The organism is Streptomyces kaniharaensis (assembly GCF_009569385.1).
GTDB classification, from domain to species: Bacteria; Actinomycetota; Actinomycetes; order Streptomycetales; family Streptomycetaceae; genus Kitasatospora; species Kitasatospora kaniharaensis.
This window is the reverse complement of sequence record NZ_WBOF01000001.1, coordinates 5,697,085-5,752,917: the sequence shown is the minus strand read 5'-3', so window position 1 is coordinate 5,752,917 and position 55,833 is coordinate 5,697,085. Positions and strand designations below refer to the sequence as shown.

The 55,833-nt window shown below is 72.3% G+C and carries 56 protein-coding genes and 1 pseudogene (2 of these 57 cut by a window edge); 28 read left to right on the top strand and 29 right to left on the bottom strand.

Annotated elements, in window-relative coordinates; translation table 11 throughout:
• Positions 1-560: the 3' portion of a TetR/AcrR family transcriptional regulator C-terminal domain-containing protein gene (locus tag F7Q99_RS25730; RefSeq protein ID WP_326847117.1), read on the top strand. Its footprint begins 91 nt before the window's first position; only the last 560 of its 651 coding nucleotides appear in the window; the start codon falls outside the window, past its left edge; its stop codon occupies positions 558-560.
• A 45-nt stretch (positions 561-605) separates the two neighbouring features.
• On the opposite strand, the gene F7Q99_RS25725 is transcribed toward F7Q99_RS25730, so the two are convergent.
• Together F7Q99_RS25725 and F7Q99_RS25720 are read right to left on the bottom strand one after the other, a co-directional pair.
• On the bottom strand, positions 606-1,064 hold the full coding sequence (locus F7Q99_RS25725; protein WP_153465153.1) for a hypothetical protein: 459 nt from the start codon (positions 1,062-1,064) through the stop codon (positions 606-608).
• 121 nt (positions 1,065-1,185) lie between these two features.
• The gene (locus tag F7Q99_RS25720; RefSeq protein WP_153465152.1) at positions 1,186-1,527 is read right to left on the bottom strand and encodes a hypothetical protein; all 342 of its coding nucleotides are present in this window, start codon (positions 1,525-1,527) and stop codon (positions 1,186-1,188) included.
• 351 nt (positions 1,528-1,878) lie between these two features.
• Here F7Q99_RS25720 and F7Q99_RS25715 point away from each other — a divergent pair, with 351 nt between their 5' ends.
• Together F7Q99_RS25715 and F7Q99_RS25710 are read left to right on the top strand one after the other, a co-directional pair.
• Complete coding sequence (locus F7Q99_RS25715; protein WP_153465150.1) at positions 1,879-3,702, top strand: phospholipase C; 1,824 nt, start codon at positions 1,879-1,881, stop codon at positions 3,700-3,702.
• 327 nt (positions 3,703-4,029) lie between these two features.
• Positions 4,030-4,557 carry an LURP-one-related/scramblase family protein gene (locus F7Q99_RS25710; protein WP_153465148.1) on the top strand — a complete coding sequence of 176 codons (528 nt, stop codon included), beginning with the start codon at positions 4,030-4,032 and terminating at the stop codon, positions 4,555-4,557.
• A gap of 111 nt (positions 4,558-4,668) precedes the next feature.
• On the opposite strand, the gene F7Q99_RS25705 is transcribed toward F7Q99_RS25710, so the two are convergent.
• The 5 genes from F7Q99_RS25705 to F7Q99_RS25685 form a co-directional block, all read right to left on the bottom strand.
• Complete coding sequence (locus F7Q99_RS25705; RefSeq protein WP_326847116.1) at positions 4,669-5,721, bottom strand: DNA polymerase IV; 1,053 nt, start codon at positions 5,719-5,721, stop codon at positions 4,669-4,671.
• A 16-nt stretch (positions 5,722-5,737) separates the two neighbouring features.
• Positions 5,738-6,265, bottom strand: a complete 528-nt coding sequence (locus F7Q99_RS25700; protein WP_153466628.1) for an NUDIX hydrolase family protein — start codon at positions 6,263-6,265, stop codon at positions 5,738-5,740.
• Positions 6,266-6,466: 201 nt separating this feature from the next.
• Positions 6,467-7,006 (bottom strand): hypothetical protein, encoded by a 540-nt coding sequence (locus F7Q99_RS25695; RefSeq protein ID WP_153465144.1) that lies wholly within the window; start codon positions 7,004-7,006, stop codon positions 6,467-6,469.
• Positions 7,007-7,040: 34 nt separating this feature from the next.
• Entirely contained in the window at positions 7,041-8,138 is a 1,098-nt protein-coding gene (locus F7Q99_RS41480; RefSeq protein WP_230210315.1) for a glycoside hydrolase family 16 protein, read from the bottom strand.
• 234 nt (positions 8,139-8,372) lie between these two features.
• Entirely contained in the window at positions 8,373-9,797 is a 1,425-nt protein-coding gene (locus tag F7Q99_RS25685) for a phytoene desaturase family protein (RefSeq protein ID WP_326847115.1), read from the bottom strand.
• Positions 9,798-10,189: 392 nt separating this feature from the next.
• On the opposite strand from F7Q99_RS25685, the pseudogene F7Q99_RS43270 reads away from it, so the two are divergent.
• From F7Q99_RS43270 to F7Q99_RS25670, 4 genes and pseudogenes are all read left to right on the top strand, one after another.
• Positions 10,190-10,633 (top strand): annotated as a pseudogene (locus F7Q99_RS43270) (ATP-binding cassette domain-containing protein); the annotation flags it as partial.
• A gap of 103 nt (positions 10,634-10,736) precedes the next feature.
• The gene (locus F7Q99_RS43265; RefSeq protein ID WP_326847266.1) at positions 10,737-11,150 is read left to right on the top strand and encodes a hypothetical protein; all 414 of its coding nucleotides are present in this window, start codon (positions 10,737-10,739) and stop codon (positions 11,148-11,150) included.
• 11 nt (positions 11,151-11,161) lie between these two features.
• Complete coding sequence (locus tag F7Q99_RS25675; protein ID WP_195911169.1) at positions 11,162-11,977, top strand: ABC transporter permease; 816 nt, start codon at positions 11,162-11,164, stop codon at positions 11,975-11,977.
• Between the two features lie 478 nt (positions 11,978-12,455).
• On the top strand, positions 12,456-13,088 hold the full coding sequence (locus F7Q99_RS25670) for an RNA polymerase sigma factor (protein WP_268267558.1): 633 nt from the start codon (positions 12,456-12,458) through the stop codon (positions 13,086-13,088).
• 6 nt (positions 13,089-13,094) lie between these two features.
• On the opposite strand, the gene F7Q99_RS25665 is transcribed toward F7Q99_RS25670, so the two are convergent.
• From F7Q99_RS25665 to acpS, 12 genes are all read right to left on the bottom strand, one after another.
• Positions 13,095-13,328, bottom strand: a complete 234-nt coding sequence (locus F7Q99_RS25665) for a hypothetical protein (protein ID WP_153465140.1) — start codon at positions 13,326-13,328, stop codon at positions 13,095-13,097.
• Between the two features lie 59 nt (positions 13,329-13,387).
• On the bottom strand, positions 13,388-14,377 hold the full coding sequence (gene fabD, locus F7Q99_RS25660) for an ACP S-malonyltransferase (RefSeq protein WP_153465138.1): 990 nt from the start codon (positions 14,375-14,377) through the stop codon (positions 13,388-13,390).
• A 76-nt stretch (positions 14,378-14,453) separates the two neighbouring features.
• On the bottom strand, positions 14,454-15,002 hold the full coding sequence (locus F7Q99_RS25655) for a flavin reductase family protein (RefSeq protein ID WP_153465136.1): 549 nt from the start codon (positions 15,000-15,002) through the stop codon (positions 14,454-14,456).
• The gene (locus tag F7Q99_RS41475; protein ID WP_326847114.1) at positions 15,002-16,084 is read right to left on the bottom strand and encodes a 3-oxoacyl-ACP synthase III family protein; all 1,083 of its coding nucleotides are present in this window, start codon (positions 16,082-16,084) and stop codon (positions 15,002-15,004) included. The genes F7Q99_RS25655 and F7Q99_RS41475 overlap by 1 nt, the downstream gene beginning before the upstream one ends.
• 46 nt (positions 16,085-16,130) lie before the next feature.
• On the bottom strand, positions 16,131-16,529 hold the full coding sequence (locus F7Q99_RS25645; protein WP_153465134.1) for an acyl carrier protein: 399 nt from the start codon (positions 16,527-16,529) through the stop codon (positions 16,131-16,133).
• Positions 16,530-16,645: 116 nt separating this feature from the next.
• Complete coding sequence (gene fabG, locus F7Q99_RS25640; protein ID WP_326847113.1) at positions 16,646-17,413, bottom strand: 3-oxoacyl-ACP reductase FabG; 768 nt, start codon at positions 17,411-17,413, stop codon at positions 16,646-16,648.
• A complete protein-coding gene (locus F7Q99_RS25635) occupies positions 17,410-19,836 on the bottom strand; it encodes a beta-ketoacyl-[acyl-carrier-protein] synthase family protein (RefSeq protein ID WP_230210314.1) in 2,427 nt (808 codons plus the stop codon). Before F7Q99_RS25635 ends, fabG begins: the two co-directional genes overlap by 4 nt.
• 210 nt (positions 19,837-20,046) lie before the next feature.
• Positions 20,047-21,426, bottom strand: coding sequence for a beta-ketoacyl-[acyl-carrier-protein] synthase family protein (locus F7Q99_RS25630; protein ID WP_326847112.1), 1,380 nt, complete (start codon positions 21,424-21,426; stop codon positions 20,047-20,049).
• Complete coding sequence (locus F7Q99_RS25625; protein ID WP_326847111.1) at positions 21,423-21,869, bottom strand: 3-hydroxyacyl-ACP dehydratase FabZ family protein; 447 nt, start codon at positions 21,867-21,869, stop codon at positions 21,423-21,425. Before F7Q99_RS25625 ends, F7Q99_RS25630 begins: the two co-directional genes overlap by 4 nt.
• Positions 21,866-23,152, bottom strand: a complete 1,287-nt coding sequence (locus tag F7Q99_RS25620) for a beta-ketoacyl-[acyl-carrier-protein] synthase family protein (protein ID WP_153465132.1) — start codon at positions 23,150-23,152, stop codon at positions 21,866-21,868. Before F7Q99_RS25620 ends, F7Q99_RS25625 begins: the two co-directional genes overlap by 4 nt.
• A complete protein-coding gene (locus tag F7Q99_RS25615; RefSeq protein ID WP_153465130.1) occupies positions 23,149-23,613 on the bottom strand; it encodes a hotdog domain-containing protein in 465 nt (154 codons plus the stop codon). Before F7Q99_RS25615 ends, F7Q99_RS25620 begins: the two co-directional genes overlap by 4 nt.
• Positions 23,614-23,615: 2 nt before the next feature.
• On the bottom strand, positions 23,616-24,062 hold the full coding sequence (gene acpS / locus F7Q99_RS25610; RefSeq protein ID WP_195911168.1) for a holo-ACP synthase: 447 nt from the start codon (positions 24,060-24,062) through the stop codon (positions 23,616-23,618).
• 322 nt (positions 24,063-24,384) lie between these two features.
• Here acpS and F7Q99_RS25605 point away from each other — a divergent pair, with 322 nt between their 5' ends.
• Both F7Q99_RS25605 and F7Q99_RS25600 read left to right on the top strand, forming a co-directional pair.
• Entirely contained in the window at positions 24,385-25,128 is a 744-nt protein-coding gene (locus tag F7Q99_RS25605) for a TetR/AcrR family transcriptional regulator (protein WP_153465126.1), read from the top strand.
• A gap of 35 nt (positions 25,129-25,163) precedes the next feature.
• Positions 25,164-25,721 carry a hypothetical protein gene (locus tag F7Q99_RS25600; protein WP_153465125.1) on the top strand — a complete coding sequence of 186 codons (558 nt, stop codon included), beginning with the start codon at positions 25,164-25,166 and terminating at the stop codon, positions 25,719-25,721.
• Positions 25,722-25,779: 58 nt separating this feature from the next.
• Here F7Q99_RS25600 and F7Q99_RS25595 read toward each other — a convergent pair whose 3' ends face one another.
• From F7Q99_RS25595 to F7Q99_RS25580, 4 genes are read right to left on the bottom strand one after another with little or no spacing between them, the layout of a single operon-like run.
• Positions 25,780-27,297, bottom strand: a complete 1,518-nt coding sequence (locus F7Q99_RS25595) for a cytochrome P450 (protein WP_153465124.1) — start codon at positions 27,295-27,297, stop codon at positions 25,780-25,782.
• Positions 27,297-28,679, bottom strand: coding sequence for a cytochrome P450 (locus F7Q99_RS25590; RefSeq protein WP_153465123.1), 1,383 nt, complete (start codon positions 28,677-28,679; stop codon positions 27,297-27,299). The genes F7Q99_RS25595 and F7Q99_RS25590 overlap by 1 nt, the downstream gene beginning before the upstream one ends.
• Positions 28,676-29,275: an ester cyclase gene (locus F7Q99_RS25585; protein ID WP_153465121.1), complete on the bottom strand. Its 600-nt coding sequence runs from the start codon at positions 29,273-29,275 to the stop codon at positions 28,676-28,678. Before F7Q99_RS25585 ends, F7Q99_RS25590 begins: the two co-directional genes overlap by 4 nt.
• Positions 29,272-29,820: an ester cyclase gene (locus tag F7Q99_RS25580; protein WP_153465119.1), complete on the bottom strand. Its 549-nt coding sequence runs from the start codon at positions 29,818-29,820 to the stop codon at positions 29,272-29,274. Before F7Q99_RS25580 ends, F7Q99_RS25585 begins: the two co-directional genes overlap by 4 nt.
• A 252-nt stretch (positions 29,821-30,072) precedes the next feature.
• On the opposite strand from F7Q99_RS25580, the gene F7Q99_RS25575 reads away from it, so the two are divergent.
• The 10 genes from F7Q99_RS25575 to F7Q99_RS25530 all read left to right on the top strand — a co-directional run bounded on the left by F7Q99_RS25575 (position 30,073) and on the right by F7Q99_RS25530 (position 39,690).
• Positions 30,073-30,621 carry an ester cyclase gene (locus F7Q99_RS25575; protein ID WP_153465117.1) on the top strand — a complete coding sequence of 183 codons (549 nt, stop codon included), beginning with the start codon at positions 30,073-30,075 and terminating at the stop codon, positions 30,619-30,621.
• Complete coding sequence (locus F7Q99_RS25570) at positions 30,618-31,166, top strand: ester cyclase (protein ID WP_153465116.1); 549 nt, start codon at positions 30,618-30,620, stop codon at positions 31,164-31,166. The genes F7Q99_RS25575 and F7Q99_RS25570 overlap by 4 nt, the downstream gene beginning before the upstream one ends.
• 78 nt (positions 31,167-31,244) lie before the next feature.
• Positions 31,245-32,798, top strand: coding sequence for an MFS transporter (locus F7Q99_RS25565; RefSeq protein WP_153465115.1), 1,554 nt, complete (start codon positions 31,245-31,247; stop codon positions 32,796-32,798).
• Between the two features lie 43 nt (positions 32,799-32,841).
• A complete protein-coding gene (locus F7Q99_RS25560) occupies positions 32,842-33,759 on the top strand; it encodes an ester cyclase (protein WP_153465114.1) in 918 nt (305 codons plus the stop codon).
• Between the two features lie 115 nt (positions 33,760-33,874).
• On the top strand, positions 33,875-34,981 hold the full coding sequence (locus F7Q99_RS25555) for an FAD-dependent oxidoreductase (RefSeq protein WP_195911166.1): 1,107 nt from the start codon (positions 33,875-33,877) through the stop codon (positions 34,979-34,981).
• A gap of 15 nt (positions 34,982-34,996) precedes the next feature.
• Entirely contained in the window at positions 34,997-36,133 is a 1,137-nt protein-coding gene (locus F7Q99_RS25550; protein ID WP_153465112.1) for an FAD-dependent oxidoreductase, read from the top strand.
• Between the two features lie 93 nt (positions 36,134-36,226).
• Positions 36,227-37,744 (top strand): phytoene desaturase family protein, encoded by a 1,518-nt coding sequence (locus tag F7Q99_RS25545; RefSeq protein WP_153465111.1) that lies wholly within the window; start codon positions 36,227-36,229, stop codon positions 37,742-37,744.
• Positions 37,745-37,817: 73 nt separating this feature from the next.
• A complete protein-coding gene (locus F7Q99_RS25540; protein WP_153465109.1) occupies positions 37,818-38,339 on the top strand; it encodes an ester cyclase in 522 nt (173 codons plus the stop codon).
• Between the two features lie 2 nt (positions 38,340-38,341).
• Positions 38,342-38,680 (top strand): Rieske (2Fe-2S) protein, encoded by a 339-nt coding sequence (locus tag F7Q99_RS25535; protein WP_153465107.1) that lies wholly within the window; start codon positions 38,342-38,344, stop codon positions 38,678-38,680.
• Between the two features lie 188 nt (positions 38,681-38,868).
• Positions 38,869-39,690, top strand: a complete 822-nt coding sequence (locus F7Q99_RS25530) for a tyrosinase family protein (RefSeq protein ID WP_230210902.1) — start codon at positions 38,869-38,871, stop codon at positions 39,688-39,690.
• Between the two features lie 45 nt (positions 39,691-39,735).
• Here the strand turns inward: F7Q99_RS25530 and F7Q99_RS25525 are convergent, their stop codons facing one another.
• Positions 39,736-40,380 carry a dihydrofolate reductase family protein gene (locus F7Q99_RS25525; protein WP_153465104.1) on the bottom strand — a complete coding sequence of 215 codons (645 nt, stop codon included), beginning with the start codon at positions 40,378-40,380 and terminating at the stop codon, positions 39,736-39,738.
• Between the two features lie 271 nt (positions 40,381-40,651).
• Here F7Q99_RS25525 and F7Q99_RS25520 point away from each other — a divergent pair, with 271 nt between their 5' ends.
• Positions 40,652-43,294, top strand: coding sequence for a LuxR C-terminal-related transcriptional regulator (locus F7Q99_RS25520; RefSeq protein WP_326847110.1), 2,643 nt, complete (start codon positions 40,652-40,654; stop codon positions 43,292-43,294).
• A 130-nt stretch (positions 43,295-43,424) separates the two neighbouring features.
• Positions 43,425-43,625: a hypothetical protein gene (locus tag F7Q99_RS25515; RefSeq protein WP_153465103.1), complete on the top strand. Its 201-nt coding sequence runs from the start codon at positions 43,425-43,427 to the stop codon at positions 43,623-43,625.
• Positions 43,626-43,737: 112 nt separating this feature from the next.
• On the opposite strand, the gene F7Q99_RS25510 is transcribed toward F7Q99_RS25515, so the two are convergent.
• Positions 43,738-44,193, bottom strand: coding sequence for a DUF6325 family protein (locus F7Q99_RS25510; RefSeq protein WP_153465102.1), 456 nt, complete (start codon positions 44,191-44,193; stop codon positions 43,738-43,740).
• Between the two features lie 414 nt (positions 44,194-44,607).
• Here F7Q99_RS25510 and F7Q99_RS25505 point away from each other — a divergent pair, with 414 nt between their 5' ends.
• Positions 44,608-45,423 carry a YhjD/YihY/BrkB family envelope integrity protein gene (locus F7Q99_RS25505; protein ID WP_326847109.1) on the top strand — a complete coding sequence of 272 codons (816 nt, stop codon included), beginning with the start codon at positions 44,608-44,610 and terminating at the stop codon, positions 45,421-45,423.
• Positions 45,424-45,451: 28 nt separating this feature from the next.
• Here F7Q99_RS25505 and F7Q99_RS25500 read toward each other — a convergent pair whose 3' ends face one another.
• The gene (locus F7Q99_RS25500; protein ID WP_153465100.1) at positions 45,452-45,880 is read right to left on the bottom strand and encodes an SHOCT domain-containing protein; all 429 of its coding nucleotides are present in this window, start codon (positions 45,878-45,880) and stop codon (positions 45,452-45,454) included.
• Positions 45,881-46,113: 233 nt separating this feature from the next.
• Between F7Q99_RS25500 and F7Q99_RS25495 the strand changes: the two genes are divergently transcribed.
• Entirely contained in the window at positions 46,114-46,416 is a 303-nt protein-coding gene (locus tag F7Q99_RS25495) for a hypothetical protein (protein WP_153465099.1), read from the top strand.
• A 36-nt stretch (positions 46,417-46,452) separates the two neighbouring features.
• On the opposite strand, the gene F7Q99_RS25490 is transcribed toward F7Q99_RS25495, so the two are convergent.
• The gene (locus F7Q99_RS25490) at positions 46,453-47,172 is read right to left on the bottom strand and encodes a ZIP family metal transporter (protein ID WP_153465098.1); all 720 of its coding nucleotides are present in this window, start codon (positions 47,170-47,172) and stop codon (positions 46,453-46,455) included.
• A gap of 462 nt (positions 47,173-47,634) precedes the next feature.
• Between F7Q99_RS25490 and F7Q99_RS25485 the strand changes: the two genes are divergently transcribed.
• Positions 47,635-49,995, top strand: coding sequence for an arylsulfatase (locus tag F7Q99_RS25485; RefSeq protein ID WP_153465097.1), 2,361 nt, complete (start codon positions 47,635-47,637; stop codon positions 49,993-49,995).
• A gap of 17 nt (positions 49,996-50,012) precedes the next feature.
• Positions 50,013-50,597 (top strand): cadmium resistance transporter, encoded by a 585-nt coding sequence (locus F7Q99_RS25480; RefSeq protein WP_153465095.1) that lies wholly within the window; start codon positions 50,013-50,015, stop codon positions 50,595-50,597.
• 57 nt (positions 50,598-50,654) lie between these two features.
• Here F7Q99_RS25480 and F7Q99_RS25475 read toward each other — a convergent pair whose 3' ends face one another.
• Positions 50,655-52,028, bottom strand: a complete 1,374-nt coding sequence (locus F7Q99_RS25475) for a hypothetical protein (protein WP_230210313.1) — start codon at positions 52,026-52,028, stop codon at positions 50,655-50,657.
• Positions 52,029-52,262: 234 nt separating this feature from the next.
• Entirely contained in the window at positions 52,263-53,300 is a 1,038-nt protein-coding gene (locus F7Q99_RS25470) for a formylglycine-generating enzyme family protein (RefSeq protein WP_230210312.1), read from the bottom strand.
• A gap of 220 nt (positions 53,301-53,520) precedes the next feature.
• On the opposite strand from F7Q99_RS25470, the gene F7Q99_RS25465 reads away from it, so the two are divergent.
• From F7Q99_RS25465 to F7Q99_RS25455, 3 genes are all read left to right on the top strand, one after another.
• Positions 53,521-54,105 carry a cysteine hydrolase family protein gene (locus F7Q99_RS25465; RefSeq protein ID WP_153465093.1) on the top strand — a complete coding sequence of 195 codons (585 nt, stop codon included), beginning with the start codon at positions 53,521-53,523 and terminating at the stop codon, positions 54,103-54,105.
• A complete protein-coding gene (locus F7Q99_RS25460; protein ID WP_326847108.1) occupies positions 54,102-55,028 on the top strand; it encodes a GlxA family transcriptional regulator in 927 nt (308 codons plus the stop codon). Before F7Q99_RS25465 ends, F7Q99_RS25460 begins: the two co-directional genes overlap by 4 nt.
• Positions 55,029-55,143: 115 nt before the next feature.
• Positions 55,144-55,833: the 5' end (the start) of a transglycosylase domain-containing protein gene (locus tag F7Q99_RS25455; protein ID WP_153465091.1), read on the top strand. The gene runs 1,362 nt beyond the window's last position; the window shows 690 of its 2,052 coding nt (coding positions 1-690); its start codon is at positions 55,144-55,146; its stop codon lies beyond the right edge, outside the window.

The window sequence follows — 55,833 nt, the reverse complement described above, 5'->3', positions numbered from 1 at the left end:
CGCTCCGCGCGATCGCCGCCGAACTGGACGTCAAGGCACCCGCGCTGTACTGGCACTTCAAGGACAAGCAGGCGCTGCTCGACGAGATGGCGACGGAGATGATGCGGCGCATGACGGCCGAGTCGGCGCAGCTCCCGCCGGGCGGGGACTGGCGGGAGGTGTTCCGCGCGACGATGTGCGGGCTCCGCGCCCAGCTGCTGCGCCACCGCGACGGGGCCAAGGTCTACAGCGGCGCCCGGTTCACGGACACGTCCTACGCCGCAGGCCTGGAGGCCGCACTGCGGCTGCTGACGGAGGCCGGCTTCACCACGGCCGCGGCTGCCCGGGCCTGGTACACGGCGTATAGCTACACCATCGGCTACGTCATCGAGGAACAGGCCATGGGTCCCAACCCCTTCGACGGCGACGAGGGCTACGACCTGGAGGCCCGCGCCGAACGCCTCGCCGCCCACCCGCTCGCCGCGGAGGCCGGCCGGGTGATGTTCCAGGACTTCGACGAGGGCTTCGAGCAGGGCCTGGCAGCGGTGGTGGCCGGTATCGAGGCGACGCTGCTCACCTGACGCGGCCGCGCGGGCCCTTCGGAGCGCTCCGAAGGGCCCGCCAGATCAGACGGTGATCTCCAGAGCCACCATCCCGTGGAGCACCTGGCCCGCCGTCCGCGCCTCCTCCAGGGCCTCGCCGAAGGCGCGCTCGCGTTCCGCCGAGTCCAGGTCCATCAGCCCGAGCGGCCAGGTGCCGGGCGGGACGATGACCACCACGACGCCGCCCCGCACCTCGGCCGCGGCCCGCCAGGCCGGTGACACCTCGACGGCCAGGCCGGGCTCCCAGACCTGCCGTCCGCCCACCAGGACCATGCGCTCGAAACGTCCCGCGCCGAGCTCGACCGTCCCGGTCACCAGCGGCGGCTCCCCCACCGCGAGCGCGAACCCGCTGTCCAGCGCATCCGCGACCAGGTCGCCGTACAGTCGCTCGCCGACCTCCACGACGGCCTCCGCGAACGGCGGCCCGGCCGCCGCCGCCCGGACGACGAACGCCCACACCATCGGCGCCTGGTACTCAGCCACGGCATGCTCACGAGGACGTCATGGACGACCCGCAGGCCCATGGGCACTACGGCCGCCCCCCGACCGACGGAGGATTGCCGGCCGGGCGGGCGGCGCGCCGCCTCGACGCCCAGGATCTCGCCTAGAGTCCGCTCGCCGCCGCGACCTGCTCGGCCACCCCGGCCTCGCGCTCGGCAGCCGACCGGAAGGTCTGAAGCGGTGTCACTTCCCACTTGACGTCGTGCCAGAACGGCAGGCTGCTCAGTGTCCGGCCGATCTCCTCACCGCTGTCGGATTCCAGGACGAACGCGGCGGCCCTCACTCCGGCGAAGACCCCGCCCGCCTTGATCGTGTCGTTCTTCTCCTGCCACTCGGCCAGGACCTCAAGACTCGGGACGACCCGCTCCCGGATGAGGCCGACGGCCTGCTCGGCCGACAGCAGCGGTCCGGGCTCGGTGTAGCGGAGTTCGACGAGAAACTGCATGTGAGATCACTTCTCCCGGGGCCTTGGCGCCGGTGCTTCGCGAGCGCAGATGCTCCGCTCAGGCGTCCAACCCCCAACTGGTGCCTGATGTTCCGATATTTCGAGCGTCATGTTCCGGGCGAGTGATCGCAAGCCGAGTACCGCGACCAGCTGTCACCACCCCGGTCACGCGCTGTCGCCAAGTGTCGGGTGAAATGGTCCCGGGCTGCCTGACTGCTCCGGTTCATCGGAGGTTCATGTGCGGCCGGAAACCCCGTTCACCTGTCCTCCCTACGTTCTGGCGGGCTGGAGAGCTCCGTGCTCCCGCCCGCTCGACCCCGACCACCGACGATCACGTTCGAGGTACCCAGCATGCACGCAATCCCCACCCGCAAGCGGTGGATCCGGTACGGCGCCGGCGTCGTCGGCGCGGCCTCGCTGGCCGCCTTCGGCGGTGCGCCGGCCGCCGCCGCGGCCGACGGCCCGCAGACCGCCACCCCGATCAAGCACCTGGTGGTGATATTCCAGGAGAACGTCTCCTTCGACCACTACTTCGGCACCTACCCGAACGCGGCCAACACCGCCGACGACAAGGTGAAGTTCACCGCCAAGCCGGGCACGCCGAAGGTGGACGGCCTCACCGACGAGCTGCTCCAGCACAACCCGAACAAGGCCAACCCGAAGCGCCTCGGCCCGGCGCAGGCCGTCACCTGCGACCAGGACCACGAGTACAAGGACGAACAGCTCGCCTTCGACGGCGGGAAGATGGACAAGTTCGTCGAGCACACCGACGTCGACACCTGCAAGGCGCCGATGTACTCGTCGCCCGGCCTCGTGATGGACTACTACGACGGCAACACCGTGACGGCGCTGTGGAACTACGCGCAGCGGTTCGCGATGAGCGACAACTCCTTCGGCACCACGTACGGCCCGTCCACCCCGGGCGCGCTCAACCTGGTCTCCGGTCAGACCCACGGCGGCTACGCGGTCGACCCGACCGGCAAGAAGGTCACCGACCCCAAGGTGGTCGCCTCCGCCGACGCGGGCGGCATCGGCACCGTCATCGAGGACCCGGACCCGGGCTTCGACGACTGCGCCAACAACCAGAACCACCTGGTGATGACCGGCAGGAACATCGGCGACCTGCTGACCGAGAAGAAGGTCAGCTGGGGCTGGTTCCAGGGCGGCTTCCGGCCGACCGGCACCGACGCCGCCGGGAAGGCGGTCTGCGGCACGGCCCACGCCAACATCGCCGGCGCCTCGCGCACCGACTACAACCCGCACCACGAGCCGTTCCAGTACTACCAGTCCACCTCCAACGCCAAGCACGTGGCGCCGAAGACCGTGGACGAGATCGGGCACGACGGCCCGGCCAACCACCAGTACGACCTGACCGACTTCGACGCCTCCCTCAAGAACGGCACCCTCCCGGCGGTCAGCTACCTCAAGGCCGCCAACTACCAGGACGGCCACGCCGGTTACTCCGACCCGCTGGACGAGCAGCACTTCGTCGTCGACACCCTGAACAAGCTGCAGCAGTCCAAGGACTGGGCCTCCACCGCGGTCGTCATCGCCTACGACGACTCCGACGGCTGGTACGACCACAAGTTCGTCGAGCCCGTCAACGGCTCGCGGGACGCCGCCAACGACGGCCTGGGCGGCGCCGGCCAGTGCGGCAAGGACGCCGGCTGGGGCGGCTACGCCGACCGCTGCGGCTACGGTCCGCGACTGCCGCTGCTGGTGCTGTCGCCGTACGCCAGGGCCAACTTCGTGGACCACGCGCTGACCGACCAGACCTCGATCCTGCGGTTCGTCGAGGACAACTGGAAGACCGGCCGGATCGGCGACGCCTCCTTCGACGAGCACGCCGGCTCGATCGAGGGCATGTTCGACTTCAAGAACGCGCAGGCCGCCACCCTCGTCCTCGACCCTGCCACCGGCCAGCCCGCCGGCTCCTCGCCGACAGCGCAGCCGACCGGCAGCTCCGCCTCCACCCCCGGCGCCCCCGCCACCGGTTCCCCCGCCACCGGGGCCGCCGCCGCCCCGAGCACGTCCGCCCAGAGCACCGCGGCCGGTGAGGACCTGGCCGCCACCGGCTCCAACACCCTGCCGATCGCAGCCACCGCCGCGGCGCTCCTGGCGATCGGCGGCGGCGCACTGTACGCCGCCCGCCGCCGGCGCGGCCGCCGCGCCTGACCCCCGGACAGGCCGCCGACCTCCCGGCCCCGCCGGACCCTCACCAGGGCCCGGCGGGGTCCGCCTGTCCGACGGAAGGCACCTTGGCTGACCTGCGACAACTCCTCCCGTGACCGGCCTCTCCGCGCTCTGTGCAGATTGTGCAACAGAGCGCGGAAGGGCCTGTCGGCCGCCCGGACGCCGTCCCTAAGATCATCCCCGCCAACCACCTCACAGGGGACGAGAAGAACATGAGCAACGAGTTCAGCGGCCTGCTCGGCATCGCCACAGGAGCTGTTCGGCGACGCGCCGCAGCAGGGCCGCGGCGAGCAGCACGACAACTTCCTGATGGACCTGGGCCAGAAGCTGATGAACGGCCACCAGCCGGTCCAGGAGGGCGTCGTCTACGACATCGACGAGAAGTTCTTCTCCCCCACCCACGACTTCTGGATCAAGCGCAACGGCGAGCAGGTCTTCCAGGTCGACGAGAAGATGTTCAGCTTCAGCGGCGCGATCGCCCTCCAGGACGTCGAGGGCAACGAGCTGTACCGGATCTCCGAGAAGATCATGACGCTCCGCGACATCCGCTACATCAAGCGCGGCGAGCAGACCATCGCCACCGTGAAGAAGTCGCTCTTCTCGCCGCTGGTCTACAAGTTCACCGTGACCTTCGAGAACGGCGCGGAGATCCACGTCACCGGCAACATCACCGATCACCAGTACGCCATCACCTACGGCGAGCAGGAGATCGCGCACATCTCCCGCGAGTGGTCGCTGCTGAGCGAGCACTACTCGGTCAAGATCATCCCCGGCCAGGACGACGCGCTGCTCCTCACCATCGCCGCCTGCGCCGAGGCCATGGTCCTCGACGACTGATCCGCCCGCCCGATCGGGGGCACGTGACCGAGCCGTCCGCCGAGCAGCCCGCCGCTGCTCGGCGGACGGCCGTTTCACGCTCACCGTCAGTGTTCCGAAGGCCCTGTCCGTCTATTCGTCGCCGAACTCGGCGCGTACGCCGAGCAGCCGGACCGGACGGTCCCGGTCGAAGCGCTCCAGCACCGTCAGCGCGGCGCGGGTGATCTCGTCGGGGTCGCTGGTCGGCGCCGGCAGGGTGATGCCGTGCGTGCGGGTGAGGAACGGCGCGAAGCGGACCTTCACGGTGACGCGGGTGGCCGGGCGGCCTTCGTCCGCCACGTCCCGGGCGACCCGCCGGGCCAGTTCGGCGACGTGCCGGCCGATATCGGCGCGATCCACCAGGTCGTGCTGGAAGGTGGTCTCCCGGCTGTGCGAGCGCGCGACGTGCGGGGCCGCGGTCACCTCGGCGTCGCCGACGCCGTGCGCGAGCAGCCGGTACCAGGGCCCCATGACCGGGCCGAACCGGGCGGCCAGCGCGTCCGGGTCGGCGGCGGCCAGCTCGGCGACCGTCCCGATGCCGGCCTCGGCCAGCTTCCGGGCGGTCCTGGCGCCGATCCCCCAGAGCGCGTCCGTCGGGCGCCCGGCCATGACGGACGCCCAGTTCTCGCGGGTGAGCCGGAAGGTGTGCCCGGCGGGCGGTCCGCCGGGGGCGGTCGGCTTGGCGAAGCCGGTGGCCAGCTTGGCGCGCAGCCGGTTGTCCCCGATGCCCACCGAGCACCACAGGCCGGTCGCCTCCCGTACGGCCTCCCGGATCCCGGCGGCCAGCGCCTCGGGGTCGTCGGTGCGCGCCCCGACGAAGGCCTCGTCCCAGCCGAGCACCTCCACCACCACGGGGAACCGGCGCAGCGTGTCCATGAACCGCTCGGACGCCTCCCGGTAGGCCGGCGCGTCCACGGGCAGGAACACCGCCTGCGGGCAGCGCCTGGCCGCCACCCGCAGCGGCATGCCGGAGTGGACCCCGTACGCGCGCGCCTCGTACGAGGCGGTGGACACCACCCCGCGCGCGGTCGGGTCCCCGGTGCCGCCGACCACGACCGGCCTCCCGTGCAGCTCCGGCCGACGGGCGACCTCGACCGCGGCGATGAACTGGTCGAGGTCGACGTGGAGCACCCAGTCCGCGGACACGGAAGGCAGCCGGCTGTCAGCTCAGGCAGCCGACGTGCGCGAGCGCCCGCTTGAGCAGCACTCCCTGCCCGCCCGGCATCTCCTGCTGCACCACCGGCGACGCGGCCTCCTCCGGGCTGAACCAGACCAGGTCGAGCGCGTCCTGCCGCGGCCGGCAGTCGCCAGACACCGGGACGATGTAGGCGAGGGACACCGCGTGCTGGCGGGGGTCGTGGAACTCGGTGATCCCCAGGGTCGGGAAGTACTCCGCGACCGTGAACGGCTGCAGGGAGGCCGGAATCCGCGGTAGCGCCACCGGCCCGAGGTCCTTCTCCAGGTTCCGCAGGAGCGCGTCCCGGATCCGCTCGTGGTGCAGCACCCGGCCCGACACCAGCGTGCGGCTCACCGTCCCGTCCGGCCCGATCCGCAGCAGCAGCCCGATCTGGGTGACCTCACCGGCGTCATCGACGCGTACCGGCACGGCCTCCACGTAGAGGATCGGCATCTGCGCCCGCGTCGACTCGAGTTCGTCCGGAGCGAGCCAGCCCGGCGTGGTTTCCGTCATGTCAGACATTGCTTGATCGTACGTTCCCCGGCCACCTCCCCGCCGAGTGCCCCGCCCGGCGGTCGGCGGAACGGCTGCCCGTGGCCGCGACCTGACGACGGGACACACGGGGCCACAGGCAACCAGCTCGCGAGGGGCCCTCGCTCATCGCGTGAGGGCCCCTCGGGAGGTCTTGATGTGCGGAGGTCCGGATGTGCGCTCTCATGCCGTCCGGATGCCGAAGCCGACGCTGCGGATCTTGCCGTTCGTGTCCGGGTCGTTCCCGTTGATGACGCTCACCACGCCCGGGCTCAGATTCCCGTGCTGACGCGCGCTCGGGCAGATCTGGACGGGAACGAGCACGCTGGCCGACCTGCCGACCCGCATGCCTTGGGGGAACTGGCAGGTGACCGTAGTCGCCACCGAATCCGTCGTGCACGCGGTGGGGAAGTACGGGCCCACCGCCGTGGCCCCGTCGGGCAGGGTCAGCTGGACCGTGAACGGCGCGCCGCTCCTGTCCGAGCCCCGGTTGGACACCAGCACGCGCACGGTCGTCGTGCCGCCGACCGCCACGGGATCGGGGTCGGTCTCGATGTGCTCGATGGTGATGCGCGAACGGGACGGACCGTCCGGCGAAGGGGCGACCGGGTTTTCCCCGGGGGCCGCCATCGCTCCCACCGCCGGGACCGCGCTCAGCGCGCACGCCGCCACGCACGTCCACGGCAGCGCCGACCGGCGAGGTGCACCTGATCTGCGAGACATGATCATCACTTACCTTCGGGTTGCGCGGGCGTTCTCACCGGAACACGCGGACGTAGTCGGCGGAGAAGGTGATCGGATTCGAGTTCTGCGGCGCCGGGTGGTAGACACCCGAGACGATCGAGAGGTTGAGGATCAGGTACGAGGAGAACGACGAACCGACACCCTTCCCGTCGGAGAAGACCTTGACGTCGTTGACGTACCAGTCGACCGAGCCGGCGCCGTAGACGACGCCGATCTTCACCCAGCAGTTCGTGCACACCGCCGAACTGTTGGTGTAGTAGCTGCTCGCCAGGTTGATGCGGTTCGACAGCTCCAGCAGGTTCGGGTTGTCGGGGTGGAACTCGAACTTGTCGATCTCCGTGTCACCGGTCTTCCAGCTCCACAGCGCGGGCCAGGCGCCGATACCGGTCGGCAGCAGCACCCGGGACTCGATGTAGTCCCCCGTGCGGACCTGGAAGCCCTCCTGGGAGCCCTCGGTGGTGAGCAGCCCGGTGGTCCACGCCTGCTTGCCGTTCGGCAGGGTGGTGGAACTGGGCGTGGCCGTGAACGTGACGGACCCGTTGGCGACGCCGACGGCGCTGGTGCTCAGGAGGTCGAGCTTGTCGTCGTTCGGATTCGTGTTGCCGAACTCGTAGGCGCTGGTCCGGTCGCCGATCCACCGCGGCCCGAACATCATCGGCGAGTTGAAGTCCTCGTCGAACACCAGGGTCTTCCCCGCACTGGGATCGCCCCGCGTCCCCGATCCCGGCGAGACGATCAGGGTGAGCGCGGGGAAGTTGTGGTAGACGCCGGCGAAGTCCTGGAAGTAGCCGAACTCGCTGTACGTGCCGGCGGAGAAGGTCCGGGAACCCGTGACGAGCTTGTAGCCGCCGGGGCAGATGGTGACGTTGGTGACCGACCCGGGATAGTCGAAGTTGTTCCCGGCCGCATCGCGCACCGCCACACCGAGCTGCGCCACCCGGACGCACGACGACGCGTGCACCGTCAGCGTGGCCGTGACCGGCGAGCCGGGCGACGCGGTGGTCGGCGTGAGACTGTCCTGCGTGAGTGTGGCGGCACCTGCCGGGCCGGCCATCCCGAGGATCAGAAGGGCTGTCAGGGCGAGCACGGCTATCTGTCTGGTTAAGCGCATGAATCCGTCCTTGTCAGGCGGCGATCTGCCGGGATCGGTCGCGGGCGCAACGAGGCGGCCTCGGGGGCGGATTTCGGTCTCCGGACGCACCGGAGAGACGCCCCAGCGGGCAGGTTGACCGGCGAAGGAATCCGATGCACCCGATTCTTCCCGCACCCCGGTTCCCCTGTCGCGGCGATCGATCCGCACGTCCGCTGTTCGGAGGACGGTGACGGAAAGGCGCTCCCCGCGGCCTCAGGCCGGTGGGACGCCCAGCCGGCGCAGGGCCGACGCCGCCGCGCCGGCGCCGCACATGCCGTGGGCGCCGGGGCCGGGCGGGGTGGCGGCCGAGCAGAGGAAGACGCCGGGGACGCCGGTGGAGTACGGGTCGAGGGCGGGCCGGGCGCCGAGGAGGAGTTGGGGGATCGTCCTGGCACCGGTGAGGATGTCGCCGCCGGTGAAGTTGGCGTTGGCGGCGGCGAAGTCGGCGGGGCGGGTGACGCGTTGACCGACGACGCGTTCGCGGACGCCCGGGGCGAAGCGCTCGATCTGCCGCAGGATCGCCTCGGTGGCGTCCCCGTCGTAGCCGTGCGGGACGTGGGCGTAGGCCCAGACCGGGTGCACGTCGCCGACTGAGCGCGCGGGGTCGGCCAGGTACTGCTGGCCGACCAGGACGAAGGGGCGCTCGGGCATCCGCCCGGCCGTCACGTCCCGTTCCGCCTGCGCCACCTCGGCGAGCGGGCCGCCGACGTGGACGGTGCCGGCACGGCGCGCCTGCTCGTTCGTCCAGGGCACGCCGCCCTCCACGGCCAGGTCGAGCTTGTACGCGCCGGGGCCGCGGCGGAAGCGCCGGTAGGCGGCGCGCACGTGCGGCGGGAGGCGGTCGCCGTAGAGGGCGGCGACCTGGGCGGGGTCGAGGTCGAGGAGGGTCACGTCGGCGGGCGGGATCTGCGCGCGATCGGTGACGCGCACGCCGGTGTGGATCCGGCCGCCGTGCAGCCGGAGCACCTCGGCCATCGCACGGCTGATGGCCTGTGAGCCGCCTTCGGCCACGGCCCACCCGGCGGCGTGGCCCGCGGTGAGGAGACCGAGTCCGATCGCCGAGCTGAACGGGTGGGTCAGCGGGCGGAACGCGTGCGCCGCGACGCCCGCCCACAGGGCTCGCGCCTCGGGTGTGCGGAACAGGCGCGCCAGGACGGTGGCCGGCAGCGCGGTCGGCAGGCCGAAGCGCGCGAGCCGCAGCGGGTGGACGGGGATCCGCAGCAGCGGGCCCATCACGTCCGGTGCGAGCGCGTCCCAGTGACGCACCGAGGGTGCGAGGAGAGCCCGGTAGGGCCTGCCGTCGCGGCGGAGCCCGTCGGCGGTCTCCTCGACGGAGCGCAGCAGGACCCCGGCCGTCCCGTCGTCGAGCGGGTGGACGCAGTCGACGTCCGCCAGCCGCCAGCGCAGCCCATGGCGTTCCAGGTCGAGAGCGCGCAGGGCGGGGGACGTGACGGCCATGGGGTGGACGGCCGAGCAGTGGTCGTGCAGCAGTCCGGGCAGGATCGCCTCGTGGCTGCGGGTGCCGCCGCCGATCTCGTCCGCGGCCTCCAGGAGCGTGACCTGCAGCCCGGCCTTCGCGAGGAGCGCCGCGGCGGCGAGCCCGTTGGGCCCGCCACCGACGACGACCGCGGACGTCACGGCGCCGCTCCCGGCGGCCGGGCCGCGTCCGACGCGACACGCGCCTCGTGGGCGGGGTAGTGCGGGCCGCCGGCGGGCCGGGGCTGGTGGGTGAGCATCGCGTCTTGTACCTGGCGTGGCCGTGTTCGAGCAGCCCGAGGGCTGCGTCGTGGATCTCACGTCCGAGTCTGACGGTGAATCGGCCGGCCTTCAACGCCGACGACCCGGACCTCGCCGCTCGCCCTGGCAGCCGCGCCACCGATGGTGGTCCCTGCGCGCCCCATTGGGCGGCCCGGGGTGCTCGGGATCGACTGGTGACCTGCCTGGCAGCCTGGGTACGCTGAGATCGGTTCAGGTCCCGTCGGCGATGCCCCGGACCCGGCGGGCCTCCGGCGGACCGGCAAGGGTCGAGCATGGGTAAGTCAACCAGCACACGAGCCGGCGCGGACGAATCCGTCATCAGCGTCTCCGGCCTCCGCATGCGATACGGCTCCTTTGAGGCCGTGCGCGGCATCGATCTGGAGGTCCGGCGGGGTGAGGTCTTCGCATTCCTCGGCCCGAACGGAGCCGGGAAGACCACCACCGTCGAGATCATGGAGGGCTACCGCCGCCGCAGCGCCGGCGAGGTCACCGTCCTCGGCCAGGACCCGGCGCGCGCCGGGTCGTCCTGGCGGGCCCGGATCGGCGTGGTGCTCCAGGAGTCGCGGCCCGAACGCGATCTGACCGTCGCGGAGTGCCTCCGGCTGTACGCCGGCTATTACCCGTCCCCGCGGGGCGTCGCGGAGACGATGGCGCTGGTCGGGCTCGCCGAGCAGGCCGACGCCATGGCCGTTCGGCTCTCCGCCGGCCAGCGCCGGCGCCTGGACGTCGCGCTCGCCCTGATCGGCGACCCCGAGCTGCTGTTCCTGGACGAAACCCACGACCGGCTTCGACCCGTCGGCCCGCCGCGCCGCCTGGGACATGATCGCCGGTCTCCGCGCGCTGGGCGTGACGGTCTTCCTCACCACGCACTTCATGGACGAGGCCGAGCACCTCGCCGACCATGTGACGGTGATCTCCGACGGCCGGATCGTCGCCGAGGGCACGCCCGGCACCATCGGCGGACGCCAGCGCGCCGCGGCGGAGATCCGCTTCACCCTGCCGCCGGGGACGCCCGTGACGGTGCTGCCCCGTCCCGTACGGGACGCGCTGGTGGACGGCGCCGGCGGCCGGCTGGTCCTGCGGACGGCGAGCCCGCTCACCGTGCTCGGGCCGCTGGTCGGATGGGCCGAGGCCGAAGGCCACGACCTGGCCGATCTCGAAGTCCGCCGCCCCAGTCTCGAAGACGTCTACCTGACGCTCACCGCGACCGGGGCCGATCCCGAGGCACCGTGAGAGGCACCGTGATGGCCGGCCCCCGTGGCTCCCTCAGCTCGCTCCGCGAGGTCGCGCGTCTCGCGCTGCACCAGTTCCCGTACGACCTGCGGGCCTTCCTCCGCAACCCGCAGTCGCGCTTCTTCACCCTGGCCCTCCCGGTGCTCTTCCTGGTGATCTTCGCCTCGGTGTTCGGCCGCCAGAACAACACGGTGAAGGTCTCCGGCGGCACCATCGACACCTCGGTGTACTACGTCCCGGGCATCATCACCCTCGGGATCATCGCCGCCTCCTTCGTGAACCTGGTGATCTCGGTGACCGCCCAGCGCGAGTCCGGCGTGCTCAAACGACGCCGGGCGACCCCCGTCCCGGCCGCCGCCGTCATCGCGGGCCGGACCCTCACCGCGGTCGTGGTCGCCATCGGCATCACCGTCGTCCTGCTGGTGATCGGCTGGGCCGCCTACGGCGCGCACGTCCCCGCGCGGACCGCGCCCGCGCTGGCGGTGACCGTGATCGTCGGGACCGTCTCGTTCTGCTGCCTGGGCTACGCGCTGACGTCCGTGATCCGCAACGAGGACGCCGCCCAGCCCGTCACCCAGGCGGTGATGCTTCCGCTCTACTTCATCTCCGGCGTCTTCATCGCGTCGTCGGTCCTCCCCCACTGGCTGGTCCACGTCGCCGACGTCTTCCCCGTCCACCATCTGCTCGACGCCCTCCTCACCGCGTACAACCCGCACACCACCGGGGCGGGTTTCGCCGGCACCGACCTGCTGATCGTGGCGGCCTGGGGCGCCGGCGGGCTGGTGATCGCCCTGCGCCGGTTCAGCTGGCTGCCGCGCGGCGGTTGACGGACGGACGCCGCTTCGACGGCCGCTTACCTGCCGGGCGGCAGGTGAAGATTCCACATGCTTGACCTTATGTGCCGCGAGCGAGCGGCAGCCGCTATACCGCCGGGCCGCCCGCGGCGGAATATCCACTGCCGTAGTGTGGTCCGGCGATCACCTGGCGCGACAATCCCTGGTGGGCGGGGGTTCGAATTCCGCGGAATTCCCGCCGCTTATCCATTTCCGACGTCCGCTGATTGTCATATGCCTTTCACGTCCGACGGCGTCCGGCAGCATGTTCGCAGGTCACTGAAGTACGCTGCGGTGCAGGCTAGTTGACGGTTGACACCGACGCGCGACACCCACGTATAGTTAGCACCAGTAGCCCAAGTGATAGCGCTTTCACGGAAGTTACTAGTCGACAGATCACCTCAGGGAAGCTCGGGCCCGCCGACGGCGGATTGCCCCGACGAGGGATCTATGACACAACGGGGGTATTACCTTGCACGTCACTGCACTGAACGAGCTCGTCGACCGGTGTCTGACGGGTGATCAGGAGGCGTGGAGCCGCCTGGTGGATCGGTACACACCGCTGGTCTTCGCCATCGCGCGCGGGCACCGGCTCAGCCGGGCGGACTGCGAGGACGTCGTGCAGACCACCTGGCTGCGAGCCGTCCAGCACCTCGGCAAGCTGCGTTCGCCGGAACGGATCGCCCAGTGGATCGCGACCTCCGCGCGCCGGGAGAGCCTGAAGTGCCTGGAGAAGGGCGGGCGGAGTGTGCCGGTGGGCGAGCCGACGGTCTTCGACCGGGCGGAGCCCACCGAGAACCATCCGGAGGAGCGGGTGCTCACGGCCGAGCGGGACGACGAAGTCCTGCTCGCCTTCTGTGAGTTGACGCCGCGCTGCCAGGCGCTGCTGAGCCTGTTGGTGGCCGACCCGCCCATGCCGTACGACGAGATCGCCGTCACGCTCGGGATGGCCCGGGGCTCCATCGGCCCGATCCGGGGCCGCTGCCTGGCTCACCTGGAGAAGATCATGCGTCAGCGGGCCGGCAGGTCTGCGCAGGACGCGGAGTTGGTCCGGACGGTACGGGAGACAGGCCTTCGGGCCTTCTCCATGCAGCAGGTCCGATAACGCGGATCAGCTCCGACGCCGGCGGGCCGGTCGCCTCGATTCGGCCCGCCCGGCGCCGCGCTGGTCTCCTGAATCGGGCGCCCCGGAGAGCGTTTCCTCATCCGATCCGGCGCCCGCGCCCTGGGCGCTCTCCGTCGTGGTCGCCTGCTGGATCAGGTGCTTGACCTTGGCGGTCAGATCGGCCGGCACGGGGCCGATGGCCCGGGAAAGCCTTCGCAACGTCTGCTCGGACTCGTCCACCCTGCGTCCCCGGAGAAGTAGTTTATGACTCAATGACAGAATCAGAATAGGCTGCGCCGTTACTCCCGGCAAGAAGTTCGACCGGATGAATCAGCCCCGGCCGGCATTTCGGTCAGTGCCGATATCGTCGCCCTCAGTCGCCGCCATTCACCGGCCGCGTGGTGCGGGATTTCCGGCAGCACCACCCGGGAGAAGCCGGCGAGCACCCGCCCGGGGCCGACCTCGACCAGACCGGTCACGCCGTACCCGCCGATCCGGCGCAGGGTGTCCGTCCACCGCACCCGGCCGGCCAGCTGGCGGCGCAGCCGCTCGCGGGCCTCTGCGCCGGTGCGCACCTCGTCGGCCGTGACGTTGGCGAGCACCGGGATCGCGGGGTCGTGGAACTCCACCGCGTCGAGTTCGGCGGCGAATTCCGCCTCCATCCCGGCCATGAGGCTGCAGTGGAAGGGCGCGCCGACCGCCAGCTGTACCACCTTGGTCGCGCCCGCCGCCCTCGCCGCGGCCATCACCAGCCGGACGGCTTCCGCCGTGCCGGAGACCACCTGCTGGCCGGGCTCGTTGTCGTTGGCGATCTCGACCACGCCGCCGCCGTGCTCACGGACCTGGGCGCAGAGCTCCTCGGACCGCGCGAGGGAGAGGCCGATCAGCGCGGCCATCGCCCCGGGCGTGCGCCGGTTGACGGTGGCCATCAACTCGCCGCGTCGGCGGACCAGTTGCAGCGCGTCCCGCCAGTCGAGCACCCCGGCGCAGACCAGGGCGGCGTACTCACCGAGGCTGTGCCCGGCGGCGAGCGCCGGACGGACCCCGTGTGCGCGCAGCACGTCCAGGGCCACCAGGCTGGTGAGGAAGACGGTCGGCTGGGTGATGTCGGTCTGCTGCAGTTCCTCGGCCGAGCCCTCCCAGCAGAGGGTGGAGAGCGGCAGGCCGAGCAGTTCGTCGGCGGGCCGGTAGTAGCGCTTCACCACGTCGGGGAAGCGCTCGGCGAGGTCCCGGCCCATGCCGGGCCGCTGCGAGCCCTGGCCGGGGAACAGGAAGGCGGCGGAGGTCATCTGACTCCTCGGGTGAAGGGTGGTGGGAGAGGAGAGCCGGGGGCCGCCCCCGGAGGGTCGGCCCCCGGCTCCCGGGTCAGCCCAGCCGGGCGAACTGCCCGCGGTAGTACAGCAGCGGCTCGTCGTCGGGCGCGGTACCCAGCTCGTGCACCCGTCCGAGGAAGATCGTGTGGTCTCCCCCGGGCAGCTCGCGTTCGACCCGGCAGCCGAAGTGGGAGAGGGAGCCGGACAGGACCGGGATGCCGTGCCACCCCGGCCGGTGCGGGATGCCCTCCAGCGCCCGCTCCCCCGACGGCCGTCCCGACGCCGCGAGCCTGGCCGCCGTACCCGCCTGGCCGGCGCTGAGGACGCTGACGGTGAACGCCCCGGCCGCGGAGACCGCGGCGGCCGTCCGGGCCCCTTTCTTCAGGCACACCAGCAGCAGCGGCGGCTCCAGGGAGACGGAGGTCAGGGAGTTGACCGTGGTCGCGTACGGGCCGCCGGGACCGGTGGTGGTGACCACCGCGACCCCGGTGCCGAACGTGCCCATCGCCCGCCGGAAGGACGACTCGTCCGCTCGGCCGCTCCGGGCGCCGGCCTGCGGGCCGTGCTGGCCGTGCTGGCCGGCCGTCACGATGCCGGCCATCAGCGCACCGGAGCCTGGGCGGTCCAGTCCACGACCGCGCCGGCGTAGATCCACTTGGTGCTCTCGACTCCGATCAGCATCAGCCGGTCGCCGGGCCGGATCCGGCCGGACCGCCAGGCGTCGTCGAGGAAGAGCGGCACGGCCGCGCATCCGACCGCGCCCATGGTGGCGAGGCTGTCGAAGATCCTGCCGTTGAGCGCCTTCCACTCGGTGGTGTCCAGCCCGAGCTCGTGGAGGGAGTCGAGCATCCAGCCGACGTTGCCCTCCGGCACCAGGCACAGGTCCACCGATTCCACGTCCACGCCGCTGCGCCGCAGCGTCCGGTGGATCGCCTCGGTCACCATCACCGGGGTGAAGTCCCCGGCGCCGACCACGTCGACCCGGAGGTCGACCAGCCGCCTGGCCCTGAGCTGCTGGTGGATCGGGGCGTGGGTGCCGCCGCCCACCGAGTGGATGCCCGGCTTCCGGTCGCCGCCGATGCAGGCGGTGGCACCGGGCCGGAGCCCGCCCTCGCCCTCCTCGGCGCGCAGCACGATCGCGCCGGCTCCGTCGCCGAACATGTAGACCGGCATCCGGTCGCGCATGCGGATCCGGTCCGGGTCCTGGCCGAGGAAGACCGGCGCGAGCACCGGGGAGATCGCCTCGCTGCCGATCACCAGGGCGGTGCGGTGGGTGCCGGCTTCGAGGTACATCCGGGCGATTTCCAGGCCCTGGACGACCCCCGCGCCGCCGGAACGCAGTTCCATGGTGGCGCACTCGACCAGGCCCAGGCGTTCCTGGACCAGGTTCACCACCGCCGGGAGCGGGTAGTCCGGGGTACCGGTGGCGAGCACCATGAGGTCGACCTCGCCGGCCTCGATGCCGGCCGCGGCCAGGGCCCGGACGGCGGCCTTGTGGGCCATGTCCGAGTTGTTCTCCCGGTGTTCGCCGGTCCTGGGGTCGATCATCCAGAACCGGCGCTCGATGGAAAGCCCTTCGAGGACCTCGTCGGGCAGCGGCCCGACCAGGCGGGTGATCTCTTCGGTGGGGATCGGATCACCGGGCTGGTAGCCACCGGTCCCGATGATGCGGATCGAGGTCACGCCGTCGCTCCTTCGGTTCGCTGCTCGTGCTGACGGGGAATCGGCCTCAGGCGGCCACGGCCGACTTGTGGACGACCAGCTGGACCAGGTTGGCGACCGTGAACAGGCCCATCACCCGGGTGGCCTGGAGCCGTCCACTGAGCGCCTCGACGTCGATCTGCGGCATCACGGTCTTGAGCTGGGCGAGCGCCCGGTCGGTCACGATCTCGTTCTCGTCGCCGAACTCCTCCTCCGGGATGCCGCCCTGGACGTACTCGGCCAGCTCGGCCGCCTGGATCTTGACGCCGAGCGAGCGCTCCAGCCGGAACAGGATGTCGAGCAGGTCGATCGACTCGGCGCCCAGGTCGTCCAGCAGGGTCGCGTCGTCGACGACCTCCTCCGGCTCCGCGCCCAGGGCGTCGGCGACGGCGGTGTGGACGGCCTCGGTGATGTGGGTGAGAGACATGCTGTGTTCCATCGCTTTCGTATCGGTCCTGGTACTGTCGGTTCGGTCCTGGTACTGCTAGAGAGATCCGCGGCCGGGCCGGCCGGATACACCAACTCGGCCGCGGTTCGGGCGGATTACGGGCGCCCGAGGCCGAGGGCGGTCATCGCGCCGCCGTCGACGTTGACCAGCGCGCCGGTCATGTACGCGGACTCCGGGCCGGCCAGGAAGCGCACCACCTCGGCGATCTGCTCGACCGGGCCGAAGCGGCGCATCGGGATCTGCTTCCTGATGGACCGGCCGGTCTCGCCCTCGGTCAGCCCGGCCACCAGCTCGGTGGGCGAGAAGCCGGGCAGCACCGCGTTGACCCGGATGCCGAACCGGGCCGACTCCATCGCGCAGCAGCGGGTGAAGGCGTTGACCGCGCCCTTGGAGGCCGCGTAGTTGGACTCGCCGATCCAGCCGCGCTCGCCCATCACCGAGGAGACGTTGACGACGACCCCGGAGCCCTGGGCCATGAAGTGCGGCAGCACGGCCTTGGTGCAGTGGAAGACACCGCCGAAGTTGACCTTCATCGTGTCCAGCCAGTCGTCCATCCCCATGTGGTAGATGAGCGCGTCCCGGGCGATCCCGGCGTTGTTGACCAGGATGTCCAGCCCGCCCAGCTCATCGATGGTGCGGGCGGCCATCGCCGCGGCGTCGGCCGCCTCGGCGACGTCGCCGGCGATCGCCACCGCCCGCCCGCCGGCCTGCTCGATCGCACGGACCAACTCCTTGGCCGGCCCCTCGGACGCGCGGTAGTTCACCGCGACCGCGGCCCCGTCCGCCGCCAGGGCGCGGCACACCGCCGCACCGATGCCCCGCGACCCGCCCGTCACCAGGGCGACCTGTCCGGCCAGCTTCACCGGCCCTCTCCTTCCGTACGTGTGGTCCCGGCGGCCGCGGCGCGGACCGCCAGCGTGATGTGGGTACCGCCCAGCGACGAGCTGTTGACCAGCGCGGGCGTGCCGTCGCCGGTGTGCAGCGCCAGGGCGGCGCAGAGCGCTCCGCCCACCCCCATGGGCTCTCCGAGGACGGTCTTGGGCGCGTGCAGCCGCAGCGCCGGGTCCACCGCCAGCCGGGCGACCGCGGCCGCCTCGGCCCGGTCGGCCGGGTCGAGGCCCGCGGCGGAGAGCCAGATCTCGGCCACCTCCTCCGCCCCGAGCCCGGCGTCGTGCAGCGCGGCGCGCATCGCCCGCTCCAGCCCGCGCCCACGCGGGTCCCAGAGACGGGCCCGGCTGGCGTCCGAGGCCATGCCGTACCCGAGCACCGTGCCGAGGATGCGCGCGCCCCGGGCCTCGGCCACCGAGCGGCGCTCCAGCACCAGCGCGACGCTGCCCTCGGCGAGCAGGAACCGCCCGTCCGGGGCGCCACTCGGGCCGCGCGTGCTCGCGGCGCCGAGCGCCGTGTAGGCGCGCGCCACCTGGGCGGTGAGGGTGTCGGTGGCGGTGGCGACCAGGGTGTCGGCCCGGCCGGCCGCCAGCAGGTCGGCCGCGTAGCCGATGGCGGCCGCGCCCGTGGCGTGACCGACCGACACGGTGGACGTCGGGCCGCGCAGGCCCAGGTTGAGCGCGACCTGCCCGGCCGCCTGGTTGTAGACGGTGTTCGGGAAGACCGCCGGGTCGGCGGCGGCCGGCCCCTCGCCGAGGACCGGGAGCGTGAAGCGCTCCATGGCCTCCATCGGCCCGGTGCCGGTGCCGAAGATCACCCCGACGGTCCGGGCCGGCTCACCGCCCGGCTCGATGCCGGCCGCCTCCAGCGCCTTGGCCGTGGCCACCACGCTGAGCACGCCGAGCCGGTCCATCCGGCGCCGCGCCCGCCGGTTCAGGTACGGCTCCGGGTCGAGCTCGACCCGGCCGACCCGTACCCCGGCAAGCTCTCCACCGGGCTCGCGCCGTCCCATGACGTCACGCCAGGCGCCTGACACACCGTCACCCGCCGGACTGAGCACGGAGATTCCGGTGACCACCACCTCCTCGCGGCCCGCCGCGGGCGGGCGGTGGCCCAGCGCGGGACGGGTGAGCACCAGCGCCGCGTTGGCACCGCCGAAGGCGAAGTTGTTGGACAGCGCCGCCCCGGCCGCGATGGGCCGCGCGGTGCCCGGTACGTAGTCCAGCGGGCAGGCCGGGTCCTGGGCGCTGAAGCCCGCGGTCGGCGGTGCGATCTGCTCGGCCAGGGCGTGGGCCGTCACGATGGCCTCGGCTGCGCCGGCCGCGCCCAGCAGGTGGCCGATCACCGACTTGGTGCTGCTGACCGGGATCCCGGCCGCCGTCTCCTTCCCGAGCGCCAGCCGGATCGCACTGCTCTCCGCCGGGTCGTTCTTCGGGGTGCCGGTGCCGTGCCCGTTGATGTAGCCGATGTCGGCCGGGCACAGCCCCGCGTGGGCCAGCGCGGCGCGGATCGCGCCCGCCGCGCCGAGGCCCTCCGGGTGCGGCGCGGTCACGTGGTAGCCGTCCGCCGAGAGGCCGTACCCGGCGACCTCGGCGAGCACGGTCAGCCCGTGCCGCTCGGCGAGGTCGGAGCGGACCAGCACCACCATGCCGCTGCCCTCGCCGAGCGAGAGCCCCTGCCGGTCCGCCGAGTACGGCGCGGCGGGCTCGGGCGACAGCGATTCCAGCGAGTTGAAGCCCGCGAGGACGACGTCGGAGAGCGCGTCGCTGCCGCCGGCCAGCACCGCGTCGACCCGGTCCTGACGCAGCAGGTCGGCGGCCCAGCCGATGGCGTTGGCCCCGGAGGCGCACGCGGTGTTGACCGCGAGCACCGGGCCGCGCAGCCGCAGCGCCGCGGCGACCGCCTCGGCGAGGGCCTGCGGGGTGACCAGGGCGGGCAGGCGGTGGTCGGGCACGGCGCCGGACGCGCCGGCGGCCAGCCACGCGCGGGCGGAGAGCAGCCCGGCGTTGCAGGTGCCCAGCACCACGCCGAACCGGTCGGGGTCGACCAGCCCGGCCGGCAGCCCCGCCATCGCCTCCTCGGCGGCGACCAGGGCCAGGTCGACGGCCCGCTCGCGGAAGTCGTCCGGGCGGCGGTAGGCGCCGCGCGGCCGCAGCGGGGCGGTCACCTCGCCGCCCAGCTTGGTGCCGAGCCCGTCCATGGGCAGGCCCTGGACCGGCCGGATCGCGACCCGGCCGGAGCGGGCACCCCCCCAGAGCGCGGCCGTGCCCGCACCCTGGGAGGTGATCGCGCCGGTGGCGACGATGGCGACGCCCGGCGCGCGATCTCCAGGCATGGGGCGGGCGGGTTCGGGGCGGGCGGGTTCGGCGTGGACGGGGGTCGTGGACGTGTCAGACATCGCTCGGGCCTCCTCGGGTCCCGGTCCTGCGGGCTCGTGGCCGGGCGGCTGTGCGGCAGCCCTGCCCGGTGCGGCCGTTCTGCTGCTGCCTCGGATGGTTGGCGCGCGGCTGCCAGCCGATCGCCATCAACACCAGTTCCATGGGCGGCATCCAGGCCTGGCTGTCACTCAGAGTCGGGGGCCTGCGCTTCGCGGACTGCGCGGCGGTGGTCATCGCTGCTCCGCATCGCTCAGCCCGCGGTCGCTCGGGCTCGAATCGCCCAGCCCGCCGTCGCTCAGGCCCGGGTCGCTCAGCACCAGCGCCACCTGCTGCCCCTCCAGGCCGCGGGCGATCGCCACCGTGTGGCGCAGCCGCAGCTCACGGGCCTCGCGCGGCACCCAGTCCAGGGCGCGGCACTCCGGGTCGGGCCGGTCCAGGTTGAGCGTGGGCGGCACCGCGCCGGTGTCCAGGGCCAGTGCGCAGACGGCCACGTTGAGCGCGCCCGCGCCGGCCACCAGGTGCCCCGTGGCGGGCTTGACACTGCTGGCCACCGCCGTGCTGTGCGGCCCGAACGCCCGGACCAGCGCCCGGGCCTCGCTGCGGTCGCCCAGCCGCGTGGCACAGCCGTGCGTGGCGACGTACGAGACCTCCGAGGCGGGCACCCGCGCGGTGTCGAGCGCCCGGCCGATGGCCGCCGCGAGCGGACCGCCGTCGGGCTCGGGGGTGATCAGGCCGTCGCCGTCCCGGGTGGCGGCCGAGCCGCGGATCTCCGCGTAGACGGTCGCGCCGCGGCGGCGGGCCGCGTCGAGGTCCTCCAGCACCAGGTAGGCCGCGCCGTCGCCGAGGACCGAACCGCTGCGCTCGACGTCGTACGGGCGGAACACCCGATCGGCGGGCAGGTCGGCGGTGGCGAGCACGCCGAGGCCGTCCATCCTGGTCATGCTCCACCAGGACGCGGCGTCGTCCGAGCCGCCGGCCAGCGCCATGTGGCACTCGCCGCTGCGCACCGCCCGGTAGGCGCGGGCGATCGCCGCGGCACCGGCGTCGGAGGTGCCGTGGAAGTAGGCGTTGGGGCCCTTGAAGCCGTGGGCGTGGGAGAGGTGGAACAGCGCGGCCGACTGCAGGCCCTCCACGTAGTACAGCGGGTGGAAGGCGGAGGTCATCCGTTCGCCGAGGCGGCGGAAGTCGGCCCGGCCCTGCTCGTCACGGGCCGCGAGGCTGCCGCTGAGCAGGTGCTCGGGGTTGGAGATCTCCTTGTTGCCGCCGACGAACAGCGCGGCGCGCTCCGGGTCGTAGCCGGCCCCGGCCACTCCGGTCGGGCCGCCCAGACCGGCGTCCTCCATGGCGAGGGCGGCGCCGGCGATCGCCAGGCGGTCGTTGCGGGTGGTCATCCGCAACGACCTGCGGTCGGCGTAGCGCTCGGGGCGGAAGCCGTCGAGCTCGGCGGCGTGCCGGGTGACCAGCGCGGACGCGTCGTAGCCGCGGATCGGGCCGATGCCGCTGCGGCCCTCCAGCAGACCCTTCCAGGTTTCGGCCCGGCCCTCGCCCAGGGCGGTGAGCAGCCCGACGCCGGTGACGGCGACGCGGCGCCTCGGCCGGTGCGTCTTCACGCCCTCACCCCGCTCAGGCTGCTCAGCACCGGGACACGGCCGGTGACCCGGGCGAGCCGCAGCTCGCGCACGGTGGTGACGGTCCGGCCGTCGACCGTCACGGTGGCCGAGCCGCGGATCGTGTCCGCGGAGGCCTCGGTGATCCTCACGTCGACGACCATCCGGTCGCCCGGCTCGACGTAGCGCCGGTAGCGGATCCGGGAGACCTCGGCGAGCGTCCAGGCGCCGGCGCCGGCCGCGAGCCTGGCGGTCTCGGCGATGTCGTCGAGGATCAGGACGCCGGGCAGGACCGGGAAGCGCGGGAAGTGCGTGGCGAACAGGGCGAGGGTGCCGGGGACGTTGCGGGTGGCGACCGCGCGCAGGCCGGGGACGACCTCCAGCACCTCGTCCATCCGGTGCGGCGGCTCCTGCGGTGCGTCGAGGAGCTGGGGTGCGGTGCTCACGATTCCTCCTGGGCTGGCGAGGGTTGCGGCTCGTGGCCGGGAGCGCGGACCACGAAGCAGGCGTTGGTGCCGCCGAAGGCGAAGGCGTTCACCAGCGCCGCGCGGACCTGCCGGGCGCGGGCGCGGTTCGGTACGTAGTCGAGGTCGAGCCTGGGATCGGGGTGGTCGAGGTTGACGGTGGGCGGGACCACGCCCTCCCGGATCGCGCCGAGCGCGGCGACCAGGTTGACCCCGGCGGCGGCCGAAGTCAGGTGCCCGGTCATCGACTTGGGCGAGCTGACCAGCAGGTCGTGGGCATGCTCCCGGAACACCTCCTTGATCGCGACGGTCTCGCTGAGGTCGTTGCCCGGGGTGCTCGTGCCGTGCGCGACGACGTAGTCGATGCCGTCCGGCCCGAGCCCGGACTCGGCGAGCGCGTCCCGCATGGCCGCGATGGCGCCGCCGCCGTCCGGTGGCGAATCGGTGATCCGGTAGGCGTTCAGGGTCGAGCCGTAGCCCACCAGTTCGGCGTGGATCCGGGCGCCGCGGGCCACGGCGGTGTCCCAGCCCTCCAGGACGGCGAAGACCGCGCCCTCGCCGAGCACGAAGCCCGACCGGTCGGCGTCGAAGGGCCGGGAGGCACGCTCGGGCCGGTCGTTCCAGCGGTCCGTGAGCGCGCCGAGCAGCGAGAAGCCGACCACGTCCATCCACGTGGTGAGGGCGTCGAAGCCGCCGGCCACCATCAGCGCCGCGTCGCCGTCCTGGATCGCCCGGTAGGCCTCGCCGATCGCGTGCGCCGCGCCGGCGCAGGCGGTGCTCAGGCTCAGCATCGGTCCGCGGGCCCCGGCGGCCCCGGCCACCGCCCGGGTGCCGAGGTTCTGGTTGCGCCGGAGCACGTCCACCGGGGCCTGCCGGTACAGGTCGCGGCAGCCGCTCGACTCCAACTGGTGTGACATGTCGACGAGTTCCTGCAGCTCCGGGCGGCCGACGGTGCCGGCCACGGCCACTCCGCGGCGGTACGGACCGGTGGCCTCCCACTCCCCGGCGTCGCGCAGCGCCTCCCGGGCGGCGGCCGCGGCGAACAGCGCGGCGCGGGAGAGGTGGCGGCGCTCGCGCGCCGGGCCGGCGGTGTCCGGGGCGAAGTCCCTGACCTGGCCGGCGATCCGCACCGGCATGGTCGAGGCGTCGAAGGTCCGCAGCGGGCCGACCCCGCTGCGCCCCTCGGCGAGCGCCTGCCAGGTGGTCGGCGCGTCGTTGCCGAGCGGGGTGACCGCGCCGATCCCGGTGATCGCGACCCGGCTCATCGGGCACCGGCCGCGTCGGACAGGCCGCGGGTGAGGCGGCGCTCCAGCAGCCGGGTGGCCTCCAGGTCCTCCAGCTCGTCGGCGGGCAGCAGCGCGCACATGACCGCGTCGGCGGTCATCACCAGGCGTCCGTCCACTGTGGCCGTACCGCTCAGGACGGCGGTCTCGTCGCCCAACGACTCGACGGTGCCGACAAGTTCGATGATGTCGCCGGGGCGGACGGGGCCGTGGAAGGCCACCCCGTCGACGGACAGCAGCGCGGCCCGGCGGCGCAGGTCGGTGGTGATCATGATGAGCCAGGTGCCGGCCTGGCAGAGCGCCTCCAGCACCAGCGGGGCGGGCATTTCCGGGCCGCGGCCGGTGTCCCGCCAGTGGTCCTCCAGCCGGGAGGTCACCTTGCGGGCGCGGACGGCTCGGCCCGGTTCCAGGGCGTCGATCCGGTCGATGAGATGGAAGCGCATGGTCATCCTTCGTCGTGCGCGGTGTCCTGGGCGGGGCCGTCCGGCGACGGACCGTCCTGGGCAGGGCCGCCATGGGCGGGAAGCAGTACGGCCTGGGCGAGGGCGTAGCCGCCGGTGTGCGAGAGCGAGACCTGGGCCCCGGCCCAGCCCGCCCGGAGGCAGTGCTGCGCGGTGACCCCGCTCAGACGCACGCGCGGCGGGCCGAGCGGGGTGGCGACCACCTCGACGTCCGTCCAGGCCTGACCGGGGCCCAGCCCCGTCCCGAGCGCCTTGAGCACCGCCTCCTTGGCGGCGAACCGGGCGGCGAGGTGGGCCGGACGGTTGCGTTTGCCCTGGCAGTACGCGATCTCGTCCTCGGTGAAGATGTCCCGCTCCGCGCCGCTGTTGCGCGCGAGCAGGCCGTCCAACCGGTCGATCTCCACCAGGTCCACCCCCATGGCGATTCGCACGCCGGGTCCCCCTCCCGTCGGTGCGCCGCACGTAGGCGGCGGCGCTGCACCAGAACAGATCCAGCGGTGCGGCCGGCGGATACAGGCGGATCCGAACCGGTCGGCCGGTGTGGTGGGCGTATCCGCCGGACTGCGGCGCAGATCTCCTCTGGGAGACGGCATCGCACGGACCAGGGAGTTTCACCATGACAGAGCGCGCCGACCCGACGCACGCCGATCCGCGAACATCTGTCAGTTCCGGCACGGGTTTTCACTTTGGCGATAGCCGCTAGACTGAGGTCCGGTTACCGATCGGTCGGCCTGGCGGAGTGGAGAAGGCTCGATGGTCAGGCAGGTGGCGGAAGCGCCGGTGCTCACGCGCAGGGAGCGCGCGCGGCAGGCGACGATCGCCGAGATCAAGTCCGTGGGACGCGAACTGCTCGCCGGCGAGGGCGAGTCCGGTGTCACCATCCGTGCCATCGCGCGGGAGATGGGGATGACCGCCCCGGCGGTGTACCGCTACTTCACCTCGCACGAGTTGCTCATCAGGGCGCTGCGCGCGGACGTCTTCGCCGAGGCCGCCCGGGCGGTGCTCACCGGCGCGGACGACGGGGCGGCCCGGGACGACGCGCTCGGTCGGCTGCTCGCCGCCGGACGGGCGCTGCGGCGCTGGGCGCTGTCCCACCGCCACGAGTTCTCGTTCGTCCTGGGCCGCTCCCCGGTGAGTCCGGACGACGCCTGCGACGACGAGGCCCAGGACGCCGGCTGGGTGTTCGGCTCGGCGTTCGCCGGCCTGCTGTTCGAACTCTGGCTGACGCGCCCCTTCCCCGTCCCGGCCGAGTCGGAACTGGCCCCGGAGCTGGTCGAGCAGTTGAACGGGCTGCGGATCTCCCGGCAGTTGGACCTGCCGGTGGGGGCGATCGCGGTCATGCTGAGCGGCTGGGTCCGGCTCCACGGCGTGATCTGCCTCGACGTCCTGGGCCACCTGGCCTTCGTCCTGCCGGACGCCGAGGCCTTCTTCGAACACGAACTCCACCGGCTCTGCACCGAGTTGGGCATGGCCGACGGATACCGGCCACCACGCTAGGGCAGGCCGGCCGCACCCGAGAGGCAGGAAACGCCATGACCGGTCCGCTGGACCGCCTCATCCCCGATCCTCAGTTCACGCTGGTGCACGAACGCCACATCCCGCGCAGCCCCGACACCGTCTGGCAGGCCCTGGAGACCCTGCGCTTCAGCGACCTGCCGCTCGTACGGGGCCTGCTCGGCGCCCGGATGGCCTCCTCCCGGGGCCCGCACGAGACCGCGGACAACCACGCGACGCTGCGCGAGCACATGACCCAGCGGGGCTACACGATCCTGGCCAACGAGCCGCCGCACCTCGACGCCGTGGGCGCGGTCACCCGGTACTGGCAGTTCCGCGTGCCACCGCCCGAACCACTCACCTCCGCCGAGGAGTTCACCGCCTTCGACCGGCCGGGCTACGCCAAGGCGCTGTCCGCGTTCATCCTCAGCGAGGCCGACGGCGGCACGCTGCTGCGCTGCGAGACCCGGATCTCCGCCACCGACCAGGCGTCCCGGCGCCGCTTCGCCGCGTACTGGTGGGGCATCCGACTGGGCAGCTCGCTGATCCGGCAGATGATCCTGACGGCCGTGGCACGCAAGGCCGTTCAGCTCTGAGCCGCCGTACGTGTGCGGCCCCTCCCCGAACGGGAAGGGGCCGCAGACGTGCGGGCGCTCAGTCCGCCGCGGGCCGGTACGGGCAGACCGGAGCCTGCTGCGGCTCGGCCCGCCCGTGTGCCACCGGGCAGCCGGCGCCCGGTGCGGGCTCGTCCGCCGGTACGACGACCGGGGCGGGCTCGCCGGCGGTCGAGCGTTCCTCGGCGGTGACCTCGCGCAGGGTCATCCGGATCCCGTACCGGGCGCGCAGCGAGATGTCCGGCTGCATGACGATCGGGTGCCCCGGGACGAGGTTCAGGTGGTAGCGCTGGAGGAGCGAGGCCAGCACGATGGTGAGCTCCATGTTGGCGAAGGCCAGCCCCACGCAGTTCCGCGGGCCGCCGACGTACGGGACGTAGGCGTAGCGCGGCCGCCCGGCCGAGCGCTCCCGGGTGAAGCGCTCGGGGTCGAAGCCCTCGGGGTTGTCCCAGAACTCCGGGTTGCGGTGGGTGATGTAGGTGTTGAGCAGCAGGAACGAGCCGGCCGGGATGTGGTAGCCGCCGAGCCGGTCGTCGCGCAGCGGCATGCGGGCGACCTGCCACAGCGGCGGGTAGAGCCGCAGTGCCTCCTGGACGAAGAGCTTGAGGTACTTCAGCTGGGGCAGGTCGGCCATGGTCGGCGGACGGTCGCCGAGCACCTGGAACACCTCCTGCCGGGCCCGCTGGGTGGCGGCCGGCTGGGCGGAGAGCAGGTAGCAGATCCAGGACAGCGTGGCGGCGACGGTCTCGTGGCCGGCGATGAACAGCGTCATCACCTGGTCCCTGAGTTGACGATCGGTCATGAGCTGCCCGGTCTCCGGGTCGGCGGTGTGCATCAGCATGGACAGCAGGTCGGCGTCGGCGCCCTGGTCGGGATGGCGCCGGCGCTCGGCGATGAGCCGGTACACCGTCTCGTCGAGGACCCTGCGGGCCGCCAGGAACTCCCGGTTGCGCCGGGTGGGCACCCGTTCCGGCAGGTCCGCGACGGAGATCAACTTGGCGTTGATGTGCTCCAGTTGGATCCGAACGGCATCGCCGAGGGCCAGTGCGTCGGCGGACCAGTCGGCCCGGAACAGGCAGCGCGCCAGGATCTCCAGGGTGAGACTCTGCATCTCGACCCGGGCGTCCAGCGAGGCGCCGCGGCGGTGGGTCGCCTCCCAGCGGTCCAGCATGCGGCCCGCACTGTCGGCCATCACCCCGGCGAAGCGTTCCAGTGACTCGCGACGGAAGGAGGGGGCCACGGTGCGGCGCTGCCGCTGCCACTCCTCGCCCTCGCTGGTGACCAGGCCCTCCCCCACGGAGACGCTCACCTTGCGGTTGAAGTCGTCCGGGTGGGGATAGTTGGCGAAGTTGTCGGCGAGGATGTGCTTGAGGTGGTCGGGGTGGGTCACCAGGATCACGGGGACGGGCCCGCGGAAGCGGACGAGGTCGCCGTGGTCGCGCCAGGCGGCGACGAAGGTCCGCAGCGGATCGCGGCGGAAGTCCAGCGCCGAGCCGAGGAGCGGCAGCCCGCGCGGGCCAGGCGGGCCGGGCCGCGGCACCGAGGAGGTCGCCGCCATCACCCGGCCACCGTCCGCACGTGCTGGATCCGCATCGGCATGCCGTCGCGCGGGTACAGGAAGACGTTCGAGGTCGGCTCGCAGACGTGGCCCGGGGCGAGGGTCAGCCGGTAGGACTGGAGGATCCGGGCGATCACCAGCGGGGCCTCCAGAACTGCGACCGACGAGCCGGGGCACAGCCGGGGGCCGCGCGAGAACGGGATGTAGGCGTACAGCGGCCCGCCCCCGGTGGCGCTCTGCTCGAACCGCTCGGGCCGGAAGCCCTCCGGGTTGGGCCAGTACTTCGGGTGACGGTGCATCAGGTAGGGGCTGATGAACACCTGGGAGCCCGCGGGGATGCGGTAGCCGCCGATCTCGTCGTCCTCGACTGGGCTGCGCGAGAGCGTCCACACGGACGGGTAGAGGCGCAGCACCTCCTGGAAGAAGGCGCGCAGGTACCGGAGTTGGGGAAGGTCACCGGCAGCGGGCTCGCGATCGCCGCAGACCTCGGCGAGCTCGGCCCGGATCCGGCGCTCGGTCCCGGGGTGCCGGGAGAGCAGGGAGAACGCCCAGACCAGGGAGAGCGCGGTGGTCTCGTACCCGCCGAGGAACATGGTGACGACCTCGTCGCGCAACTGCTTGTCGCTCATCCGGTGGCCGGTCTGCTGGTCCTGCGCCGTGAGGAACCTGGTGAGCAGGTCGTCCGGCGGGGAGCCGTCCCGGCGGCGGTCGGCGATCAGCCCGTAGACGAAGGCGTCGAGCAGGGCGCGGGCCTCCAGGAACTGCCGGCGGGCCCGGCTCGGCAGCACCTCCGGCAGCTCGACGAACCGCTGCAGGCGGGTGTTGGTGTAGGCGTTGCAGATCCGCACGGCACGGGCGAGGTCGCCGGCCCGGGTGCTGACGTCGGTGCTGAACAGCGTCTGCATGACGATGGTCAGCGCCAGCCGCATCATCTCCGGGGTGATGTCGACCGTCCGGGCGCCGTCCGCCAGCGGCTTCCACTCCTTGACGAGCTCGCTCGTGGCGTCGACCATCGCCGGGGCGAAGCCGGCGATCCGGGAGCCCTTGAACGCGGGCTGGGCGAGCCGCCGCTGGCGGAAGTGGAACTCGCCGTTGCTGGTGAACAGGCCCTGGCCGACCCAGGGTTCGAACTTTCCGACGGAGAGCGGGTCCTTGGGGTAGTTGGGCTGGTGGTCGTCGAGCACGTGCTTGATGCAGTCCGGGTCGACGATGAGGAACAACTGGCGATTGCCGGGCAGTTGGAAGCGCACCAGGTCGCCGTAGCGGCGCCAGGCGCGGGTGAAGGTGCCCACCAGGTCGCGGACGAGGTCCGGTCCGGACTTCACCAGCGGGTAGCCCGCCGGGCCCGGCGCTTCACGCCGGTAGCTCAGCATCATGCTCATGCGCCCTCGCTTCGGTCCGGGCGGCCTGCGCGCAGGCCGCGGTTGTGGTCGACGGAACGGGCCCTGGCCCGCAGCCGGGCGAACCGGGGCACGGCGGCCAGGGTGTGGCCCAGCCGGCGGAGCGGGCGGGCGTCCGGAGCGGGCAGCACGCCGAGCCCGGTCAGCATGCTCAAGTAGCCGGCCTCCTGCCAGAGTTCGACCAGGAGGCCCTGGTCGTCCCACTGCTCCACCAGCAGCTCGTCCAGCGCGACCCGGCGGCCGGTGGGCGGCACGCCGAAGAGTTCGCCGAGGTGGGTGCCGGTGAAGCGGAGCCGGGCGGCGACCAGGTGGCCCTCGGCGAAGACGTCCAGGCTCTCGACGGTGACGTCCGGCTTGGCCCGCCACAACTGCCGCACCACGTCCCTGAAGCCCTCCCGGTTCAGTGCCGGGCGGCCCGGGAGGTTGAACACGGCGTCGGGGCGGGAGAGTTCGTCGATGACGCGCAGATCGCGTTCGGTGAACAGGCGACGGCCGAACTCGGCGGCCAGGGTCTTCGGGTCGGGCTGTCCGGACGTCTTCGGCCTCGTCCGGGCCGGGTCGGTCCTGGTGGGGGTCACGTCGTCTTCCTCTCTCGGGCGGCCCGCCGGGTCAGCGCGGTCAGCCGGGCGGTCACGCCGACGGCGTGGCCGACCCGGCCCAGCGCGCCCAGGCCGGCGGGCGGAACGAGGCCGAGCTGGTCCAGCACCCCGAGGTCGTCCCCCTGCTGCCACAGCTCGGCGACGCGGCCGTCCTCGAAGCGGAAGATCGTCATCTCGGTGGTGCGGACGCGCATGCCCGTGGGCGGGATGCCGCCCAGCCTCCCGAGGTGGGTGCCGAGCACCTCGGAGCGGAGCATCACCCGGTCCCCGTCCCCGATGCAGTGCAGGGGCCGGTACCGCAGGTCGGGCAGCGCCCGGCGGCGCTCGGCCGCCACCCGCCGGTAGACGGCGGGACCGCGCAGCTCCGCGACACCCGGAAGGTGCCCGACGAAGTCCGGTCGGAAGTGCTCGTCCACGGCGGCCAGATCACCGCGGTTCCACACCCGGTCGGCGATCTGCTCGACCAGGTCCTTGAGACCGCTCGGCGGGAGCCCCGCCGAGTTGGTCCGTTCAGCCTTGCTCATCTGCCCAGCCTTCGGTCCGGGGGCGGTGGTGTGCTCGCGCGCAGCGCGTGCAGGGGCGGGTTCCCGCCCGACAGGAGAGATCGGTGCGGCCCGCTCCCGGATACACCCGGGGCCCGGTGTATCCGGCGGCCCTCCGGTCGGCTCTGTGTTACCGAGCGCCCGCCGCAGTCCGACGCCGTCTGGCGCCGGGCTGACCGGCTGATCCGCGCGAACCGCACCGAAGCACCACCGGACGAAGAAGAAAGGCAGCCGATGGACTCCAGTCGGGACGGCCGGGCCCTGGGCCCGAGAGAGCTCGGTCCCAGGATCCTTGACGACCTGTGGAACAGGAGGGACGTCGGGGTGATCGACCGCCACTTCGGCAGCGAGGTGGTGACGCACCTGCCGCTTCCGGGCCAGCCGGTGATCAAGGGCACGCCCGGTCTGCGGAAGCTGGCCGAGGACATGTTCGCCGCGCTCCCGGACCTCGCGTACCGCGCCGTGGAAGTGGTCGCGGCGGGCGACAAGGTGCTGGTCCGGGGTGAACTCACCGGCACCCAGCGCGGGTTCCTCATGGGCATCCCGCCCACCGGCCGCTCCACCCGGCTCACCGAGCACGTGATCCTCCGGTTCGACGGCGACCGGGTCGTGGAGATGTGGCAGCAGGCGGACTACCTGAGCGTGCTGTCCCAGCTCGGCATCACGCCGCCGGAGGGGGCCGGGCCGCTCGGCACCGTCGCGCACACCTTCAGGACCGTCGGCCGCCTCGGCGGGCTGGCGGTCAGGGACCGGATCCGGCAGCGGAAGGCGGCAGCCCGATGACCATCGACGAGACGGTGACCGAGCCGGCCACCACGCCCTTCACCCTCACCCGCGAGCACATCCTGATGGTGTCGGACCTGTCCTGGTCGGACGACAACTCCCGGGCGCTGCCGTGGTATTCGCAGGACTACAAGTGCTACCTGCCGGGCCGGCCGGTGCTCAACGGCGGCCAGGAGTTCCTGGACACGCTCAACCTCGTCAAGGCGGCGAAGCCGGACGTCGACATCGAGTGGCACGACATCCTCGTCGACGGCAACAAGGCCGTGCTCCACGTGACCTTCCGCGGCCACCACCTGGGCCCGCTCTTCGGCATCCCGCCGACCCGGCGGCTGCTGGAGATCGGCGAGATCATCATCGAGACCTACGACGACCGGGGCCGGATGGTGGAGTTCCGCCAGGAGGGCGACTACGCCGGGATGCTCACCCAGATGGGCATCGTCCCGCCGCCCGGCACCGGGCCGCTGGGCACCATCGCGCACTCCGTGAGGACGGCCGTCCGCCTCGCCGCGCTCGACCGCGCCCACCGCAGGGTGCACGGCGGGTAACCGCCGCCTCCCAGCGGACCGAAGTCCCCCGCGAGCGAACCGCCCCGGTCTCGCGCCGACCCCGAAGGGAGCTCCGCCATGGAGCGCTCCGCCGTGCACCAACGCCGCTGGCGGATCCTGGCCGTCCTGTGCCTGAGCCTGATCGTCATCGGCATGGACAACCTGATCCTCAGCCTCGCCCTCCCCCGCGTCCAGCAGGACCTGGGGGCGAGCGGCGGCGACCTCCAGTGGATCGTCGACTCGTACAGCCTGGCCTTCGGCGGCCTGCTGCTGCTCGGTGGCGGCCTGGGCGACCGTTTCGGCCGCAAGCGCATGCTGATGACCGGCCTGCTGCTGGTCCTCGGCTTCTCCGCCGGCGCCGCGTTCGCCGGCAGCCCCGGGGCGCTGATCGCGATGCGCACCGGCATGGGCGTGGGCGGCGCGTTCGTCATGCCCGCCACCCTGTCCATCATCAAGGACGTCTTCCCGGTGGAGGAGCACGCCAAGGCGATCAGCGCCTGGGCCGGTTCGGGCGCGATCGGCGTGCCGCTCGGACCGGTGCTCGGCGGCCTCCTGCTGGAGCACTACTGGTGGGGCTCGGTGTTCCTGATCGCCGTCCCGGTGGTGGTGATCGCCCTGATGGCCTGCGCCGTGATGGTGCCGGAGTCCCGCAACCCGCGCCGGACCAGGCTGGACCTGGCCGGCGTGGTGCTCTCGGTGGTCGGCCTCGGCACCCTCGTCTACGGCGCCATCGAGGGGCCGCGGCGCGGCTGGACGGACACGCTGACGCTGGCGAGCCTGGCCCTGGGCGTGACCCTGTGCGTCGGGTTCGTACTGTGGGAGCGCCGGAGCGACCACCCGATGCTCTCCGCCGAGCTGTTCCGCAGCCCGAAGTTCGCGGGCAGCGCGGTGGCCATGTTCTGCGTCAACTTCTGCCTCTTCGGGCTGCTGTTCGTGGTCACCCAGTACTTCCAGTTCATCCGGGGGCACGGGCCGCTGGCGTCCGGCCTCCGGCTGCTCCCGGTGCTCACGGCCATCGTGGGTGCCCAGTTGGGCACCCGGCTCGCGGCGCGGATCGGGCTCAGGCCGGTGGCCGTGGCCGGCCTGGCCGTCCTGGTCGCCAGCATGGCGCTGATGACCGGCGCGGACGGGTCGAGCGAGACGCTCGCCCTGGTCTCGCTCGGGCTCTTCGGCTTCACCATGGGCCTCGTCCTGCCGCCGTGCGCCGACGCCCTGCTGGCCGCGGCACCCGCCGAACAGGGCGGCGCCGCCTCGGCCGTGACCGACGCGACGCTCCAGGTCGGCGGCTCGCTGGGGATCGCGGTGATCGGCAGCGTGCTCGCCACCACCTACCGCGACGGCCTGCCGGACCTCGACTTCCTCCCGTCCCCGGCCACGGCCGCCGTACGGGACTCGATCGGCGGCGCCGAGGCCGTGGCCCAGCACACCGGCGGGGACGCGGCCACGGGCCTGCACACCGTGGTGTCGGACGCCTTCGTCGGCGCGCTCGCCGACGCCATGTGGACCGGCGCCGGCGTGGCCCTGGTCGGGGTGCTCGCCGTGCTGTTCCTGCTGCCCGGACGGCGTGGTTCGCGGACGCGGCAGTCAGGCGCCGCGCGCGAGGCCGCCACCGACGAGCTGGTCGCGTCCTGACCCTCCAATTCGCTTTCCGTGAGCCCTACTTGAGAGAGACAGCGTGAAGAAGAAAAGCGTCTTCCGATTCCTCGTGGTCGCCGTCGTGGGCGTGCTGATCGCGGCGTTCTTCCAGGGCAACGCCGGCGCGGCCGACCGCAAGGACCGGCCGACCGACACCGTCGGCGCCGAGAGCAGGCGCGTGGTCCTGGGCTTCTACCAGGAGGTCCTGGCCAAGAGGCAGCTCGACCTGGTCGGCCAGTACATGCGCGACGACTACGTCCAGCACAGCCCGGGCCTCAAGTCCGGTGTGCAGGGCTACCTCCAGGACTACGCGCTCTTCCACAGCGTCTTCCCCGACCTGGAGGCCACCATCTACCGCGTCGTCCCGCAGGGCGACAAGGTGTTCCTGCTGGCCACCTTCCGCGGCCACCAGGTCCAGACCGGCAAGGAGCTGGTCTTCAACACCGCCGAGCTCTACCGGGTGCAGGACGGCAAGCTGGCCGAGCACTGGGACGTCGTCGACTACGCGGCGATGGAGGCCTTCGGCGTCAACCTGCCCGGCGGAGTGGAGCCGTCCACGCCCACCGACTGGAGCGGCACCAACGCCCAACGGCTCAACCTGCTCCGGCTGTTCTTCACCGTCGACGGCGTCTACCGCATCCCGGACAGCCCCTTCCACGGCGCGCTCGCCGAGGACCTGATCCAGAACCAGCCGGGCGTCGAACCAGGGCTGGACGGACTGCGGGACAACGTCGACAGCTACCGCGAGCGCTTCCCCGACCTCAGCTTCGAAATCACCCACACCGTCGCCGACGACGACACCGCGGTCGTCTACTGGGTCTGGCGCGGCCACGAGAAGGGCACCGGCAAGCCGCTCGAACTCAACCGCGCCGACGTCTTCCGCGTCGACCACGGCAGGTTCGTCGAGCACTGGAGCCGCCTCGACTACCGGGCCGTCAACCCCTTCGGCCTGAGCTGAGTGCCTGAGCCGAGTCACCCCGGCCGGCCGCCCGGTCGCCTTCGGCGGCCGGCCGGTGACCGCGGCCCCGCGTGGGCCCTCCCGCCTGTCGGAGCCGAACAAGGAGGAATCTGTCGTGTCACGACCATCGGTGATCATCGTCGGAAGCGGCGTGGGCGGGCTCGCCCTGGCCGGCATGCTCACCCGGCAGGGCTGTGAGGTCGTCGTCCTGGAACGCTCGGCCGAGCGCCGCGACGGTCTGGCGATCACCATCTGGCCCAACGCCCTCCGGGCGATCCGCCGCTCCGGCGGCGAGGAGATGTACGAAGCCGTGCTGAAGGTCTGCGAGCCGATCCACTCGGCCCGGATGATCAGCCAGTCCCGGGGCCCGCTGGCCGCCATCGACCTGGGCTTCCTGACCCGCCGCTACGGCGTCACCGGCCAGGGCGTGACCCGGGCCGAGCTGCTCGACACCCTGATCGCCCTGGCCGGGGCACCGGTCAGGTTCGGGGCCGAGGTGAGCCGGGTGAGCCCGGACGGCACGGTCGTCCTGACCGACGGCGAGACCCTGCGCGCCGACGTCGTGGTTGGCGCCGACGGCGTCGGCTCCACCGTCCGCCGCTCACTGCTGCGCCCGGGCCAGGACGATCGCCGGGAGAACCCGCTGGAGAGCTGGCAGGGCGTCGTCGACCGCGGCGGCATCTGGACCTCCGAGGGCGCCGACTTCCACTTCGGCCCCCTGGGTACCTGCGGCATCATGCCGCTGACCGACGACCGGGTCTACTGGTTCGTCGACGGCTCCATCCGGACGCCGCCGACCGGCGAGGGCTGGCCGGACGTGGTGCGCGCGCTCGTCGCCGCCACCCCCGCCGAGCAGCTCTTCCCCGGCCAGGCCTGGGACCGCCGCCCGGTCCGCCGCTGGGGCCGCGGCCGGGTCACCCTGCTCGGCGACGCCGCACACCCCATCCTCCCCACCATCGGACAGGGCGCCTGCATGGCACTGGAGGACGCCGGCGTCCTCGCCGCCCGGATCGCCCAGGACCCTGACCCGGTCTGCGCCCTGCGCCGCTACGAGGACGACCGGTACCCGAGGGTCCTCGGGCACTTCAAGAAGGCCCGCGGCATGCTCCGGATGCGTGCGCTGCCCGGCGCCGTCCGGGACCGCATGCTGGCCGCCCTGCCGGACCGGACGATCACCCGGATGTACACCGAATCGACCGTCCCCCTACCCGAGTTCAGTTAGCCAGGAGGAGCAGGCATGTCGCGAGTGAAGAGCGTGATCGTCGTCGGAGGGGGCATCGGCGGGCTCTCGCTGGCCGCGCTGCTCACCCGCAGGGGCATCGAGGTCACGGTGCTGGAACGGTCCGAAGGCATCCCGCGCGGCATCGCCATCTGCATCTGGCCGAATGCCGTCCTCGCCCTCCAGGCCGCCGGCGACGCGAAGTTGGCGCACGCGGTGCGCGACCTCTCGCACCGGATCGACCGCGCACACTTCCAGTTGGTGTCCGGCCGGACCATCGCCGACGTCGACCTCGACGTCAAGCTGCGCAGCCGCTACGGGATGACGGGCTTCGGCGTCACCCGGGCCGAGCTGGTCGAGACACTCGCCGCCGAGGCCGGAGCCGAGGCCGAGGTGCGCCACGGCGTCGAGGTGGTCGAGGCCCGCCGGGACGGCCGGGTGACCCTGGCCGGCGGCGAGACGCTCAAGGCCGACGTCGTGGTCGGCGCGGACGGTGTCGGGTCCGTGGTCCGCCACACCGTGCTGCCGGCCGAGCCGGGCCCGGACCGGCGGGAGGACAGCGTCCGTCTGACCGGCTGGCAGGGCTACGCGAGCGGGGTCGAGGCGGACTACCCCAGCGGCGACATCATCTTCGGTCCGACCGGAGTCGCCGGCATCATCCCGCTCACCGCCGGCCGGACGTACTGGTTCATGCAGGCGCCGCACGACCGGAGGCCGACCGGCGACGACTGGAACGAGCGCGTCCGCCGGGTGATCGCGGCGACCCCGGCCGACCGCGTCCACCGTGACAACCCGCGCGACCTTCGCCCTGTCCGCGCGTGGGGGCGGGGGCGCGTCACCCTGCTCGGCGACGCGGCGCACTGCATCCTGCCGACCGTGGGCGTCGGGGCCTGTATGGCCATGGAGGACGCCGCCGTGCTGACGCTCGCACTCGGCTCCCACGACGACCCCGAGCACGCCTTACGCGCCTACGAGGCCGAGCGCTACCCGCGCGTCCACCGGGTCTTCAGGCGCGGGCGGGCGGCACAGCGCATCCAGCGACTCGATCCGGCGATCCGCGACCGGTTCGTCACCACCGTGCCACCGGCGCTGATCGAGCACGTCTTCCTGTCCAGCACGCTCCCGCTGCCTCGGTTCGCGGGCCGGCTCGACTGACCCGGCTGCGACGGCGCCGTGTATCCACGATCCGGCCGGCGGGATCTCACCTACCGGCGCGGCACGCACGAACCACTCACCCTTGGAGAACTCATGGCACTCACGGATCCCGCCGCCCCGCCCGGTGGCGACTACGACGTGATCGTGGTCGGCAGCGGGCTGGGCGGACTGGCCGCGGCGGCGTACCTGGCGAAGTTCGGCCGCCGGGTCCTGGTCCTGGAGCAGGCCAAGGGCATCGGCGGCTACGCCCACGCCTTCCAGCACGACGGCCGCTACTACGACCCCGCGATCCACGTCGTCCCGGGCGCGGCCGAGGGCGGGACGATCGACGCGCTGCTGCGCTACCTCGGGGTCCGCGAGCTGTGCGAGTTCGTGGAGTCGGACGCGCTCTACCGGGTGGTCATCGACGACGTCGTCCTGGACGCCCCGTTCGGCTCCGAAGCCTTCATCGAGGCCCACGTCCGGCTGTTCCCGCACGAGGCGGAGGGCATCCGGGGCTTCTTCGGGCTCTGCGAGCGGTTCCTGGCGGAGGCCCACCAGGTGCCGCTGCAGCTCTCGCCCAAGGAGCTGGGCGAGGCGGTGAAGCGGTTTCCGACCCTGTTCGGCAACCGGATGTCGACCCTCGGCGAGGTCCTCGACCGCTACGTCACCGACCCGCGCTGCAAGGCCTTCTGCACGGCCGGCTGGCCGTACATGGGCCTGCCGCCGTCCCAGCTCTCGTTCGAGCTCTTCGCCCGCTTCCTCTACACCCAGATGCACGGCCTGTACCACTGCAAGGGCGGCTTCCAGCACCTGGTCGGGGCGCTCGTCACCTCGATCGAACGGGACGGCGGCAAGCTGCTCACCGAGACGAAGGCCGAACGGATCCTGGTCCGGGACGGGCGCGCCGAGGGCGTCGTGCTGGCCGGCGGCCAGGAGCTCCGCGCGCCCGTGGTGATCTCCAACGCGGACGCCCGGCAGACCTTCGAACAGCTGGTGGGCCTCGACCTGCTGCCGACCGCCTACCGGCGGCGGCTGAACTCGCTGCGGTCCTCGATGTCGATGTTCGTCGTCTACGCGGCCACCACGCTGGACATCGCGGCGGCCGGCGGCGCCCACGAGACCTTCATCTTCGAGACCGACGACCACGACGCGACGTTCCAGGGCTTCGCCGACGGCCGGGCCCCCGCCACCGTCGTCGTGGTGCCGACCCTGCTGGACCCGAGCCTCGGCCCGGCGGGCGAGCACCTGGTGACGTCGACCGCGCTGGCGCCCTACCACGGCCCCAGGTCCTGGGACGAGTTGAAGCCCGAGCTGGAGGAGAAGTACCTCGACCTGATCGAGCGGCTCTACCCCGGCTTCCGGGCTGGCCTGACCTTCGTCCGGAGCGCCACGCCACTCACCCTGGAGCGCTACACCCTCAACCACGAGGGCGCCGCCTACGGCTGGGAGAACACCCCGGCCCAGGCGGGCAGCAAGCGCCTGACGTACCGCACCCCCGTCGAGGGGCTCTACCTGTCCGGCCACTGGGCGCAGGCGGCCAGCGCGCTGCGGGTGATCGTGTCCGGCAGCCACACCGCGCAGGAGATCCTGCGCGCCGACGGGCTCACCGACGTGGGCCCCGAGCTCTGACCACCCGGGCTCCGACCAGCCGAGCTCCGGCCACGCGAGCTCCGACCAGCAAGAACATCGCGAGGAGACAGCTATGACGACCGAGACCCGTCCGGACACCGTCGCGGTGTACCAGGAGATGGCCCGCCGGTACATCGAGGAGGTCTGGGACAAGAACAACGCCGCCACCGAGGCCGAACTGCTGGCCCCCGACTGGGTCGACCACATGCCGCTGCCCGGCTGCCCGCAGGGCCCGGCCGGCCACCGCGCCGCCGTTCAGCTGATGCACGACGCCTTCCCCGACCTGCGCTTCTTCCTGGACGACGTGGCGATCATGGGCGACAAGGTGGTCGACCGCTGGACCGCCACCGGCACCTTCCTCGGCGAGCTGTACGGCTTCCCGGGCAACGGCGAGCGCATGATCATGACGGGCCTGGACTTCCACGTGGTCCGCAGCGGCAGGTTCGCCGAGCTCTGGCACGAGGAGAGCACCGCGTCCATGGTCGAACAGCTCGGCATGGCCCCGAAGCCCGGATCCGGCCCGGGCGCCATCGTCGGCCTCACCGTCGGCAACATCTTCCGCGTCGCCAAGTACCGTATCCGCGGGCGGCGTTGAGCATGAGCGCCGAACCGGAGTCCACACCGGGCGTGGCCAGGCTGACGGACGTCCCGCCGGGAGAGCTGCTGGCCGTGACGGCGCCTGACGGCACCCGCGTCCTGCTGGCCAACGTCGACGGCGAGGTGCATGCCGTCGCGAACGAGTGCAGCCACGAGTTCGCCCCGCTGGAGGACGGCGAGTTGGAGGACGACACGGTGGTGTGCCCCTGGCACTTCAGCCGCTTCTGCCTCCGCAGCGGCAAGGCCCTCGACATGCCCGCCGTCGACCCGGTGGCCACCTACCCGGTCACGGTGATCGGCGACGAGGTCTTCCTCGGCCCCCGGCGCGGCGACGGCTGACGCCCCCGAGCAAGGTCACGGCCCCGATCTCCGGAAGTCGGGGCCGTGGCATTGCCGCGTCCACGGCGGGACACGCTGCCGTCCCATCGGGGTATCCCGGCATGCGGAAGCCCGTGCACAGCGTGAGTCTGCTGAAAGTGCACCTCCCGCACGCGACCACGACGACACGAGGTTCCGCCGTGACCCAGATGACCGAGCACCAGCTCGCCACCCTCGCCCACCCCGACTTCCTCGCCCACGCCACCACCTCCCACGACGGCCACGGCCCCAAGACCTTCGGCGACCTGACCGCCATGCGCCGCGCGCAGCCCGCCGAGAAGGTCCGCAAGAACGAGAAGGAGCTCACCGCGACCGAACGGTCCCGGCTGGTCGACGCGTTCGACGTCATCAACCAGTCCGGTGTGCTCGGGAACTTCGTCGCCATCCACGCCGACATGGGCCACCACCAGCACCGCATGTCCGGCGACCCCCACGACATCGGGGCCCAGCGCTTCCTCCCCTGGCACCGGGTGTTCCTCGACCAGGTCGAGACCGAGCTGCGCCGCGTCCACTCCGAGGTCACGATCCCGTACTGGGACTGGACGGCCGACCAGCAGATCCCGGTCTGGCTGGCCGACGTCCTGCCGAGGGTGATCGTGCCCGGCCCCATGGGCGGGATCGTCCAGGTGACCCGCTCCCCCGGCAGCCTGCACCACCTGCAGCAGATCACCGCCCCGCTCAACCGCGTGATGCAGGCCGGCGGCTTCACCACCTTCGTGGACGGGCTGGAGTCCGTCCACGACCAGGTGCACGACTGGGTCGGCGCCTCCATGTCCGACCTCGCGACCGCCCCGGCCGACCCGCTCTTCTTCCTGCACCACGCCAACGTCGACCGGCTCTGGTCGACCTGGCACCCCACGCACCCGAGCGAGAACCCGACGCTGAGCGGCGACGACGTGGTGATGGACCCGTGGCGCGTCACCGAGCCGACCACCCGGCACATCGACAACTTCCACTACTCCTACAGCTGACCGTCCGGCTGCACCCCGGCGGCACGGTAGTGCCCCCGGGGTCCGCTACGGCCGGGTGAAGGTCACGTGGGTGACGCCGCTGGGGGTGGTCACGGACTCGACGTCGAAGCGCCCTTCGAGTCCTTCGAGCCCGCCCCACAGGCGCTCGCCGCGGCCCAGGACGATCGGGACGACCACGACGTGCAGGTGGTCGACGAGGTCCTCGGCGAGGAACTGGCGCACGGTGGTGGGCCCGCCCCCGATGCGCACGTCCAGGCCGGCGGCGGCCTCGGACGCCTGGCGGAGCGCCTCCTGCGGCGTGGCGTCGATGAAGTGGAACGTGGTGCCGCCCTCCATCTCCACGGACGGGCGCGGGTGGTGGGTGAGGACGAACACCGGGGTGTGGAAGGGCGGGTTGGGGCCCCACCAGCCGTTCCACTCGTGGTCCTCCCAGGGCCCGCGCTGGGGGCCGAACTTGTTGCGGCCCATGATCTCCGCCCCGATGTCGGTGCCCCAGGCGCCGGCGACGGCGTCGTCGACACCGGTGCTGCCGCCGGCTTCGCCCTGCATCTGCCGGAAGGAGCGGGTCGCGAAGAACCACGCGGGCAGGCGAAGGCCGGCGTGGCCGAACGGGGCGTCGAGACTCTGTCCTTCGCCGGTGGCGAAGCCGTCGAGGGAGACGGAGAGGTTGTGGACTCTCACACGGGACATGGCGCGGCCTCCTGGTCCTCGAAGAAGGTGCTCGCGGGCCGCGATCACCTGCTGGGGGTGAGCGTAGAGGCCGGCCCGCCGGAAACCTCCGGACCGGCGCGCGGTCCGTTGCGGCGCCGGTCCGGCCGGGTGATGATCGAGAGGAACCTGACTCATGTGTCCGGTGTGCATCGTGGTCCCGTCGACGGTGAGCGTCATGCCCAGTAGGTCAGCCGCACGATTAGCACCTTCCCCCAACGGGCAGCAGAGCCCCGGTCAACCCCCACAGGGGGTGACGCCGACCGGCGATCCGGTGCTCGCGGCCCGGTTCGCGGTGCCCTCGGTGCCCACGACCTTCGTCCGCAGGCCGCGGCTCGTGAAGCTGCTCTCGGACGGCGAAGGGTGCCCGCTGATCCTGGTGAACGGCCCGGCCGGGGCCGGGAAGACGCTGCTCGTCGCGGACTGGACCGGTTCGGCCGCCATGCCGGGGCCCGTCGTCTGGCTGACCCTCGAACGCGGGGACGACATGCCCGGCACGTTCTGGGCCTACGTCCTGGCAGCCCTGCGCCGCTCCGCCGGATCCCTGCCCGACGGCGTCGGCACACCGGCGCGTGCCGACGAGGTGGACCCTTCGCTGCTCGCCCGGCTCGCGGCGCACCTGAGCAACCGGGACGAGCCGGTACTGCTCGTGCTCGACGAGTTCGAGCGGGTGGCCTCGACCGAGATCGCGTCCCAGCTCCACTTCGTGCTCCGCCACTCGGCCCCGGGTCTGCGCCTCGTCCTGATCAGCCGATCCGAGCCGCTGCTGCCGCTCCACCGCTACCGGGCCGCCGGGGAGATCACGGACATCCGCAACGGGGACCTGGCCTTCACCCCGCCGGAGACCGCCGCCCTGCTCTCCCGGCACGGCCTGTCCCTACCCGCCGACGATGCTCGCGCGCTGACCGAGCGCACCCGGGGGTGGGCGGCCGGACTCCGGCTGACCGCCCTCGCGACCCAGGGCGCCGCCGACCCGGAGGGTTTCCTCGCGGAGTTCGAGGCGAGCCGGAGCACGGTGGCCGACTTCCTGCTCGCCGAGGTGCTCGACGTCCAGCCCGCCGAGACGCAGGACCTCCTGCTGCGGACGAGCATCCTGGAGCAGACCCATCCCGATCTCGCCGACGCACTCACCGGGCGGCAGGACGCCGACGGCATCCTCGCCCGGCTCCAGCACGCGAACGCGTTCGTCGAGCCCATCGGCCACTCCTGGTACCGGCACCATCCGCTCTTCGCCGAGATCCTCCGGGTCCAGCTCCGCGCCCGTCACCCCGGCCTCGAACCCGAGCTGCACCGCCGTGCGGCCCGGTGGCTCGGCGAGGCCGGCCGGCTCGCCGACGCGCTCCCGCACGCCGTCGAGGGGGACGACTGGGCGTTCGCGACGACCCGGTTCGTCGACGACCTGGCGATCGGGCGGCTGTTCACCGGCCTCGATTCGAACCACTTCGCCGAGCTCTTCTCCGGGATGGGTCCGGAGGCCGCGGGCCCTGCCGCGGATATCGTCCGCGCGGCACGCGACCTCGCGAGGAACGACACCGACAACGGCCTGAACCACCTACAGCGGGCCGAGGAAGGCCTCCTGGACGACGGCCCGGCGGACGCGTCCGCGGCCCGGCTGAGCTGCGCGTTCCTCCGGGTCATCGCGGGCAGACTGATCGGCTCCGCGGACATGGCGCAAACCGCCGCCCAGGCGGCGGAGGACCTTGCGCGGACGATCCCGGAGAGGCTGCTGGGGGATCACCCGGAACTGACCGCTCTGCTCCAGACCGACCTCGGCTCGGCACTGCTGTGGGAGGGCCGCTTCGAGACCGCCAGGACGGCGCTCACAGCGGCGGCCGAAGCTCCCGACAGCCCCGCCACGGCCTTCCCGCGGCACGAGTCCCTCAGCCGGCTCGCCCTGATCGAGCTGCTGCGCGGATGGATCGGCAGGGCCGAGGCGCATGCCCACCGGGCACTCGCGGAAGCCGAGCGCTGCGGACTCCCCCCGTCGTCCTGTACGGGCGTGGGCCAGCTCGTCCTGGCCGAGGTCGCCGTCGACCGCGACGATCTGCCCGCCGCGCGAACCGCTCTGCAGTGCGCTGCCGAGTCGTCGGCCGCCCGTCATGACCCGATCGTGGCCAACGGACTGGTAATCGTGCGATCCCGGCTGTTCCTGGCGGCCCGGGACCCGGAGGCCGCGCTCACCGCCCTCGCCGACGCGGGCGGCCTCACATCCGCCTCCGCACCCTCGCCGTGGGTGGCAGACCGGGTGGCCCTGGCCGCGTCCGCGGCACATCTGGCCGCGGGGGACCCGGAAGCCGCCGTGGAGGCGCTGGAGGACCGGGTGTCGAGCGGACCGGAACGCGCCGTCGGCCTGGCCCGCGTGCACCTCGCCTCCGGTGACGGCGAGCGGGCCCTGGAGGTCCTCGACTCGGTCCATGGTGAGAGCGGCAGCGGTCCGGGCACGGCGGTGCCCGTGCTGCTGGCACGGTCGCAGGCGGCTGTGCTCCTCGGCGACGACGCCTCGGCCGCGCGCCTGCTCGGTCGCGCACTCGCCACGGCCCGGCCCGAGCACCTCCGGCGTCCGTTCTGCGACGCGGGGCCGTGGCTGCGCCGACTGCTCCGCAACCGACCGGTGCTCGCCCGCGCACACGACTGGCTCCCCGCGGGCCTGCTCGCCGGACTTCCGCGCCCCGACACGGTCCGCGACGGCGCCGTCCTGCTGGTCGAACCGCTCAGCGAGCGGGAGCGCGAGGTCCTCGACCGGGCGGCGCAGATGATGTCGACGGAGGAGATCGCCGCCGACCTCCACCTGTCGGTGAACACCGTCAAGACCCACCTGAAGAGCATCAACCGCAAGCTCTCCGCCACCCGACGCGGAGAGGCGGTGCGGCGCGCGAAGGAACTCCACCTGCTCTGACGAACCCGCTCCGACGGACGCCGGACCGCCGCCACGCTCACCTCGTCCGGGTGATGCCGCCCGGGAGGCCCCCGGGCAGCATGGTGGGTGCGGAGGCCGGCCGTCCTCGGGATGCGGGAGAAGCACGCTCATGCGGTACGAGATCCGGGTCGACGGGACCATGTCGAAGGTGACCCTCAACGAGGCGTTCCCCGAACTGGAGAGCGTCTTCATGCGGCACCAGACCGTCCTGTACGGCCCGGTGACCGACGAAGCCCATCTGTACGGCCTGCTGGCGCGGTTCCAGTCCCTCGGGCTCCACGTCCTGGAGATGCGCCAACTGCCCGAGTGAGCCAACGCCTCGGGCAGTGTGCGACGCACGGGCACGGCAGGGTCAGCCGTCCAGCAGCCGGGCCATGCCAGCGGCGAACCCGGCGTCCTTCAGCAGCCCTTGTGCGCGCAGCTCACCGAGCCGCGTCGGTCGGTCCAGCAGGCTGCTGTCCGAGGACCGTTTCGACCTCGACGATCCGGTCGTACGGGATCCGCACGGTCGCCAGCAGTCGGCCGTCGTGCCGACGCACCTCGGCCGCCGTCTCGCGGGCCCAGACGTTCTCCACGAGCAGGGCGAGCACCGTGGTGTCGGGCTCCATCACCACGGCGATCTCGTCGATGTCCTCGACCCCGGCCAGGCTCATGGTGCGCCGGGCCGCGACCCGGGCCGCCGCGTCAGCCAGGTCCTCGAAGTCGGACAGCTCGAGGCGGCTCAGCTTGCCGTCGGCGTCCTTCGCCACGACCAGGGCGTCCAGCACACGGACGGCCTCGCGCTTCTCGACGTCCTCCAGCGCGCGGAGGAAGGAGTCCGGCGGCTGACCGCTGGGGAAGGAGAGGACGACCAGGTCCACCGGTCCGAGTTCGGTCATGATCCAGCTCCGATCAGGATGACCATCGGCACGGCGTCTCGTCGACGGGTTGTCGGCGCCACACCCGGCGCCGATCCGCACAGAGGCCGTGCCTCTGCGAGTGTGGCGGCGACGGCGGCGATCCGGGATCACCCGTGCCGGGTGAGCGCGGAAGGGCCGGAGCGGGCGACGTCGAGGTCACGGGAACGGTCGAACGGAGGCGGACCCGGCGTGCCCGGCCGGTTCCCAGCGCCCACTCTGGACTCGGTAGCAGCTACGGGACGGGACGATCGTGAGGATGCGGCACATGCCACGGACGCCGGAACCGCCCGCTCCTCCGGGCGCCCCTTGTGGGCAGCGCGCATGAGGTGGCGTGGCGGATCCGTCCAACGCGTCCGGCAACGGCTCGAGACGACCACGGCGACCATCCGCGACGTGCCGTTCGTCGGCCGGCTCCTCACCCAACTGGTCCACGTGAACGTCCTGGACACCGCGACCCGGATGGCGGCGCAGATCTTCCTGACCGCGGTACCGACGGTCTTCATCCTCGCCGCGTTCGCGCCGGACTCGGCGCGCAACAACCTGGTGGAATCCCTGCGGGGAGCTCTCGGCCTGCGTCCCACCTCGCTGGACGAGTTCCAGCAGATCTTCAACGCGACCAGCGAGACCGTTCGTGACGCGACCGGTGGCATCGGGATCGTCGTGACTCTGCTCTCCGCCACGGCCTGCAGTCGCGTGCTCCAGCGGCTGTGCGAGCGGTCGTGGCACATGTCGCACACGGGTGCGCGGGTGGCGGCCTGGCGTTGGCTCGCCTGGCTGCTGGTCTGGTTGGCCGCCCTGCTGTTCCAGGGCCGGATCCACGCGGCGTTCGGCGCCGGTTCGGGCCTGGGGACCGCCCTGTCGCTCGTCTCCGGCACCCTGCTGTGGTGGTGGACCCAGCACGTGCTTCTCGGTGGCCGGATTCGCTGGCTCCCCCTGCTGCCGGGAGCGGTGATCACGGGAGCGGGGCTGCTGGTCTTCTTCTGGGCGTCGAAGATCTACATGCCGCACGCCTTCGACCGGAGCATCACCCAGTTCGGCCCGTTCGGCCTGGTGTTCACGCTGCTGTCCTGGCTCATCATGATCTGCGTGACCATCACCGTGTGCATCGCGACCGGTTACGTCGTCGCGAGTGAGGGCCACCTGGCGCGTCTGCTCGGGACACCGTCGGCCGAGAACGCGGCTCAGTCCGCCGTTCGGACGGCGGACTGAGCGGCCGGCGGACTGGGCGGCCCGGCGGTCAGGCGAGCACCTTCTCCTTCGCTCGCTGGTACTCCTCCTCGGTGATGTCCCCCGCGTTCCTGAGGCTGGCGAGCTTCGCCAGATCGTCCGCGTGGGTGCCCGCCCCGGACGGCGTTGCGGCTGCCTCCTGGATGTACGCGCGGAATGCCTGCTCGGACTGCTGCGCGTGCGCGCGCTCGCGATCTCCCATGCCCTGGCCCCGGGCGATCAGGTAGACGAGCACGCCGAGGAACGGGAGCACGATGACGAAGACGGCCCAGCCGGCCTTGGCCCAACCGCTGAGCCCGTCGTCCCGGAAGAGGTCGACGACGACGCGGAACAACAGGAAGAACCAGAGGATCCACATGAAGATCCACATGGTCGTGAAGAAGATGTTGAGCAGCGGGTAGTCCACCGCGTACCTCCAATCGACGGCGCCCCACCGCATGGGCTGCGGGGTGCGCGAGGCGGCCTCGTGCCGGCTTCGAGCACCAGCGTGATCTCCGGGACGGCGCTGCGGACCACCCGAAGCGGGTGATCGTCTCCGAAGCGGTCCGCCGAGCCCGCGGATAACCCGCCCGGGGTGATGCACGCTCCGGGTCCGTCGGCGATCTTTGCCATGAGACGACACGTCGGGGCCCGTCGGGTGAACGGACCCCACGGCGAACGGGAGAGCGAGCGATGGAACAGATCGGACGGACGGAGTGGTTCGCCCTCGGAATCGTCGCCATGACGACCGCCACGGTCGCCCACGCCGTCGCGGGCGTGGTGCAGATCCTGCGGGACATGCTGCGCACGACACCGGCCGGAACTCCCGAGGCGCCGCCGACCGCCCCGGCCCGGCGCCCGGAGATCGGGCTGGCGGGTTGGTGGCTGTTCGCCGGCCTGTTCCTTGCCGGAACCGCGGTCTACCACGCGGTGGCAGGTGTCAGGGAGATCCTCAGGGAGATCACGCACCCGGGCCCGGCACGGCAGGCCGAGTAGGCGCCGACCGGATCGACGCGGCTGAATCGCCCCACCTCAGTCGAGCAGTGACAGCGCACCGGCGGCGGCGAAGCCCAGAACGGTCAACAGGCCCGTGAGCCTGCCGCCCTGTTCGAACGACTCGGGCATCATCGAGTCCGCGAGCATGGTCAGCACGGCACCCGCGGCGAACGACTCCACGTACTGGCCCTCCGCGTGCGGGACGAGCCGGATCAGGCCGTAGCCCAGGGCCGCGGCCGCCGCCGCGACGCCGACGATGCTCCACCAGAGCCTGTAGGCATCACGCGGTGCCTGACCCGTCTCCTGCATGGCGGCGGTGGCTCCGAGGGCCTCCGGCAGGTTGGAGACGAAGACCGCGGCCAGGAAGGCCACGCTGATGGAGCCGCCCGCCGCCAGCCCCATGCCGAGCACCATCGACTCCGGGATGCCGTCGAGCAGCGCGCCCACGACGATCGACCTGCCCGCGGCCTCGCCGCCGGAAGCCCGCCGGGGCGCCGCGTCCTGCCGGGCGACCATGCGGTCGACGACGTAGAACACCACCGCGCCGGCGAAGAGCGCGAGGAAGTGCCCCACGTTGTGCATGGCTCCCTTGGGCACGAGCTCGTACGCGAGGGCGGCCACCAGCGCTCCGGCGCCGAAGCCGAGCACCTCGCCGGTGGTCGCCCTCGACGGTCTGAGGTGGACGGCCAGCCAGGCTCCGATGACCAGCGAGAAGGCCGCGAACGCTCCCCACAGCGCAGCCGCGAACGCGTTCATCCGCCCTCCTTGGCCTGTCCGGGTCCACCGGTACGGGTCACGGCTCCCGCTCCGGAGACGCCCGTCCTCACGCTCCACGATCCGATCCCCGACCACCACGCGCGTTACCCCGCACAGGTGAGGTGAGACTCCCGTCGGCCCGGTCGATTCACCCGCCGGGGGTGGCCTGACCGCTCCGCCGGGACCACATCGTGGAGGGGGAAGGCTGACGCTCTGACGCTGGAGGCGAAATGGACCGGCTGCCCCTTCACCTGCCGGCGCGTCACCCCCGGCGACGGGAGGGTGCGTCTCCACGGCCAGGCCGAGCGGCCTTCCATCCCCTGCCGGCCGACGCCTCCCTGGGCGAGCCGGCTCCGCCACGGCTCAGGCGGCGGTGCGCGGCAGCCGAACGCGGCGCGCTGTGGATCATCCGGCACTTCGGTTGAACGGCACCTCGGTTGACACCGTGAGGAGTGGTTTCAGATGGCGATCGTGGAATACGAGCCCGGTAGTGCGTTCCCCGGCAGGATCGGCCGGACCGCGGCGGAGTCCTCGCCGGCCTGGCCGGCGCCGACCAGGGCCCGCGAGGGCGCGCCCAACGTCCTGCTCTTCGTCCTGGACGATGTCGGCTACGGCCAACTCGGCTGCTTCGGGGGCCTCGTGGACACCCCGAACATCGACCGGGTGGCCGGCAACGGCCTGCGGTACGCCAACATGCACACCACCTCCCTGTGCTCACCCAGCCGGGCCTGCATTCTCACCGGCCGCAACCACCACTCCAGCGGCGTGGCCTGCGTCATGGAGGCCGCGATCGGCTACCCCGGCTACGACGGCCGGATGCCGTTCGAGAACGGCATGCTGCCCGAGACCCTCCTCGAGCACGGCTACAACACCTTCGCCGTGGGGAAGTGGCACCTGTCCCCCTCGGAGGAGAACACCGCCGCCGGACCGTTCCACCGCTGGCCGCTCGGCCGTGGCTTCGAGCGCTACTACGGGTTCCTGGGCGGTGAGACCAACCAGTGGTACCCGGACCTGGTCCAGGACAACGCCTCGATCCAGCAGCCCGCGCTGCCGGAGGACGGCTACCACCTGTCCGCGGACCTCGCCGACCAGGCCATCCGGCTCGTCCTGGACGCCCACGTCAACGCGCCCGAGAAGCCGTTCTTCCTGTACTACTCGACCGGGTGCGGCCATGCCCCGCACCACGCGCCCAAGGACTGGATCGAGCGCTACCGCGGCCGGTTCGACGCCGGCTGGGACGCCTACCGCCAGACGGTCTTCGCCCGGCAGAAGGAGATGGGCCTGCTGCCCGAGACGGCCCAACTGCCGGCGCACGACCCGGACGTCCCGCCCTGGGACGGCCTGTCCGACGACGAACACCGCCTGTACGCACGCATGATGGAGGTCTACGCGGCGTTCCTCTCCTACACCGACCACCACTTCGGCCGCCTGCTGGACACGCTGGAGCGGATCGGCGAGCTCGACAACACCCTGATCATGATCGTCTCGGACAACGGCGCCTCCTCGGAGGGCGGACCGACCGGGTCGGTCAACGAGATGTACTTCTTCAACCAGGTGCCCGCCAGCCTGGAGGAGAACCTGGCGAAGATCGACGATCTGGGCGGCCCGCACGCCTACAACCACTACGCCTGGGGCTGGACCTGGGCCGGCGACACCCCCTTCCGCCGGTGGAAGAGCGAGACCTACCGCGGTGGGACCACCGATCCGTTCATCGTCTCCTGGCCCGAGCGGATCACGGCACGCGGCGGGATCCGGCGCCAGTACGCCCACCTGATCGACCTGATGCCGACGGTGCTCGACGCGCTCGACCTCAGCCCGGCCAGGACCATCCGCGGCGTCACCCAGTCCCCGCTGGAGGGCGTGAGTTTCGCGCACACCTTCGAGGACGCCGACGCGCCGACCCGGCACACCACCCAGTACTTCGAGATGTTCGCCCACCGGGCCATCGACCACGACGGCTGGCGGGCGGTCTGTCCGTGGCCCGGGCCGAGCTTCACCGAGGCCGCGAAGAAGGGGCGTCGCTTCGGCTCCCCGACGACACCCGAGATCCTCGACGAACTCGAGACGACAGCTTGGGAGTTGTACCACATCGCGATGGATCCGACGGAGTCGGTGAACGTCGCCGCCGAGCACCCCGCCAAGCTGCGCGAGCTCATCACACTGTGGTGGGCGGAGGCCGGCAAGTACCAGGTGCTGCCCCTGGACGGCAGCCTGACCGAGCGGATCCGGGCCGAACGGCCGAAGATCTCGCGTCCGCGCACGCGCTACACCTACTACCCGGAGCTGTCCGTCATCCCGTTCGCCAACGCGCCGAGCCCCTACAACAGGCCGTACAGCATCGAGGCGGACGTGGACATCCCGCCCGAGGGAGCCGAGGGCGTGCTGTTCGCCCAGGGCGGCTCGGCCGGCGGGCAGGTGCTCTACGTGAAGGACGGTCAACTGCACTACGTCCACAACTACGTCGGCCGCGACCTGATGCAGGTCGACTCGACCGACGGCGTCAGCCCGGGGCGTCACAAGCTGCGCTTCGAGTTCGAGCCGACCGGTGCGCCCGACATCGGGCAGGGCAAGGGCACGCCGGGACGCGCCCAGCTCTACGTCGACGAGGTCCTGGTCGGCAACGCCGAACTGCCGCACACCACGCCGATCGTGTTCGGGATCGAGGGCGCGAGCATCGGCTACGACTTCGGCGAGCCGGTCCTGGACGACTACGCGCCGCCCTTCGAGTTCACCGGCACCATCCACGAGGTGACGGTCGACCTCTCGGGTGACCTGATCCAGGACGACGAGGCCATGGTGCAGCGGCTGATGGCACAGCAGTAGGCGCGGGCGGCACACCGATGAGCACGGCCGCCTGGGCGACGGCTGCGGCGGGCGCGTTCGGTGCCACCAACATCGACAACCTGGTGGCGCTGACGGCGCAGCTGTCCCGGCCGGCCGTCGAGGGCGAGCAGCGGCTGGGACTGCGGCACGCGTTGCGCGGGCAGTACCTGGCCCTGCTCGTCCTTCTGCTCGTCGCCGTGCTCGGGGCCGCCGGGCTGCTGCTCCTGCCGCACCGGGTCGCCGCGCTGCTCGGCGTCGTCCCGCTCGTGCTGGGAATCCGCCAACTCGTCCGCCGGGGCGGCCCTGCGGCATCCGGGCCCGGCCCAGCGAGGTCCGGCACCCGGGCGGTGGCGCTGCTCTCGATCACCTGCGGCGCCGACAACGTCGCGGTCTACAGCCCGCTGCTCGCGCAGGCCCGGTTCCCTGACGCCCTGGTCGTCGCCGTCGTTATCGCCGTCCTGGTGGCGCCGATGTCCGTCCTGGCCTGGTGGCTCGCACGTGGCGGGGTCCGGCTGGCCGGGCTCGGGGCGGTGGGCGACCGGGTATTCCCGGTCTGCCTCATCACGGTCGGCCTGCTCGTCCTGAGCGGGGCGGTGGCCTGAGCGGGGCGGTGGCCTGATCGGGGCGGTGGCTTGAGCGGGCCGGTGGTCCGAGTGGCGCTACCGCTCACCCGGTCCGCCGGCGCCCGTGCCGCCCGCGAGCGCCGGCTCACCGGCCGAAGGCTTCGCCGGCCCCGGTCCGGGCGCCAGGAACTCGCGGATCCCGAACAGGACCAGGATGACGACGGCGAACCAGAAGGCGACCATGCCCGTCGGGTTGTCCCAGACGACGAAGATGACCGCGGCGACCAGGAGGATGGCGATCCCGATCCACCGCTTGTAGCGCGCCACGAAGGGACCGACCGGACCGGCCTTGAACCCGGCCGAGTCCGCGGCCGAGCGCACTGCCGCGACGCCGGTGCTGCACGCGGAGCGCACGGTGGTCGCCACGCGCGACGGACCGATGAAGAAGGCCCCGAGAGCGACCAGGACCGCCAGGGCGCCGACCGACCGCACGGCCTTCCTCAGGTAGTGCACCAGCGCGTCGTACACGGCTCCGGCCGCGCCCGGCGATGCCGTCGAGGGCAGATGATCGAGGAAGAAGGACCGGAACACGGCCACCGCGATGCCCAGCACCAGCATCGCCACCGCGACGCCGATCGCCGTGCCGATCAGGGCTCTTCGCCGGTTCACGGCGAGGTAGACACCCCCGGCGGCGATCAGCACGGCGATCACCGGGAGCCAGTTGCCGAGGATCTCCAACAGGCGGAAGTACGTCCTGATCTTCGCGATGTCCGACGAGGCGAAGACGGTGATCGAGGTGTGCACCTCGGGGATCTTGGCGGCCAGTCCGAAGCCCGATTCCACCAGCTGGGTCTTGATCTTGTCGACGGCCGGCCCGACGTCGATCATGACCTCGTTGTTCGACAGCTGGATCGCACCGCCGCCCTGACCGGTCAGCGCCTTCTCGATCGAGGAGTGTGCCGCGCGGAGCCCGTTGGTCCAGACGGTGGCGAACGCGTCGCTCGCGACGACCTTGTTGACCACCGTGCCGATGAGGCTCGTCAGGCCGCTGCCGATCGGCCCGCTGAGCGAGCCGATCAGGCTCGCCGCCTGCGGGGGCACGCCGGCCTGCGTGGCCACCTGCGAGAGCTGGTTGACCAGGGACGGCACGTCGATCTGTTGCACGACCACGTTGGTGATCCTGCTGGAGACGGCTTTCTGCACGTCGGGGTTGCTGGCGAGCGGCCCCATCGTGGCCACGAACCGGTCGGTGTCGGTCACCGTGTCCGCGATCCACGTGGACAGCACGGCCAGCATCGACAGCACGGAGGCGACGACGATCAGGACAACCGCGCCGGTGGTCCGCAGCCGGTGGTGGCGCCGCCCGACACTCGGCGTCGCTCCCTCCAACTCCGCGACCCTGCGGCGGAGTTCCTCCACCTCACGCTCGTCGGCCGGCTCGGGCTGCGGCTCAGGACCTGTGGACGACATCGGCGGCTCCCTGCCTTCACTGCATGAACGCGGCACCGGCCGCATTGCGTGGCACGGTGCTTTCCAGGAAAGCCGCGCCGCCGGGAGCCGACGACCGGTACTAGCCCAGCGGGGCAACCCGTCCCCCGGAGTGCCCCTGATCGGCCGAACCCGGACCCCGGCGCCTTGCCCGTTCCCCACGGTCGTCGGACGGTGACAGGGACTGCCCGACCACCGGACGGAGCCCGCGGAGCGCTATCCACTCCTCTGGCACGAAGTGACCGAGGAGGAATCACCCGACCGGGCCGGACCAGGTGGCGGCCAGCTTCCCTCCGCGGTGTGCGCGTCGAGGACGCAGCGGAACCCCAGGTGGCAGGTCGCCGTGTCCTCGGTCTGCCCCTGTCTGGCCGCCGGCCGGTAGCGCAGGCAGTAGTTGGGGGCGCACAGGAACGAGCCGCCCTTCACCACCCGGCGGTGGAAGCCGTTCTCCGACAGACGCTCCACCGGCGTCACGGACCGCGGGTTGTGCGGTGCGCAGCAGGAGCGGGGGGCGGGGCCCGGGTGGACGCCGGTGTAGTAGTCGATGGTCCACTCCCAGACGTTCCCGGCCATGTCGTACAGGCCGTAGCCGTTCGGCGGGAACGAGGCGACCGGGGACGTGCCCTCGAATCCGTCGAGCGCGAGGTTCTCCCAGGGGAACCGCCCGTGCCAGGTGTTGGCGAGGTACCGCCCCTTGCGGGTGAACTCCTCGCCCCAGCAGTACGTCGCACCCTCCAGCCCGCCCCGGGCGGCGCACTCCCACTCCGCCTCCGTCGGCAGCCGCTTGCCGGCCCAGGCCGCGTACGCCCTCGCGTCCTCGAACGACACCTGGGTGACCGGGTGCAACTCACGGCCGTTCAGCGTGCTGCCGGGCCCGTCGGGGTGCCTCCAGCAGGCCCCGGGTACGTACTCCCACCAGCGGTGGAAGTCGTCGAGCGGCACGGGGCCGCGGGTCGGGCGGAACACCAGCGCCCCAGGGACCAGCAGCTCCCGGTCCACCTCGGGATAGGCCGACGGCTCCAGCGGCCGCTCGGCGACCGTCCGGTGGCCGGTCTCCTTCACGAACCTGCGGAACCGGGCGACCGTGACGGGCTTCTCGTCCATCCAGAAGCCGTCCACCCGGACGGGGTGGACCGGCCGCTCCTCCGGGTAGAAGTCGGGCGACCCCATCAGGAACGTCCCGCCCGGTACCCACACCATGCCCTTGGCCGGCGGGCGCGTCGGCGGGGCCGCGGTGGCGGGCCTCTGCGTCATCGGATCGTCTCCTCCCCGCCGTGACCACGGCTCGGCGCACCGAGCACGAACACGGCCAGGTTAGGGGCGGATGATCCCGATTCGGGTGATTGGGCGAGATCAGGCCGAGCCTGCCGTCGAAGCGCCGCTATAGGCCCGGCCGGTCCGGTGACCGGATCGTTCCGCATGCGGGCACAATGGTGTCTTCAACAAGGAACCCTTCGGACGGAATGATCGGAGCATGAACAACGCACTCCTCGTCATCGACGTCCAGGAATCCTTCCGCCGGCGCGAGAACTGGGCGGCCGTCTCCAACCCGGAAATCGTCGAGCGGGTGAACGAGCTCGTCGACCACGCCCGGGCGCAGGGGGACCTCGTCGTCTGGGTCCTGCACTCCGAGCCGGGCACCGGAACGGTCTTCGACCCGGCCCTCGGGCACGTCCACCTGATGGACGGGCTGGTCCCGGCCGATGGCGAACCCGTCATCACCAAGACCTCCCACAACGCCTTCACCACCACCAACCTCCAGCAGCTGCTCACCCAGCACGGCATCCGCGAACTGGTCGTCAGCGGCATCCGCACCGAGCAGTGCTGCGAGACCACCACCCGGGTCGCCGCCGACCTCGGCTACGACGTCACCTTCGTTACCGACGCCACCGCCACCCACCCGATCGAGCACCGCGACGCGCCCGCGGGGCGCAGCCTCGACGAGATCCTCGCCGACCCGCGCACCCTGTCCACGGACGAGGTCATCGCCCGCACCGAGTACGCGCTGGCGGGCCGCTTCGCCCGCGTCACCACCGTGAAGGAGCTGACCGGATCGTGACCCGCGTCGTCTTCCTGCTCGTCCCGCAGCTGCACCTGCTGGACCTCGCCGGGCCCGCCCAGGTGTTCTCGACCGCGGCCGCCCACGGTCTCGGGTACGAGATCGGCTACGTCGCCGAGCAGGAGGACGTCCCCACGGCGCAGGGGGTCGCGCTCCGGGCCGCCACCGAGTGGCCGCCGCTGTCACCCGGGGACCTCGTCGTGGTCCCCGGGTGGCGGTCACCGGTCCTGCGGGCGCACGGGGAGCTGTCGGCGGCGACGCTGGAGCGGCTGGCCGCGCACCACGCGGCCGGCGGGACGGTCGCCAGCATCTGCGCGGGCGCCGACGCGCTCGGCCGGGCCGGGCTGCTGGACGGCCGCCGCTGCACCACGCACCACGACCTGCAGGACGAACTCGCCCACCGGTACCCGCGGGCGAGCGTGGTGCACGACGTGCTATACGTGGTGGACGACCGGGTGGTCACCTCGGCGGGCATCGCGAGCGGCATCGACCTCGCCCTGCACCTCGTCGCCGTCCGGCACGGTCCGGCGGCGGCCTCCCGGATCGCCCGCGAGATGGTCGTCTACGCCCGGCGCAACGGCGACGAGCGGCAGACCAGCGCGATGCTCCGGCACCGCGCGCACCTGGTCGACGCCGTCCACCGGGTGCAGGACCTCATCGACACCCGCTTCACCCGCCGGCTCAGCCTCACCGACCTCGCGTCCGCGTCCGGCGTCAGCGAGCGCACCCTCACCCGCCACTTCACCGAGGCCACCGGGCTCACCCCGCTGCGCTACCAGCAGGAGCTGCGCGTCGAGCGCGCCGAGCACCTCATCGCCCACGGCGCGACCGCCGAGGCGGCGGCCCGGGCGGTCGGTTTCCAGGACGCCCGGATGCTCCGCCGCCTGCGCGCCCGGGCCGGGACGAGCACGGCGAACGGCTGAGTCTCGACGCCGGACGCGGGGTCAGACGGCCCGGCCGGAAGCTGTCACAAGGTTGTGACACGGCGATGCGCAAATCCGTTCGGTTCTCTCACGTCGTGCACGTAGGGTCGCGCCCATGGGAGAAAAGCGGGGGAATGGTGTGGAGAAGATCCTGCACGGCACGCGTCTGCTCGGGGTCAGCGCGCTTGCCGGAGTCGTCGCGGCGGGGATAGCGCTGCCGGCGGTGGCGGCGGCCGGGCTGGGGGCGCAGTCGGCGGCGGACGACTTCCAGAACCTGCCCGACGACTTCAAGACGCCGCCGCTCTCGCAGGCCTCCACGATCTACGACGCGCAGGGCGGCACGATCGCCACGGTGTACTACCGCGACCGCACGGTCGTCCCGGCGGACCAGATCTCTCCGCTGGTCAAGACCGCGCTCGTAGACATCGAGGACAACCGCTTCTACGAGCACGGCGCGATCGACCTCAAGGGCGTCCTGCGCGCGGTGAACAAGAACGCCTCCTCGGGTTCGACCCAGGGTGCGTCCACGCTCACGCAGCAGTACGTGAAGAACGTCTTCGTCGAGCAGGCGGGCGACGACACGCAGAAGGTCGCGGAGGCGCAGCGGCAGACCGTCGGCCGCAAGATCCAGGAGCTGAAGTACGCGATCAAGATCGAGGAGACCCTGAGCAAGGACCAGATCCTCACCAACTACCTGAACATCACGTACTTCGGCGAGCACGCCTACGGCATCGAGACGGCGGCGCGGCGCTACTTCGGCGTGCACGCCAAGGACCTCACCCTGCCGCAGGCCGCGCTGCTGGCC

Bases quoted from the DNA above. Each gene is read 5' to 3' on its own strand.
- F7Q99_RS25550 (WP_153465112.1), top strand. From the start codon at position 34,997: ATGTCGCGAGTGAAGAGCGTGATCGTCGTCGGAGGGGGCATCGGCGGG.
- F7Q99_RS25620 (WP_153465132.1), bottom strand. From the start codon at position 23,152: ATGAGCCGGGTCGCGATCACCGGGATCGGCGCGGTCACCCCGCTCGGC.
- F7Q99_RS25465 (WP_153465093.1), top strand. From the start codon at position 53,521: ATGAACAACGCACTCCTCGTCATCGACGTCCAGGAATCCTTCCGCCGG.
- F7Q99_RS43265 (WP_326847266.1), top strand. From the start codon at position 10,737: ATGATCGCCGGTCTCCGCGCGCTGGGCGTGACGGTCTTCCTCACCACG.
- F7Q99_RS25580 (WP_153465119.1), bottom strand. From the start codon at position 29,820: ATGAGCAAGGCTGAACGGACCAACTCGGCGGGGCTCCCGCCGAGCGGT.
- F7Q99_RS25530 (WP_230210902.1), top strand. From the start codon at position 38,869: ATGACCGAGCACCAGCTCGCCACCCTCGCCCACCCCGACTTCCTCGCC.
- F7Q99_RS25485 (WP_153465097.1), top strand. From the start codon at position 47,635: ATGGCGATCGTGGAATACGAGCCCGGTAGTGCGTTCCCCGGCAGGATC.
- F7Q99_RS25715 (WP_153465150.1), top strand. From the start codon at position 1,879: ATGCACGCAATCCCCACCCGCAAGCGGTGGATCCGGTACGGCGCCGGC.
- F7Q99_RS25570 (WP_153465116.1), top strand. From the start codon at position 30,618: ATGACCATCGACGAGACGGTGACCGAGCCGGCCACCACGCCCTTCACC.
- F7Q99_RS25710 (WP_153465148.1), top strand. From the start codon at position 4,030: ATGGACCTGGGCCAGAAGCTGATGAACGGCCACCAGCCGGTCCAGGAG.
- fabD (WP_153465138.1), bottom strand. From the start codon at position 14,377: ATGACCTCCGCCGCCTTCCTGTTCCCCGGCCAGGGCTCGCAGCGGCCC.
- F7Q99_RS25700 (WP_153466628.1), bottom strand. From the start codon at position 6,265: ATGACGGAAACCACGCCGGGCTGGCTCGCTCCGGACGAACTCGAGTCG.
- F7Q99_RS25695 (WP_153465144.1), bottom strand. From the start codon at position 7,006: ATGTCTCGCAGATCAGGTGCACCTCGCCGGTCGGCGCTGCCGTGGACG.
- F7Q99_RS25720 (WP_153465152.1), bottom strand. From the start codon at position 1,527: ATGCAGTTTCTCGTCGAACTCCGCTACACCGAGCCCGGACCGCTGCTG.
- F7Q99_RS25540 (WP_153465109.1), top strand. From the start codon at position 37,818: ATGACGACCGAGACCCGTCCGGACACCGTCGCGGTGTACCAGGAGATG.
- F7Q99_RS25565 (WP_153465115.1), top strand. From the start codon at position 31,245: ATGGAGCGCTCCGCCGTGCACCAACGCCGCTGGCGGATCCTGGCCGTC.
- F7Q99_RS25500 (WP_153465100.1), bottom strand. From the start codon at position 45,880: ATGCGGTGGGGCGCCGTCGATTGGAGGTACGCGGTGGACTACCCGCTG.
- F7Q99_RS25535 (WP_153465107.1), top strand. From the start codon at position 38,342: ATGAGCGCCGAACCGGAGTCCACACCGGGCGTGGCCAGGCTGACGGAC.
- F7Q99_RS25510 (WP_153465102.1), bottom strand. From the start codon at position 44,193: ATGACCGAACTCGGACCGGTGGACCTGGTCGTCCTCTCCTTCCCCAGC.
- F7Q99_RS25475 (WP_230210313.1), bottom strand. From the start codon at position 52,028: ATGTCGTCCACAGGTCCTGAGCCGCAGCCCGAGCCGGCCGACGAGCGT.
- F7Q99_RS25595 (WP_153465124.1), bottom strand. From the start codon at position 27,297: ATGGCGGCGACCTCCTCGGTGCCGCGGCCCGGCCCGCCTGGCCCGCGC.
- F7Q99_RS41480 (WP_230210315.1), bottom strand. From the start codon at position 8,138: ATGCGCTTAACCAGACAGATAGCCGTGCTCGCCCTGACAGCCCTTCTG.
- F7Q99_RS25470 (WP_230210312.1), bottom strand. From the start codon at position 53,300: ATGACGCAGAGGCCCGCCACCGCGGCCCCGCCGACGCGCCCGCCGGCC.
- F7Q99_RS25495 (WP_153465099.1), top strand. From the start codon at position 46,114: ATGGAACAGATCGGACGGACGGAGTGGTTCGCCCTCGGAATCGTCGCC.
- F7Q99_RS25515 (WP_153465103.1), top strand. From the start codon at position 43,425: ATGCGGTACGAGATCCGGGTCGACGGGACCATGTCGAAGGTGACCCTC.
- F7Q99_RS25575 (WP_153465117.1), top strand. From the start codon at position 30,073: ATGGACTCCAGTCGGGACGGCCGGGCCCTGGGCCCGAGAGAGCTCGGT.
- F7Q99_RS25615 (WP_153465130.1), bottom strand. From the start codon at position 23,613: ATGCGCTTCCATCTCATCGACCGGATCGACGCCCTGGAACCGGGCCGA.
- F7Q99_RS25525 (WP_153465104.1), bottom strand. From the start codon at position 40,380: ATGTCCCGTGTGAGAGTCCACAACCTCTCCGTCTCCCTCGACGGCTTC.
- F7Q99_RS25605 (WP_153465126.1), top strand. From the start codon at position 24,385: ATGGTCAGGCAGGTGGCGGAAGCGCCGGTGCTCACGCGCAGGGAGCGC.
- F7Q99_RS25480 (WP_153465095.1), top strand. From the start codon at position 50,013: ATGAGCACGGCCGCCTGGGCGACGGCTGCGGCGGGCGCGTTCGGTGCC.
- F7Q99_RS25675 (WP_195911169.1), top strand. From the start codon at position 11,162: ATGGCCGGCCCCCGTGGCTCCCTCAGCTCGCTCCGCGAGGTCGCGCGT.
- F7Q99_RS25490 (WP_153465098.1), bottom strand. From the start codon at position 47,172: ATGAACGCGTTCGCGGCTGCGCTGTGGGGAGCGTTCGCGGCCTTCTCG.
- F7Q99_RS25600 (WP_153465125.1), top strand. From the start codon at position 25,164: ATGACCGGTCCGCTGGACCGCCTCATCCCCGATCCTCAGTTCACGCTG.
- F7Q99_RS25645 (WP_153465134.1), bottom strand. From the start codon at position 16,529: ATGTCTCTCACCCACATCACCGAGGCCGTCCACACCGCCGTCGCCGAC.
- F7Q99_RS25590 (WP_153465123.1), bottom strand. From the start codon at position 28,679: ATGAGCATGATGCTGAGCTACCGGCGTGAAGCGCCGGGCCCGGCGGGC.
- F7Q99_RS25635 (WP_230210314.1), bottom strand. From the start codon at position 19,836: ATGTCTGACACGTCCACGACCCCCGTCCACGCCGAACCCGCCCGCCCC.
- F7Q99_RS25655 (WP_153465136.1), bottom strand. From the start codon at position 15,002: ATGGCCGGCATCGTGACGGCCGGCCAGCACGGCCAGCACGGCCCGCAG.
- F7Q99_RS25545 (WP_153465111.1), top strand. From the start codon at position 36,227: ATGGCACTCACGGATCCCGCCGCCCCGCCCGGTGGCGACTACGACGTG.